At 74.6% G+C, this 53,458-nt stretch carries 44 protein-coding genes, 1 tRNA gene and 1 pseudogene; 25 read left to right on the forward strand and 21 right to left on the reverse strand.

Translation table 11 applies throughout. From position 1 onward, the window contains the following. Nucleotides 1-101: pseudogene (locus tag ADL08_RS36770) on the forward strand (sulfate adenylyltransferase small subunit); the annotation flags it as partial. Next, on the forward strand, nucleotides 101-1,342 hold the full coding sequence (locus ADL08_RS22300; protein WP_053645733.1) for a sulfate adenylyltransferase subunit 1: 1,242 nt from the start codon (nucleotides 101-103) through the stop codon (nucleotides 1,340-1,342). The pseudogene ADL08_RS36770 and the gene ADL08_RS22300, both read left to right, overlap by 1 nt. 48 nt (nucleotides 1,343-1,390) lie before the next feature. On the opposite strand, the gene ADL08_RS22305 is transcribed toward ADL08_RS22300, so the two are convergent. From ADL08_RS22305 to ADL08_RS22320, 4 genes are all read right to left on the reverse strand, one after another. Next, nucleotides 1,391-2,503 carry an LLM class flavin-dependent oxidoreductase gene (locus ADL08_RS22305; RefSeq protein WP_053645735.1) on the reverse strand — a complete coding sequence of 371 codons (1,113 nt, stop codon included), beginning with the start codon at nucleotides 2,501-2,503 and terminating at the stop codon, nucleotides 1,391-1,393. 15 nt (nucleotides 2,504-2,518) lie between these two features. Then, the gene (locus ADL08_RS22310) at nucleotides 2,519-3,025 is read right to left on the reverse strand and encodes a flavin reductase family protein (RefSeq protein WP_053645738.1); all 507 of its coding nucleotides are present in this window, start codon (nucleotides 3,023-3,025) and stop codon (nucleotides 2,519-2,521) included. Between the two features lie 103 nt (nucleotides 3,026-3,128). Continuing rightward, on the reverse strand, nucleotides 3,129-4,292 hold the full coding sequence (locus ADL08_RS22315; RefSeq protein ID WP_053645740.1) for a phosphotransferase family protein: 1,164 nt from the start codon (nucleotides 4,290-4,292) through the stop codon (nucleotides 3,129-3,131). Next, entirely contained in the window at nucleotides 4,289-5,116 is an 828-nt protein-coding gene (locus ADL08_RS22320; RefSeq protein WP_234352228.1) for an AfsR/SARP family transcriptional regulator, read from the reverse strand. The genes ADL08_RS22315 and ADL08_RS22320 overlap by 4 nt, the downstream gene beginning before the upstream one ends. A 337-nt stretch (nucleotides 5,117-5,453) precedes the next feature. Between ADL08_RS22320 and ADL08_RS22325 the strand changes: the two genes are divergently transcribed. Continuing rightward, on the forward strand, nucleotides 5,454-5,744 hold the full coding sequence (locus ADL08_RS22325) for an antibiotic biosynthesis monooxygenase family protein (protein WP_234352229.1): 291 nt from the start codon (nucleotides 5,454-5,456) through the stop codon (nucleotides 5,742-5,744). Further along, nucleotides 5,737-6,645, forward strand: a complete 909-nt coding sequence (locus ADL08_RS22330) for an MBL fold metallo-hydrolase (RefSeq protein WP_053645742.1) — start codon at nucleotides 5,737-5,739, stop codon at nucleotides 6,643-6,645. Before ADL08_RS22325 ends, ADL08_RS22330 begins: the two co-directional genes overlap by 8 nt. A gap of 235 nt (nucleotides 6,646-6,880) precedes the next feature. On the opposite strand, the gene ADL08_RS35815 is transcribed toward ADL08_RS22330, so the two are convergent. The 4 genes from ADL08_RS35815 to ADL08_RS22345 are packed head-to-tail and all read right to left on the reverse strand — an operon-like array spanning nucleotide 6,881 to nucleotide 10,155. Continuing rightward, nucleotides 6,881-7,339 carry a nuclear transport factor 2 family protein gene (locus ADL08_RS35815; protein ID WP_234352230.1) on the reverse strand — a complete coding sequence of 153 codons (459 nt, stop codon included), beginning with the start codon at nucleotides 7,337-7,339 and terminating at the stop codon, nucleotides 6,881-6,883. Next, nucleotides 7,336-8,316, reverse strand: coding sequence for an aromatase/cyclase (locus tag ADL08_RS22335; protein WP_078968351.1), 981 nt, complete (start codon nucleotides 8,314-8,316; stop codon nucleotides 7,336-7,338). Before ADL08_RS22335 ends, ADL08_RS35815 begins: the two co-directional genes overlap by 4 nt. Before the next feature lie 37 nt (nucleotides 8,317-8,353). Continuing rightward, nucleotides 8,354-9,139: an SDR family NAD(P)-dependent oxidoreductase gene (locus ADL08_RS22340; protein ID WP_053645798.1), complete on the reverse strand. Its 786-nt coding sequence runs from the start codon at nucleotides 9,137-9,139 to the stop codon at nucleotides 8,354-8,356. Nucleotides 9,140-9,183: 44 nt separating this feature from the next. After that, nucleotides 9,184-10,155: a quinone oxidoreductase family protein gene (locus ADL08_RS22345; RefSeq protein ID WP_053645744.1), complete on the reverse strand. Its 972-nt coding sequence runs from the start codon at nucleotides 10,153-10,155 to the stop codon at nucleotides 9,184-9,186. 182 nt (nucleotides 10,156-10,337) lie between these two features. Here ADL08_RS22345 and ADL08_RS22350 point away from each other — a divergent pair, with 182 nt between their 5' ends. From ADL08_RS22350 to ADL08_RS22360, 3 genes are read left to right on the forward strand one after another with little or no spacing between them, the layout of a single operon-like run. Next, entirely contained in the window at nucleotides 10,338-11,618 is a 1,281-nt protein-coding gene (locus ADL08_RS22350; RefSeq protein WP_053645746.1) for a beta-ketoacyl-[acyl-carrier-protein] synthase family protein, read from the forward strand. Next, on the forward strand, nucleotides 11,615-12,862 hold the full coding sequence (locus ADL08_RS22355) for a ketosynthase chain-length factor (protein ID WP_053645748.1): 1,248 nt from the start codon (nucleotides 11,615-11,617) through the stop codon (nucleotides 12,860-12,862). The genes ADL08_RS22350 and ADL08_RS22355 overlap by 4 nt, the downstream gene beginning before the upstream one ends. 51 nt (nucleotides 12,863-12,913) lie before the next feature. Beyond that, on the forward strand, nucleotides 12,914-13,192 hold the full coding sequence (locus ADL08_RS22360) for an acyl carrier protein (protein ID WP_053645749.1): 279 nt from the start codon (nucleotides 12,914-12,916) through the stop codon (nucleotides 13,190-13,192). A 149-nt stretch (nucleotides 13,193-13,341) separates the two neighbouring features. Here the strand turns inward: ADL08_RS22360 and ADL08_RS22365 are convergent, their stop codons facing one another. Beyond that, on the reverse strand, nucleotides 13,342-14,538 hold the full coding sequence (locus tag ADL08_RS22365; protein ID WP_053645751.1) for a cytochrome P450: 1,197 nt from the start codon (nucleotides 14,536-14,538) through the stop codon (nucleotides 13,342-13,344). Between the two features lie 248 nt (nucleotides 14,539-14,786). Between ADL08_RS22365 and ADL08_RS22370 the strand changes: the two genes are divergently transcribed. The 7 genes from ADL08_RS22370 to ADL08_RS22400 all read left to right on the forward strand — a co-directional run bounded on the left by ADL08_RS22370 (nucleotide 14,787) and on the right by ADL08_RS22400 (nucleotide 25,369). Beyond that, a complete protein-coding gene (locus ADL08_RS22370; RefSeq protein ID WP_053645753.1) occupies nucleotides 14,787-16,058 on the forward strand; it encodes a DegT/DnrJ/EryC1/StrS family aminotransferase in 1,272 nt (423 codons plus the stop codon). Then, nucleotides 16,055-17,227 (forward strand): FAD-dependent oxidoreductase, encoded by a 1,173-nt coding sequence (locus ADL08_RS22375; RefSeq protein ID WP_053645800.1) that lies wholly within the window; start codon nucleotides 16,055-16,057, stop codon nucleotides 17,225-17,227. Before ADL08_RS22370 ends, ADL08_RS22375 begins: the two co-directional genes overlap by 4 nt. A gap of 41 nt (nucleotides 17,228-17,268) precedes the next feature. Then, entirely contained in the window at nucleotides 17,269-18,273 is a 1,005-nt protein-coding gene (locus tag ADL08_RS22380) for an ornithine cyclodeaminase family protein (protein WP_053645755.1), read from the forward strand. A 38-nt stretch (nucleotides 18,274-18,311) separates the two neighbouring features. Beyond that, the gene (locus ADL08_RS22385) at nucleotides 18,312-18,524 is read left to right on the forward strand and encodes an MbtH family protein (RefSeq protein WP_053645756.1); all 213 of its coding nucleotides are present in this window, start codon (nucleotides 18,312-18,314) and stop codon (nucleotides 18,522-18,524) included. A gap of 177 nt (nucleotides 18,525-18,701) precedes the next feature. Continuing rightward, a complete protein-coding gene (locus ADL08_RS22390) occupies nucleotides 18,702-19,994 on the forward strand; it encodes an MFS transporter (RefSeq protein ID WP_053645758.1) in 1,293 nt (430 codons plus the stop codon). Between the two features lie 354 nt (nucleotides 19,995-20,348). After that, the gene (locus ADL08_RS22395) at nucleotides 20,349-23,774 is read left to right on the forward strand and encodes a condensation domain-containing protein (RefSeq protein WP_053645760.1); all 3,426 of its coding nucleotides are present in this window, start codon (nucleotides 20,349-20,351) and stop codon (nucleotides 23,772-23,774) included. Then, nucleotides 23,771-25,369: an amino acid adenylation domain-containing protein gene (locus ADL08_RS22400; protein ID WP_053645762.1), complete on the forward strand. Its 1,599-nt coding sequence runs from the start codon at nucleotides 23,771-23,773 to the stop codon at nucleotides 25,367-25,369. Before ADL08_RS22395 ends, ADL08_RS22400 begins: the two co-directional genes overlap by 4 nt. Nucleotides 25,370-25,503: 134 nt before the next feature. On the opposite strand, the gene ADL08_RS22405 is transcribed toward ADL08_RS22400, so the two are convergent. Then, the gene (locus tag ADL08_RS22405; RefSeq protein WP_053645764.1) at nucleotides 25,504-26,148 is read right to left on the reverse strand and encodes a 4'-phosphopantetheinyl transferase family protein; all 645 of its coding nucleotides are present in this window, start codon (nucleotides 26,146-26,148) and stop codon (nucleotides 25,504-25,506) included. 78 nt (nucleotides 26,149-26,226) lie between these two features. Here ADL08_RS22405 and ADL08_RS22410 point away from each other — a divergent pair, with 78 nt between their 5' ends. After that, a complete protein-coding gene (locus tag ADL08_RS22410; protein WP_053645801.1) occupies nucleotides 26,227-26,982 on the forward strand; it encodes a thioesterase II family protein in 756 nt (251 codons plus the stop codon). A gap of 83 nt (nucleotides 26,983-27,065) precedes the next feature. On the opposite strand, the gene ADL08_RS22415 is transcribed toward ADL08_RS22410, so the two are convergent. Together ADL08_RS22415 and ADL08_RS22420 are read right to left on the reverse strand one after the other, a co-directional pair. After that, complete coding sequence (locus ADL08_RS22415) at nucleotides 27,066-28,088, reverse strand: acyl-CoA dehydrogenase (protein WP_053645766.1); 1,023 nt, start codon at nucleotides 28,086-28,088, stop codon at nucleotides 27,066-27,068. Between the two features lie 2 nt (nucleotides 28,089-28,090). Beyond that, a complete protein-coding gene (locus ADL08_RS22420) occupies nucleotides 28,091-29,284 on the reverse strand; it encodes an acyl-CoA dehydrogenase family protein (protein WP_053645769.1) in 1,194 nt (397 codons plus the stop codon). A gap of 104 nt (nucleotides 29,285-29,388) precedes the next feature. On the opposite strand from ADL08_RS22420, the gene ADL08_RS22425 reads away from it, so the two are divergent. From ADL08_RS22425 to ADL08_RS22445, 5 genes are all read left to right on the forward strand, one after another. Further along, nucleotides 29,389-32,754 carry a non-ribosomal peptide synthetase gene (locus tag ADL08_RS22425; protein WP_078968354.1) on the forward strand — a complete coding sequence of 1,122 codons (3,366 nt, stop codon included), beginning with the start codon at nucleotides 29,389-29,391 and terminating at the stop codon, nucleotides 32,752-32,754. Continuing rightward, the gene (locus ADL08_RS22430; protein WP_053645774.1) at nucleotides 32,751-36,086 is read left to right on the forward strand and encodes an amino acid adenylation domain-containing protein; all 3,336 of its coding nucleotides are present in this window, start codon (nucleotides 32,751-32,753) and stop codon (nucleotides 36,084-36,086) included. Before ADL08_RS22425 ends, ADL08_RS22430 begins: the two co-directional genes overlap by 4 nt. Further along, a complete protein-coding gene (locus tag ADL08_RS22435; RefSeq protein WP_053645776.1) occupies nucleotides 36,083-37,036 on the forward strand; it encodes a thioesterase II family protein in 954 nt (317 codons plus the stop codon). Before ADL08_RS22430 ends, ADL08_RS22435 begins: the two co-directional genes overlap by 4 nt. Next, nucleotides 37,033-40,512 carry an SDR family NAD(P)-dependent oxidoreductase gene (locus ADL08_RS22440; protein WP_053645778.1) on the forward strand — a complete coding sequence of 1,160 codons (3,480 nt, stop codon included), beginning with the start codon at nucleotides 37,033-37,035 and terminating at the stop codon, nucleotides 40,510-40,512. The genes ADL08_RS22435 and ADL08_RS22440 overlap by 4 nt, the downstream gene beginning before the upstream one ends. Nucleotides 40,513-40,609: 97 nt before the next feature. Next, nucleotides 40,610-40,684 (forward strand) — tRNA-Leu (locus tag ADL08_RS22445). Nucleotides 40,685-40,759: 75 nt separating this feature from the next. On the opposite strand, the gene ADL08_RS22450 is transcribed toward ADL08_RS22445, so the two are convergent. The 9 genes from ADL08_RS22450 to ADL08_RS22490 all read right to left on the reverse strand — a co-directional run bounded on the left by ADL08_RS22450 (nucleotide 40,760) and on the right by ADL08_RS22490 (nucleotide 48,920). Then, nucleotides 40,760-41,482: a sulfotransferase family protein gene (locus ADL08_RS22450; RefSeq protein ID WP_199837063.1), complete on the reverse strand. Its 723-nt coding sequence runs from the start codon at nucleotides 41,480-41,482 to the stop codon at nucleotides 40,760-40,762. Beyond that, nucleotides 41,479-42,261 carry a thioesterase II family protein gene (locus ADL08_RS22455; protein ID WP_053645780.1) on the reverse strand — a complete coding sequence of 261 codons (783 nt, stop codon included), beginning with the start codon at nucleotides 42,259-42,261 and terminating at the stop codon, nucleotides 41,479-41,481. The genes ADL08_RS22450 and ADL08_RS22455 overlap by 4 nt, the downstream gene beginning before the upstream one ends. Beyond that, nucleotides 42,258-43,562 (reverse strand): cytochrome P450, encoded by a 1,305-nt coding sequence (locus tag ADL08_RS22460; protein WP_053645782.1) that lies wholly within the window; start codon nucleotides 43,560-43,562, stop codon nucleotides 42,258-42,260. The genes ADL08_RS22455 and ADL08_RS22460 overlap by 4 nt, the downstream gene beginning before the upstream one ends. A 35-nt stretch (nucleotides 43,563-43,597) precedes the next feature. Beyond that, nucleotides 43,598-43,858 carry an acyl carrier protein gene (locus tag ADL08_RS22465; RefSeq protein ID WP_053645784.1) on the reverse strand — a complete coding sequence of 87 codons (261 nt, stop codon included), beginning with the start codon at nucleotides 43,856-43,858 and terminating at the stop codon, nucleotides 43,598-43,600. Then, nucleotides 43,855-44,994, reverse strand: coding sequence for a transketolase family protein (locus tag ADL08_RS22470; RefSeq protein WP_063885336.1), 1,140 nt, complete (start codon nucleotides 44,992-44,994; stop codon nucleotides 43,855-43,857). The genes ADL08_RS22465 and ADL08_RS22470 overlap by 4 nt, the downstream gene beginning before the upstream one ends. Next, nucleotides 44,991-45,839 carry a transketolase gene (locus ADL08_RS22475; RefSeq protein ID WP_234352231.1) on the reverse strand — a complete coding sequence of 283 codons (849 nt, stop codon included), beginning with the start codon at nucleotides 45,837-45,839 and terminating at the stop codon, nucleotides 44,991-44,993. Before ADL08_RS22475 ends, ADL08_RS22470 begins: the two co-directional genes overlap by 4 nt. Beyond that, nucleotides 45,836-47,131 (reverse strand): DegT/DnrJ/EryC1/StrS family aminotransferase, encoded by a 1,296-nt coding sequence (locus tag ADL08_RS22480; RefSeq protein WP_053645786.1) that lies wholly within the window; start codon nucleotides 47,129-47,131, stop codon nucleotides 45,836-45,838. Before ADL08_RS22480 ends, ADL08_RS22475 begins: the two co-directional genes overlap by 4 nt. Nucleotides 47,132-47,235: 104 nt before the next feature. After that, complete coding sequence (locus tag ADL08_RS22485; RefSeq protein WP_078968355.1) at nucleotides 47,236-48,318, reverse strand: BtrH N-terminal domain-containing protein; 1,083 nt, start codon at nucleotides 48,316-48,318, stop codon at nucleotides 47,236-47,238. After that, nucleotides 48,315-48,920, reverse strand: coding sequence for a hypothetical protein (locus ADL08_RS22490; RefSeq protein ID WP_199837064.1), 606 nt, complete (start codon nucleotides 48,918-48,920; stop codon nucleotides 48,315-48,317). The genes ADL08_RS22485 and ADL08_RS22490 overlap by 4 nt, the downstream gene beginning before the upstream one ends. Nucleotides 48,921-49,064: 144 nt before the next feature. On the opposite strand from ADL08_RS22490, the gene lysW reads away from it, so the two are divergent. From lysW to ADL08_RS22515, 5 genes are all read left to right on the forward strand, one after another. Beyond that, a complete protein-coding gene (gene lysW, locus ADL08_RS22495) occupies nucleotides 49,065-49,253 on the forward strand; it encodes a lysine biosynthesis protein LysW (RefSeq protein WP_053645788.1) in 189 nt (62 codons plus the stop codon). Then, on the forward strand, nucleotides 49,246-50,400 hold the full coding sequence (locus tag ADL08_RS22500; protein WP_063885337.1) for a RimK family alpha-L-glutamate ligase: 1,155 nt from the start codon (nucleotides 49,246-49,248) through the stop codon (nucleotides 50,398-50,400). The genes lysW and ADL08_RS22500 overlap by 8 nt, the downstream gene beginning before the upstream one ends. Next, the gene (argC, locus tag ADL08_RS22505; protein ID WP_053645789.1) at nucleotides 50,397-51,416 is read left to right on the forward strand and encodes an N-acetyl-gamma-glutamyl-phosphate reductase; all 1,020 of its coding nucleotides are present in this window, start codon (nucleotides 50,397-50,399) and stop codon (nucleotides 51,414-51,416) included. The genes ADL08_RS22500 and argC overlap by 4 nt, the downstream gene beginning before the upstream one ends. A 94-nt stretch (nucleotides 51,417-51,510) precedes the next feature. Then, entirely contained in the window at nucleotides 51,511-52,347 is an 837-nt protein-coding gene (argB, locus tag ADL08_RS22510; protein WP_053645791.1) for an acetylglutamate kinase, read from the forward strand. Further along, on the forward strand, nucleotides 52,344-53,438 hold the full coding sequence (locus ADL08_RS22515) for a M20/M25/M40 family metallo-hydrolase (RefSeq protein ID WP_053645793.1): 1,095 nt from the start codon (nucleotides 52,344-52,346) through the stop codon (nucleotides 53,436-53,438). Before argB ends, ADL08_RS22515 begins: the two co-directional genes overlap by 4 nt. Nucleotides 53,439-53,458 lie beyond the last annotated feature (20 nt).

The following is a 53,458-nucleotide window of genomic DNA, read 5'->3' on the forward strand; positions in this document are numbered from 1 at the left end:
AGATCGCCGCCTCCCGGCTCACCGAACGGGGCGCCACCCGGGCCGACGACAAACTCTCCGAAGCCGCGATGGAAGACCGCAAGCGCGAAGGGTACTTCTGATGACTGTCGACACACTGCGTCTCGCGACCGCCGGCTCGGTGGACGACGGCAAGTCCACCCTGGTGGGACGGCTCCTGCACGACTCCAAGTCGATCCTCACCGACCAGCTGGAGGCGATCGTCCGGGCGTCGCGCGGCGAGGTCCCCGACCTGGCGCTGCTCACCGACGGCCTGCGGGCCGAGCGCGAGCAGGGCATCACCATCGACGTGGCCTACCGCTACTTCGCCACCGCCCGGCGCCGGTTCATCCTCGCCGACACCCCCGGCCACGTGCAGTACACCCGCAACATGGTCACCGGCGCCTCCACCGCCGAACTCGCCGTCGTCCTCGTCGACGCCCGCAACGGCGTCGTCGAACAGACCCGCCGCCACGCCGCCGTCGCCGCCCTGCTCCGCGTCCCCCACGTCGTCCTCGCCGTCAACAAGATGGACCTCGTCGACTACGCCGAGCCCGTCTTCGCCGCCATAGCCGAGGAGTTCACCACCTACGCCTCCGAACTCGGCGTCCCGGAGATCACCGCGATCCCGATCTCCGCCCTCGCCGGAGACAACGTCGTGGAACCCTCCGTCCGGATGGACTGGTACGGCGGACCCACCGTCCTGGAACACCTCGAAAGCGTCCCCGTCGGCACCGACCCCTCCCTCCTCCCGGCCCGGTTCCCCGTGCAGTACGTGATCCGGCCGCAGACCGCCGAACACCCCGACTACCGGGGCTACGCCGGCCAGATCGCCGCCGGGGTGCTGCGCGTCGGGGACGGCGTCACCGTGCTGCCCTCCGGCCGTACGACGCGGATCGCCGGGATCGACCTGCTCGGCCGTCCCGTCGACACCGCGTGGGCGCCCCAGTCCGTCACGCTGCTGCTCGCCGACGACGTCGACGTCTCCCGGGGGGACGTGATCGCCCCCTCCGACGCCGTGCCGCACACCACCCGGGACATCGAGGCCACCGTCTGCCACCTCCACGAACGCCCGATCCGACCCGGGGACCGGGTGCTGCTCAAGCACGGCACCCGGACCGTCGGGGCGGTGGTCGGGGAGCTGCCGCGGAAGCTGGACCCGACCCGGCGGGACGGCCGGCACGAGCGGCCGGACAGCCTCGGCGTCAACGACATCGGCTCCATGGTGCTGCGCACCTTCGAACCGCTGCCCCTCGACCCGTACGCCCGCTCCCGCCGCACCGGCTCGTTCCTCCTGATCGACCCGGCCGACGGCGCCACGCTCACCGCCGGCATGGCCGGATGACGACGGGCACGGCCCGGCCGGCGGCCGCGGGCCGCCGGTGACCGCCGGTCAGCCGGTCAGCACCGCCTCGGACTCCGGGACCGGGGCGGTGGCGGAAGCCTCCGGGGCGGTGAACTCCGGCATCACCTCCCGGGCGAACAGCCGCATGGTGCGCGCCGACTCCTCGTACGGCATGTTGCCCGAGATCACCTGGAGGCTGACCGTGCAGTCGCCGTACCACTCCCGGATCCTCCGCACCTGCGCCCGCACCTGCTCGGGCGAGCCGACCAGGGCCTTGCCCTCGTCGACCTGCTTGTCGAAGTTGGCGCTGTTCACCTTGGCCACGATGCGCTGGTAGCCGTCGTAGTCGCCGCTGCTGGTGTGGGCCCAGGCCGACACCGCCTCCACCATCTTGGCGTTGGTGTGGGCCGAGTAGCCGCGGCCGAGCTCGCGGGCGGCGGCCGCGTCCTCGTGCAGATAGCTGCTGTAGCTGAGGTGGATCTCGCCGCCGGCCGGGTCGTGGCCGGCCTCCGCGCGGGCCCGCCAGTACAGGTCGATCATCTCGCGGGTGCGCTCCGGCTTGTTGATCGAGGGCACCAGCATCAGCCCGCGCCCCGCCCGCCCCGCCGCCTCGCAGGACTCCGGGGTGATCGACGCGGCGACCAGCACCTTCGGGTGGGGGCGCTGGGCCGGGCGGGGCAGCAGGGTGACCGGGCCGAAGCGGTGGAAGCGGCCGCCGAAGACCACGTCCTCGCCCGCCCAGAGGCGCTCGCACGCCTCGACGCCCTCCTCGAAGCGCTCGCGGCTCTCGTCCATCGGGATCTCGAAGGCGGCGAACTCGTCCGGCAGGAAGCCGCGGGCGAAGCCCACGTCGAGCCGGCCGTGGGAGAGGTTGTCCAGCATGGCCAGCTGCCCGGCCAGCTTCACCGGGTGGGTGAAGGCGGGGATCACCGCGCCGGTGATCAGCCGGATCCGCCGGGTGCGGGCGGCCGCGGCGGCGAGGAAGGTCGCCGGGTCGGGGCTGTACCCGCCGTAGTCGAAGAAGTAGTGCTCGACCGTCTTCACGTGGTGGAAGCCCAGCTCCTCGGCCAGCACGGCCAGGCGCAGCGCGTCGTCGAAGTGCTCGACCGCGCCCTTGTCGGCGGGCCCGGTGGTGGGGAAGAGGTTGATTCCGAACTTCATGGCTTCTCCGGGGGCCTAGGGGGTGGTGACGAGACGGTGCGCGGACGGCGTGTCGTACGTCCGCCGGTAGTACGTCAGGGGGGTGGCGTCCGGCGCGTGGCCGCCGTGCTCGATGCTGCCGACGAGGACCCAGTGGTCGCCCACGAGTTCGGCGGTCCGCAGCCGGCACTCGGCGACCGCCACCACGTCCTCGGTGAGGACCGGGGCGCCGCAGGCGTGCGGGGACGGGGTCCAGGACGTGCCGGTGAACTTGTGCTCGTCGGAGGAGGCGAAGCGGTCGGCGAGCGCGCCGCGGCCCGCGGCGAGGAAGTTCACCGCGAAGCCCTTCGCGTCGAGGACGGCCGGCAGGGTGTGGGACCCGCTGTCGGCGCACACGAGCAGCAGGGGCGGGTTCTTGGACACCGCGGTCACCGCGGTGCAGGTGAACCCCTTCGGGCCGTCCGCCCCCGCAGCGGTGACGACGGCTACGGAACTGGAGAGCGCTCCGAAGATGCTCCGGAACTGCTCGGGTTCGACAGGCATGGACGCTCGCCCCCAGAGGTGTGGCCTGAGACCTGGACGGATACTGGACCCGAGCAGCGTGTCAGGGGCGGCTGGAGCGCAGGTCGAGACGGGATGGCCCCGGTCAGGAGCGGCCGGTCACCCGGTCGAGGGCCCGCCGCAGCTGCGCCGTGGCGTTGGCGTGCAGGACGAGGGGGACGCCGGGCGGCATCACCCGCGCGGCCAGCACGAGCCGCTCCACCCGGCTGGTGATCAGCGCGAAGCGGAAGCCGGCCAGGATCTCGTAGTAGGGCAGCGGGGCGAGGGGGCGGCCGAGGAGCTCGCCGTAGCGCTCCGCGGTCTCCTCGGGGCCGGGCAGCCCCGCGAGCCGTTCGCCGCCGACGCCCTCGCTCAGGAAGCGGTCCATCCACAGGAACCAGCCGAGGTCGACCTCGGCCGGTCCGAGCCCCGTCATCTCCCAGTCGAGCAGCGCCGAGGGCCGCAGGTCCTCCCCGTAGACGACGTTCCCGAGCCGGGCGTCGCCCCACAGCAGCCCCGGCGGGCCGGGCTCCGGGGGCAGGTGCGTCCGCAGCCAGGACAGCGCCTCGGTGAGCACGGGGTCGCCGGCGCGGCCGAAGAACCCCATGTGCCGCGCGTAGTGCGCGAGTTGCTGCGCGGTCCCGGGCGGTCCGCCCTCCGGCGGGGCCGTGAAGCCGAGGCCGAGCCGGCGGGCGTCGAGCCGGTGCACCTCGGCCATCGCCTCCAGGGTCGCCCACCACAGCCGGGCGCGGTCCTCCGGGGGCAGCTCGGCGATCCAGCCCCGCCGGTGGTACGAGGGGAAGTCCGGCGGCACCCTGCCGGGCACCAGGTCCATGACGAGGAACGGGCCGCCGAGCAGGCGCGTGGAGGGCTCGCAGTGGTGGACGGCCGGGACCGGGACGCCGGTCTCGCGGCCGAGGATCCGCAGCAGCCGGTACTGCTCGGCGATCCTCGGCTCCGGGTAGACGCGGGTGTCCCACGGGGCCGCCCTGACCACGAACCTCCGCTCGGTGCCGTCGGGTTCCTCGGCCGTCACGAACAGGGTCAGGGCGGCGAAGCCGGTGGCCGTGGGCCGCTCGGTGCCGGTGATCCGCAGGCCGTCGAAGGGGGGCACCCCGGCCAGGGCCGCGGCGTACGCGGAACCGGCCGCGGCGTGCCGGGCGGTGGCGGGGCCGGCCGTGTCGGGAAGGGCCGTGTCGGGAAGGGCCGCGGTCTCCCGCGCGGTCGTGGTCTCCTGCGAGGTCGTTGTCTCCTGGGCGGGCGCGGTCATCGCCGTACCGCTTCCAGGGGCTCCGGGGCCCCGTGGGGGGCGAGCAGGTCGAGCGAGAGGGCCGCGTCGCGGGCGGTCTCCACGCTGAGCGCCGGGTTGGCGGCGAGGATCGCCGTCTGCAGGTGGCGCAGCCGGGGCGAGGGCTCCAGGCCCAGCTCGTCGTTCAGCCGCTCGCGGAGCGTGTGGTAGACGTCCAGGGCCTGGGCCACGCGCCCCGACCGGTACAGCGCCAGCATGTACTGGGCGTGCAGGCTCTCGTGCGTCGGGTGGTCGGCCGTCAGCGCGCGCAGCTCGCCCAGCAGCCGGTGGTGCAGGCCGAGGCGCAGCTCCGCCTCGACGCAGCGCTCGAACGTGGTCAGCCTGGTCTCCTCCAGGCCCGCGATCCGCGCCTCCAGGCGCGGTCCGGCCGGCACGTCGACCAGCGTCGGTCCCCGCCACACCGCGAGCGCCGCGCGCAGCGCGTCGGCCAGCGCCCGGTCGTCGCCGGACGTCTGGGCGGCCCGGGCGTCGCCCATGTGCCGCTCGTAGCGGTGCAGGTCGAGGCCGCCCGGCTCGACGTCGATCAGATAGCCCTGGTGCCGGGTGACGAGGATCCGCTTGGCCTCCTCGGCGGTCGCGACCGAGGGGCAGCCGGCGAGGGCGCGCCGGATGTGCAGCACATAGGTGTGCAGGGTCTGCACCGCGCTGCGCGGTGCCCGCGTCCCCCACAGTTCCTCGATGCATATCGAGGCCGGTACGGGGGTGTTCGCGTTCAGCAGCAGCAGCGCGAGGAGCTGACGCGTCTTGGGTGCGGACGGAAGATGCGAGATTCCACCGTCATTCATGACGACAGGGCCGAGAACTCCGAATTCCACGAGGTCTCCTCAGGAAGGTGATGGCCGGTGCATCCGAGAACGACCGCGACGCTAGCAATCCGCTCGGACGGATGTCCATGCTCGAAGTAACGCTCTGACCAGGGGCATTGGTCCGGTCGAACGTACCGGTCGGCCGGATTTGTCGGGGAGTCGGTGAAAGCCCAGGTGAGGGACGATGGAGGGGTCCTCGCGCATAGGGAGTGACGAGATCTGTTCCATGCGTTCTCACGTGACCTTCCAGCGACCGCTCCTAGTGTTTTCCGGGTCGGACACCCTCCGGATGGGAGTTACTTCTGTGGTTGTATTCATGAACCGCCTCACGATGATCGGGGAGCCCTCGGAGTTCGAAAGGATCTACGCGGAGATCGGTAAAATCATGAGCGCCCGCCCGGGCCTCATCCGGTTCCGGCTCGTCCGCTCCACCAAGGAGGCGGACGTCTACTTCAACATCGCTGAATGGGAGTCCGAGGAGGCGTTCCAGGACGCCCTCAGGACGCCCGAGTTCCGCGCCCAGTTCGAGCAGCTGCTGCCGATCATCAAGGGCGATCCGCACGTGTGCGAGGTCGTCCAGGAGGGTCTGCCGGCGGTCCATGCCTGACCTCGGCCCGGAGCGGGTCGCCGACGGCGTGCACGCGTGGGTCCAGCCCGACGGGGGCTGGTGCCTGAACAACGCGGGTGTCGTCGTCGGCGACCGTTCCGTCCTCCTCGTCGACACGGCCGCCACCCGGGCCAGGGCGGAACGGCTGCGCGACGCCGTGCGCGGTCTGACCCCGCTGCCGGTGCGGACCGTCGTCAACACCCACCACCACGGCGACCACACCCACGGGAACCTCGTGTTCTCGGACGGTGCGGTCGTCGTCTCGCACGAGCGGACCCGCGCCGAGATGGCGGAGCGCGGGCTCGCCCTGACCAAGGTGTGGCCCGACGCGGACTGGGGCGACCTCGACGTCGTCCTGCCGGACCTCACCTACGCGGACTCCCTGTCCGTGCACCTCGGCGGGGGCCGGACCGCCGAGCTGCTGCACCCCGGCCCGGCCCACACCACCAACGACACCGCCGTGTGGCTGCCCGACGCCGGGGTGCTGTTCGCCGGCGACTTGCTGATGTCGGACTGCACCCCGTTCGCCCTGATGGGCTCCGTACGGGGGCTCGTGCGGGCCGTCGGCCGGCTGCGCGCCCTCGGTCCCCGCAGGATCGTCTGCGGCCACGGGCCGGTGTGCGGGCCGGAGGTGTTCGCGGTGACCGAGGCGTACCTGGCCCGGGTCCTCGACCTCGCCGCGTACGGTCTGCGCCGCGGCCGGGACCCGCTGGCCGTCGCCCGCGAGGCGGGCCACGGCGAGTTCGCGGACCTGCGGGACCCCGAGCGCCTGGTGGCCAACCTGCACCGGGCGTACGCCGAACTGGAGGGCGCGCCCGAGGGGGCGTACCTCCCCTCGGCCCCGGTGTTCCGCGAGATGGTGGAGCTCAACGGCGGACGCCCCCTGACCTGCCTCGCCTGAGGCCGGCCGGGGGCGTCGCCCTCGGAGAAGCCCCGGAACACCGGTTCCGGGGCTTCGTCGCGCACCGGCACGCGTGCGCGTACCGCTGTGGCGCCGTACTGCCGTACCGCCGTACCGCCGTGCCGAAGCCCGGGGACGTGCCCACGCGCGTACGTACCGCCGTGCCGCAGTCCGGGTACGTGCCCACGCGCGTGTGCGTACCGCCGTGGTCCGGCCGTACGCACACGCCCCTGGGTCACACCGCCCCGTCGTGCTCCACCAGACGGTGGCGGATCCGCAGCCGGCCGTCCTCCCCGCGGACCAGCAGGTCCTCGCCGGGAGCGCTCAGGTGCGGCCGCGGGTCGCCGCCGTCCGGGACCTCGAAGACCAGGGCGTAGAACCGGCAGCGCCAGGTGCCGGGCTCCTCGCCCTCGTCCACGATCAGCATCCCCAGCCAGTGGCGCCGGGTCACCGGACGGGCCGCGAGCCGGTCCAGACCGACCCGCATCCGGGCCACGATCTCCGCGCGCCCGCGCCAGGGCTCCGGCTTGACGTTCTGCGCGAAGACGCCGTCCTCGGTGAACGTCTCGGCCCACTCCTCGGCCCGGCCCTCGTCGAGCAGCCGCATCTGCCGGGCGTAGAAGTCCTGGACCTCGACCTGGATCTCCGGCGGCGCGGGCCGCACCGGCCCGGCCGTCCGCACGGGCGCGCTCACAACGCCTCCACCAGGCTCGCGCGGGACTCCGCGTACTCCTTGGCCAGGCCCAGCGTGGCCAGGCTGTTGGTGCCGAGCGCCTTGCGGACGTACGCCTTGGCGTCGGCGAGCGTGCGGTCCGCGCCGAGCACGGCCGTCACCTTCCCGGGGATGACCGTCACCGTGTGCCGGGACGTGGCGACCACGCCGTCGGCGGTCTCGGTGAACGTCCACAGGCCGGTGTGCGCGGCGAGCAGGCCGGGCAGGACCAGCTGCTTGTAGACGATGCGGTCCGGGGCGAGGCTCAGCCGGACCGAACGGGTGGTGTGGACCGAGCCGTCCGGCGCCCGGGTGTCCATCTCCAGGACCTGCACCCCGCCCGGCTGCTCGGTGAAGTCGACCCGGGCCACGTGCGGGAGGCGCTCCTGCCAGGCGTCCGCCCGGTCCACGAAGTCGAACAGGTCGGCGGCCGAGCCGGCCACCGTGACCGAGTCCTCGAAGGAGAAGGTCACCTCCTCGCCGTCCGCCACCGCGTTCTCCACGAGGTCCTTCAGCCGGGCGAGTTCGGCCGTGCTGTTGCTCTCGACGGCCCGCGCGATCCACTCCCGGTGCTCGGGGGAGTCGTCCACGGCCCGGTAGTCGTGGGTGAGGCGCACGAGGGTGCCGCCGTCACCGGACGGCTCGGCGAACCAGTCGCCGCCCATGGCCGCCACCGGGTGGGCGCTGAGCTGCTGCCGGAAGCCGACCCGCAGGTTCTGCGGGTCGAGGGTGCGGCGCGAGGTCCAGTCCTTGACCTCGCCGTTGGCCCGCGCCCACAGGTGGATCAGTTCCTCGCTGGTGCCGTCGTCGTGCGTGACGGTCTCCAGGACCTCCGCGTGGACGGTCGGGGTGAACGCGGCCGGCCACCGGGTCACGTCGGCGATCACCGCGTAGACCTCGGACGGCGGGGCGTCGACCAGGACGGTGTGCTCGGTGTGGTGCTCCACTGCTGCTGACATCTGCTGCGTGTCCTCTCGCTCCTCGACTGCGGTGCGGTCAGTAGTTGCCGAGTCCGCCGCAGACGTTGAGCGCCTGCGCGGTGATGGAGGCCGCGACGTCGCCCGCCAGGTAGCCCACCAGGCCCGCCACCTCCTCCGGGGTGGAGTAGCGGCCCAGCGGGATCTTGGCGTTGAAGCGCTCCTGCACGTCGTCGACCGTGGTGTCCCAGGCGGCGGCGTAGCCCTGCCGGACCCGCTCGGCCATCGGGGTCTCGACGTAGCCGGGGCACACGGCGTTGACGGTGATCCCGGTCTTCGCCAGCTCCAGGCCCACCGCCTTGGTGAAGCCGATCACCCCGTGCTTGGACGCCGAGTACGGCGCGCCGAGCACCACGCCCTGCTTGCCGCCGGTGGAGGCGATGTTGATGATGCGGCCGCGGCCGCCCTCCCGCATCCCGCCGGTGGAGAGCACCTCGCGGGTCGCCCAGAAGACGCTGTTGAGGTTGGTGGCCATGACGTCGAGCCACAGCTCGTCGGCGATGCCGGCGGTGGGCCCGCCGCCGCTGCGGCCGGCGTTGTTGACCAGGACCCCGACCGGGCCGTGGCGCTCGACGGCGGTCCGGACGAAGTCGTGCACCGACGCGGGGTCCCGCACGTCCGCGGCGACGCCGTCGGCGTCGATCCCCTCCTCGCGCAGGGTCTTGACGGTGGTGTCGACGTTCTCCCGCGTCCGGGAGCACAGGAACACCCGGTGGCCGTCCCGGCCGAGGCCGCGCGCGACCGCCAGTCCGATGCCGCTGGTGGCACCGGTGACCAGGGCGAGCCGCTGAACCGTTTCGGGCATGATGGTCCTTCCGTTCGGGGTACGGGCGTCGGTGGGCGGCCGGGTCACGGCCGGAGCAGGATGCGGCCGAGCTGGGCGCGGTCCTCGATGATCCGGTGGGCGGCGGCCGCCTCGGTGAGCGGCAGCTCGGCGTGCACGTGCACCTTCAGCCGGCCCTCGGTGACGTGGGCGATCAGCTCCTGCAGACCGCTGCGGATGTCGTCCGGGCGGTGCTGCCACCACTGGTCGAGGCCGCAGCCCACGACGTGCTTCATCGGGATCAGGCGCATCGCCGGGACCTGCGGCAGGGTGCCGCCGGAGGCGCCGTAGAAGACGAGCCGGCCGAACGGCTTGAGCACGTCCAGGCCCGCGAGCAGGACGTCGCCGCCGACGCTGTCGAGGATGACGTCGACGCCCTCGCCGTCGGTGGCCTTGAGGACCTCGTCGGTCCAGCCGTCCGTGCTGTAGTCCACGACGACGTCGGTGCCGTGCTCCCGCGCGAAGTCGGCCTTGGCGGGCGAGCCGACCGTGCCGATCACCCGGCCCGCCCCGTAGTGGCGGACCAGCTGGGTCATCAGGTGCCCGATGGCCCCGGCGGCCGCGTGCACGAGCACGGTGTCGCCGGGCTGGATGCGGGCCGTCTTCAGGACGCACAGCGCGGTCTGCGCGGGGGACGCCAGGATGCTGGCCTGCGCGGCGTCGACGCCGTCCGGCAGCGGCGCCAGGAAGGTGGCGTCCGCGAGGACCAGGTCCGCGTACGCGCCGCCCATCACGGGCGCCGCCACGCGGTCCCCGACGGCGACCGTGGTCACCTCGGGACCCACCTCCTCGACCCGCCCCACGACGTCGCCGTTGGGCGTGGCCGGCAGCGGCGGCGGGAACGGTCCGGTGCCCCTGCGGCGCTGCGTCTCGACGAAGTTCACGCCGATCGCCTCGGACCTGATCAGGACCTGCCCGGGGCCGGGGGAGGGCACCGGGACCTCCTCGACGGTGAGCACCTCGGGGTTTCCGTAGCTGTGGTAGCGGATGGACCGCATGTGTGGCCTCCATGGGTGGTCTGCGAGCCTGACCGGACCGTAGGGCGGCGTGCTGGAGGCTCGCTCGCCGTCCCGTGGAGAGCGCCGGGCACCGTGCGGCGTGCAGCCTCCCTCCAGTCCGGCTCCATGGCCCGGTGCCACCGTCGAAGCACCAACGACAGGTCGCAACGGGAGGAGTACGGATGACTCGACGAGTCGTCATCACGGGACTGGGGGTCGTCGCTCCTGGCGGAATCGGCGCGAAGGCGTACTGGGACGTACTGGCGAACGGCCGCACCGCCACCCGCGCGATCACCTCCTTCGACGCCTCCCGCTACCGGTCGCGGATCGCCGCCGAGTGCGACTTCGACCCGGAGGAGTCGGGGCTCACCCCGCAGGAGATCCGGCGCATGGACCGCTCGGCGCAGTTCGCGGCCGTCGCCGCCGACGAGGCCGTGGCCGACAGCGGCCTGCTCTTCGCGGACCTGCCCCCGCACCGCACCGGCGTGGCCATCGGCACCGCCGTCGGCTGCACCACCAGCCTGGAGAAGGAGTACGTGGTCGTCAGCGACGGCGGCCGCAAGACCCTCACCGACCACCGCTACGGCGTCCCCCACCTCTACGACTACCTGGTGCCCAGCTCGGTCGCGGCCGAGGTCGCCTGGCGGGTCGGCGCGGAGGGCCCGGTCAACACCGTGTCCACCGGCTGCACCTCCGGCCTCGACGCGGTCGGCCACGCCACCGCCCTGATCCGGGAGGGCTCCGCGGACGTCGTCGTCGGCGGCGCCACCGACGCCCCGATCTCCCCCATCACCCTGGCCTGCTTCGACGCGATCCGGGCCACCTCGCCCCGCAACGACGACCCGGCCCACGCCTCCCGCCCCTTCGACCGGAGCCGCAACGGCTTCGTCCTCGGGGAGGGCGCGGCCGTCTTCGTCTTCGAGGAGCTGGAGCACGCGCTGCGCCGCGGCGCCCACATCCACGCCGAGGTGGCCGGCTTCGCGACCCGCAGCAACGCCTACCACATGACCGGGCTGCGCTCCGACGGCGCCGAACTGGCCCAGGCCGTCACCGCCGCGCTCGCCCAGGCCCGGGTCGAGCCCGGGGCGATCGACTACGTCAACGCCCACGGGTCCGGGACCAAGCAGAACGACCTGCACGAGACGGCCGCCATCAGGAAGAGCCTCGGCGAGCACGCCCGCACCACCCCGGTCAGCTCGATCAAGTCGATGATCGGGCACTCGCTGGGCGCCATCGGCTCCCTGGAGGTGGCCGCCTGCCTCCTGGCGATGCGCCACGGCCTCGTACCGCCCACCGCCAACCTCCACGACCCCGACCCGAGCTGCGACCTCGACCACGTGCCGCTGACCGCGCGCGAGACGCCGGTCCGCTCGGTCCTCAGCACCGCCAGCGGCTTCGGAGGTTTCCAGAGCGCCGTGGTCCTCACCGGCAACGGCACCGAGAGAGGAGGAGTCGCCCCGTGAGCGGCACCCCGTCCACCGCGGTCGTCACCGGCATCGGTGTGGTCGCCCCCAACGGCCTCGGCACCGAGGAGTACTGGGCGGCGACCCTGCGCGGCGAGAGCGGCATCGGCCGCCTCACCCGCTTCGACCCCACCCAGTACCCCTCCCGGCTGGCCGGCGAGGTCAGCGGCTTCGACCCGTCCGAGCACCTGCCGGACCGGCTGCTGCCGCAGACCGACCACATGACCCGGCTCGCGCTGACCGCCGCCGACCTGGCGGTCCTCGACGCGGGCGCCGGACCCGACGAGCTCCACACCCTCGGCGCGGGCGTGGTCACGGCCAGCGCCTCCGGCGGCTTCGAGTTCGGCCAGCGCGAGCTGGAGAACCTGTGGAGCAAGGGCAACGAGTACGTCAGCGCCTACCAGTCCTTCGCCTGGTTCTACGCCGTCAACACCGGCCAGATCTCCATCCGCAACGGCATGCGCGGACCGAGCGGCGTGCTCGTCGCCGACCAGGCCGGCGGGCTCGACGCGGTCGCGCACGCCCGCAGGCAACTGCGCGGCGGCTCCTCGCTGATGGTCACCGGCGGCGTCGACTCGGCGCTGTGCCCCTGGGGCTGGACCGCGCAGATCGCCACCGGGCTGCTCAGCACCTCGGAGGACCCGGCCCGCGCCTTCACCCCGTTCGCCGACACCGCGAACGGCTACGTGGCCGGCGAGGGCGGCGCCATCCTCGTCCTCGAACCGGAGGAGTCGGCCCTCGCCAGGGGAGCCCGCCCCTACGGGTCGGTCGCCGGGCACGCCGCCACCTTCGACCCGCCCCCGGGCAGCGCCCGCGGCCCCGCCCTGCGGGCCGCGATCCTGGGCGCCCTCGCCGACGCCGGGTGCGCGCCCGGAGACGTCGACGTGGTGTACGCCGACGCGGCCGGCCTGCCCGACAAGGACGCCGCCGAGGCCGCGGCGCTCCGCGAGGTCTTCGGCCCGTACGGCGTCCCGGTCACCGCCCCCAAGACGATGACCGGACGCCTGTACTCGGGCGGCGGACCGCTCGACCTGGCCACCGCGCTGCTCGGCTTCCGGGACGGCGTGATCCCGCCGACGGTCAACGTGGCCATGGCCGACCCGGCCCACGAGGTCGACCTGGTCGTCGGGGAGCCGCGCGCGGCGGACGTCCGCACCGCGCTCGTCCTGGCCCGCGGGCACGGCGGTTTCAACTCCGCGATGGTGCTGCGCGCCCCGGCCGCCCGCCGCACCCCGACCCCCTGAACCTCCCTCCGCACCGGAGGGGCGCTTTCGACAATCCACGGAGGAAAAGCCATGGCAGCACAGGAGCTCATCACCCTTCAGGACATCGTCCGCGCCCTGCGCGCCGCCGCGGGAGCGGGGGACGGCGCCGACCTGGACGGGGACGTCGCCGACGTGACCTTCGGCGAGCTGGGGTACGACTCGATCGCCGTCCTGGAGACCATCGGCGCGCTGGAGCGCGAGTACGGCTTCAGCCTCGGGGACGAGGCCGTCCAGGAGGCGCAGACCCCCGGACAGCTGCTCCGCCTCGTGGCCGAGGCGACGGGCAGCGTGGCCGGTCTGGCCGCCTGACCGCGGTGAGGAACGGGGCCGGCCCGCACGACACCACGTCGTGCGGGCCGGCCTTCCTCGCGCCCTCGTCCGGGGCGGTCGCCGCACGGACGAAAGCCCGTGGCCCCCGGGGAGTCCCCGGAGACCACGGGCGGTGCGCAGCGGGTCCGTCACCAGGTGACGGGCACCTCGGTGAACCCCTCCACGAGCACACCGGTGTTACGGCTCAGCTCCTGCGCCGGGACCGTGAGCCGCAGCTCCGGGTAGCGCCGGAGCAGGGTGCCGATCGCCGTCTGGAGCTCCATCCGGGCCAGCGCGGAGCCGGCGCAGAAGTGCGGCCCGGCGCTGAACGACAGGTGCTTGTTGTCGTCCCGGTCGAGGCGCAGCGCGTCGGGCTCCTTGAAGACCTGCTCGTCGCGGTTGGCGGACTCCAGGGCGAGGAACACGGCGGAGCCCGCCGGGATCGTCACCCCGCCCACCTCGATGTCCGCGGCGGAGTACCGCACGGCGGCCAGCTGCGAGAACAGCACCTGGTAGCGCAGCAGCTCCTCCACCGCCGCCGGGACGAGCGAGAGGTCCTCGCGGACCTTCGCCAGCTCCTCCGGGTGCGCGAGCAGCGTGACGACGGCGGCGGCCAGGTGGTTGGCGGTGGACTCGTACCCGCCCATCAGCAACCCCTGCACCCAGTACAGGAGTTCGTACTCGCCGAGCCGGCTCTCGTCCTCGTTCCGCACCGCGATGAGGGAGCTGATCAGGTCGTCGCCCGGCTGCTCCCGCTTGGCGGCGACCAGGCGCTGGATGTAGCCGAACAGCTCGCCGCGGTACCGGGCGACCTCCTCGGCGCTGTAGCGGTTGACCGACAGGTAGGCGTCGGTCCACAGCCGGAAGTCCTTCTGGTCCTCCGGCGGGACCCCGAGCAGCCCGCACAGGGTGCGGATGCCGAGCGGGAACGCCAGCGCCTCGGCGAGGTCGGCGGTGGGGCCCGCGGCCTCCATCTCGTCGAGCAGCTCGTCGACCAGGGCCTGCACGTGCGGGCGCATCTTCTCGACCCGGGCCGCGCTCAGGGCCTTGGTGACGAGCCGGCGCATCCGGGGGTGCTCGGGCGGGTCCAGGCTCACGTTCGGGTCCTGGAACATCGAGTTGTCCTTGGTGATCCGCGGCAGGTCCTCGCTGGAGCGGTCGCGGAGCAGCCGGGGGTCGGAGAGCAGGGCCCGGATGTCCTCGTACCGGGTGACGACCCATCCCGGGTCCCCGCTGGGCAGGGTGACCCGGACGGCGGGGCGCTCGCGCAGGCCGCGCAGTTCGCCGGGGGCGTCCAGCACCGACGGACGGTTGCCGAACGGATAGGTCGGGGGGCTCTCGTGCATCGGGCAGGTCGTCAAGGCGGCGTCCTCTCCTCAGGGTGAAACCACACTCAGGGCAGGGTCGCAGCGGCCACTGGAGCGGATCTGGAGAGTCAACGGAACCGCACTGGAGAGTTTCTAGATTTTGCTGAATTACTTGAAGTATCTCGTGTAGCGTGTTTGGTTAGTTGTCGTCATTGTGTTGTGTCACCAGTCCAGTTGTGTCACCAGCCCAGGGGTCGACACAGGCCCTTCAGACGATGCGGGGAATCATGGAAAGTGCACCATCCGCAGTCGTTCCGCTCGGCTCCCCCACCAGACCGGCCCGGGGGAGCATCCTCGGCGACGACGAACTGGCCGTGATCGAAGAACTGCTCAGGTCCGGCAGCCCCCTCTCCGGGGGCATCTGGCGCGAGCGCTTCGAAGAGGCCTTCCGCGCGCACCTCGGCGTCGCGCACGCGCTCTCGGTCACCAGCGGGACCACCGCCCTCCGGCTGGCCCTCCACCTGCTCGACCTGCGCCCCGGCGACGAGGTCATCGCCACTCCGCAGACCTACATGGCCACCGTGCAGCCGCTCCTCGACTACGGCGTACGGGTCCGCTTCTGCGACGTGGAGCCCGACTCGCTCAACATCGACGCCTCGCGCATCGAGGAGCTGATCACCGAACGCACCCGGGCCGTCGTCATGGTCCACTACGGCGGCCGCGCGGCCGACATGCCGCGCATCATGGCGCTCGCCGAGCGGTACGGCCTGACCGTCGTCGAGGACGCGGCCCACGCCATCGGCGGCTCGCTGAACGGCCGGCCCCTCGGCTCGTTCGGAGACTTCGGAATCTTCAGCTTCCACTCCTCCAAGAACATCACCACGCTGGGCGAGGGCGGCATGCTCGTCGTGCGCGACGACGAGCACGCGGCCCGCGCGACCGCGCTGCGCGACAACTCGGTCGACGCCGTCTACGTCCCCTCCCGGCACACCTTCGCCTCGACCAGCCGCCCGCCCGCCGGGGCCATGTTCCCCGCCGACTCCTACACGGCCGACTGCCTGATGCTCCGGGGAACGGGCATCAACGGGACGCTCGCGGAGCCGGCCGCCGCGGTCGGCTTCGTCCAGCTCGGCAAACTGCCCCGGCTCCAGGCCAGGCGCAGGGAACTGGCCCACCGGTACACCGAGCGCCTCGCGGCCGTGCCCGGCCTGCGCGTCCCGCCGGTGCCGGAGGGCGTGGACCATCCGTACCACCTGTTCACCGCGTTCGTGGACCCCGAGCTGATCGACCGGGACGCCCTCCTCGACGCCATGGACGCGGCCGGCGACCCGCTGCCGCTGCGCTACTTCCCCCTGCACCTCATGCCGGAGTGGCGGGCCCACGGCCACCGCGAGGGCGAGTGCCCCGTGGCCGAGCGCCGCTGGTTCCGGGAAATGATCAACATCCCCTGCCAGCCCGGCATCGACGACGACCAGGCCGACCAGCTGATGGACCGGCTGGAGCACGCCCTCGACCGGTCGTGGCGGCACGGGCGGGCCCCCCTCGGGAGGACCGCATGACCGCACACCGCACCCCCCGCCGCTCCTACGACCTCGTCGTGGTCGGCGGCGGCGCCGTCGGACTCAGCACCGCCTGGTACGCCGCGGACCGCGGCGCCTCCGTGCTCGTCCTGGAGAGCGGCGACGGACCGGAGAACACCGGCAGCTCCGCCGGCGACGAACGCCAGTGGCGCGTCCAGTACACCCAGCGCGACCTCACCGAGCTGACGGTCCGCGCCCTGCCGCTGTGGCGGCGCCTGGAGGAGGCTTGCGGCCGGCGCCTGGTGCACCACACCGGCAGCCTGTGGTTCGGCGAGACCAAGGAATCCACCAACGAGGGCCAGATAGCCGACGCCGCCCAGGTCCTCGACGACGTCGGCCTGCGCTACGAGTGGCTCACCGCCGGCGCCATCGAGGAACGCTTCGGCTTCACCGGTTTACCCTCCCACTACGAGGGCTTCCACCAGCCCGACGGCGGCGTCGTCGACGTCCGCGGCACCCTCTGGTCCCTCGCCCACCTCGCCCGCACGGCGGGCGCCGAGATCCGCGCCGGACAGCGCGTCCTCGCCCTGGAGCCGCACCCCGAACGCGTCGAGGTCGTCACCGGCGACGCCCGGATCACCGCCGGCAAGGTCGTCGTCACCGCCGGCCCCTGGACCAACCAGCTGACCGAACCGCTCGGCGTCCGCCTCGACACCGAGGTGTACGACATGGCCACCGCCTACTTCCGGCTCCGCGACCCGGGCCGCGACCTGCCCACCTGGTTCGCCTTCCAGACCCCGACGGACACCGACTCCAACCTCTTCTACGGATTCGGCACCAACCCGTGGGGCCCCGGCGGCCTCGTCCGCGTCGCCCCGGACTTCGAGAGCGACCCCCGGAGCGCGCCGCCCGCCGTCCGGCCGGGACCCGACCCGCACCAGCTGCGCCGCACCGCCGAGTTCGTCGCCCGTCACATGCCCATGCTCGACCCCGAGCCGGTCCGGCCGGGATCCTGCCTGATCGCCCTGCCCCGCGACCACGGACGGCAGTTCTACCTCGGCGCCCTGCCGCCCGACGGGGGCCGCGACCGGATCCTCGTCCAGTCGGCCGGCTGGGCCTTCAAGTTCGTCCCCGTCTTCGGCGACGCGCTCGCCCGGCTCGCCCTCGACGGCGACGCCGGACACCCCGTCGAGCGCTTCCGTCCGTGACCGCTCGCCACCACCCGACACCGCCACCCGAGGAGAAGCCGGTGGGACACCTGCACGTGATCGACGCAGCCGCGGTACGCAAGCTGCTCACCTACGACGACGCGGTCCCCGCCATGGAGGACACCATGGTCAGGGCGTCCCGGCGCGAGCTCTACGAGCACCCCCGGGTGACCGTCGAGCCGCCCGGGCACGGGGGCATGGTCCTCCTCATGCCCGCCGTCGGCGGCCCCGCCGAGGAGCCCGTCCTCGGCCTGAAGATGCTCAGCATGTTCCCGCGCGCCGTCGAGCGGGAACTCCCCAGCGTCCAGGGCCTGGTCATCCTGGTCGACGCCATCCACGGGCAGCCGCTCGCCCTGGTGGACGCCGGCGCCCTCACCGAGATCCGCACCGCCGCGGTCACCGCCGTCGCCACCCGCGCCCTGGCCCGCCCCGACGCCCGCGCCCTCGCGGTCATCGGCGCCGGGGTGCAGGCGCGCGGCCACCTGGAGGCGCTGTCCCGCACCCGCGACTGGGAACGGGTGCGGATCTTCAGCCGTACCCGCTCCACCGCCGAGGAACTCGCCCGCTGGGCCAAGGGGTTCTACCCGCACGTCGAGGTCAGCGACTCCACCGCCGAGGCCCTGGCCGACTGCGACGTGCTGTGCACCGCCACCTCGGTCTCCGGCGACGAGCCGGTCTTCGACGCCTCGGAGCTGCCCGCCGGGCGCGGCGTCCACGTCAACGCGATCGGCGCGTTCGGCCCCGGCTGCCGCGAACTGCCGACCGCGACGGTCGCCTCCGCGCGGCTGATCGTCGACAACCGCGAGGCCGCGCTCCGGGAGGCCGGGGACATCCTGCTGCCCATCGCCGAGGGGGCCCTCACCGAGGACGCCATCGCCGCCGAGATCGGCGAGGTCCTGGCCGGCACCCGGCCCGGCCGCACCGACGACACGCAGACCACGGTCTTCGAGACCCTCGGCCTGCCCGTCCAGGACGCGGTGGCCGCCGCCCTCGTCTACCGCAAGGCCGTCGAGCACGGCATCGGCGAGCGCATCTCCTTCCCCTGACCACCCGCCCCGGCACCGAAGACAAGGAGCTGACACCCATGCAGAACGACGATGGCCGCACGTACCTGGTCGTGGTCAACCACGAGGAGCAGTACTCGATCTGGGCCGAGGGCCGCGAGGTGCCGCTCGGCTGGACCGCCACCGGTTTCTCCGGCCCCAAGGACGCCTGCCTGGCCCACATCGCGGAGGTCTGGACCGACATGCGTCCGCTCAGCCTCCGCCGCCGCCTCGCCGCGGCCGCGACCGACTGACGCGCCGGCCGGCCGCGCAGGCCCCGCCGCCCCGTCCACCGACGGACCGAACGACCACGACCGACCCACCGCGATCGATCGAGCACGCCACGGCCGCCCACGGACCGCCGCCACGCCGGTGCCCCCCACCTCCACCCGCGACCCCCGTCCCCTCACCCCGCAGAGAGGTAACACCTGATGACCACCCAGGAGCAGCCCGGAAGGGCGGCCGAAGCCCCGCGCAGGCCCGGGCTCACCCGCAACAGCGACTTCATGAAGCTGTGGACCGGCGAGTCCGTGAGCCTGCTGGGCAGCGAGGTCTCCCTGATCGCGCTGCCCTCCCTGGCAGTCCTCGCGTTCGGCGCCTCCGCCGGATCCGTCGGTCTGCTCATCGCCCTGCAGTGGATCCCGTTCGTGGTCCTCGGCCCCGTGGTCGGCGTCCTCACCGACCGGATGCGCCGCCGCCCCCTGATGATCGTCTCCAACCTGGGCCGCGCCGTCGCCCTGGGCTCGCTGCCGCTCGCCGCCGTCCTCGGCTCGGTGAGCATGACGCACCTGTACGTCGTCGCCGTGGTCAAGGGCACCCTGGACGTGATCTTCCAGCTCGCGTACCAGGCGCACTTCCCGGCCCTGATCGAGCGCGAGGACTTCGCCGAGGCCAACGCCAAGACGCAGATGAGCCGTTCGCTCGCCGCGGTCTTCGGCCGCAGCATCGGCGGCGTGCTCGTCGGCGTCCTCGGCGCGGCCAAGGCCGTGACCGTCGACGCCCTGTCGTTCCTCGTCTCCACCTTCACCATCTGGGCCATCCGCAAGCCGGAGCCCGCCCCGCAGCCCAGCGGCAAGGGGGTCGGCGCGGCCGTCGCCGACCTCAAGCACGGCTTCACCACCCTGGTCGGCAACCGGCTGCTGCGCAGCCTGACCCTCATGGGCTTCTTCGGCAACCTCGCCGTCTCCATGACCATGGCGATGCTCGTCGTGTACGCCTACGACGACCTGGGCTTCAGCCCCGCCCAGCTCGGCTTCGTCATGAGCGCCGGCGGCGTCGCCTTCGTCGTCGGCGCGATCTTCTCCCGCAAGGTCCTGCACCACCTGGGCATGGGCCGCGCGCTGATCGCGACCCACGCCCTGCTCGGCCTCGCCGTGCTCCTCATGGTCCTGGCCGGCCAGGGCACGACGGGCGTCGTGGTCGTGGCGCTCTCCCAGTTCCTGGCCTCGCTCACCACGCCGATCGCCAACGTCGGCATCATGACGATGGTGCAGAAGGCCACCCCGCCGCACCTGATGGGCCGGGTCGGCGGCGTCTCGCTCCCGCTGGTCTGGGGCGCCAACGCGCTCGGACCCGTCCTCGGCGCGGCCGCCGCCTCCGCCTGGGGCAACGCCGCGTCGTTCGCCGTGGCGGCGGTGTTCGCCTGGGCCGCCATCGGCTGGCTGGTGGCCGGCTCGGTGCACGGCATCAGGGACGAGGTCCCGACGGAGCTCCAGGCCGCCTAGGGCCCGGTCCGCCGGGCGGGCTTCCGGTCCGCCGGGTGGGCTTCCGGTCCGGTGGGCAGGTTCCCGGTCCGCCGGACAGGCCCCCGGTCCCGGCGGACAGGCTCCGGGCCCGGCGGGCGGGCCCCCGGTCCGCCGGGAGGCCCCGGGGAGCCGTCCTCCCGGGGCCGGGCCGGGCCCTCCCGCCCGGCCCCTCCGACAGCACGAGGCCCGGCCGTACGTCCCCCGGCGGCCGGGCCTCGTGCCTCCCTCCAGCTCCCTTCCACCCCCTGCTGTTCACCTGTGCTTGTTCACCCTTTGCTGTGCACGCGCGTTCCACCGACCGGACCGACGGCGACGAGGAAGACGGGTAGGCCCGTGACCGACCAGATATCGACCGATGCCCTGGAAGAGAAGCGGCGCCGGCTCGCCAGGCTGCTCGCCGAGCGCGACCGCGACCGCGGCCACGACCAGGAGACCCGGACGGGGCCCGTCTCCTTCGCCCAGCGGCGGCTGTGGATCCTCGACCGGCTCGTCCCCGGCAGCTGCGCGTACAACATCCCCATCGTCCTGCGCACCCCCACCGCCCCCGACCGCCGGGCCCTGGCGGGCGCCCTCGCCCGGGTCGTGCGCCGCCACGAGGTCCTCAGGACCGTCTTCCCCGCGCCCGACGGCATGCCCGTCCAGCAGGTGCGGCCGCCCTTCGAGCCGGTGGTCGAGGAGCTCGACGTCTCCGCCGCCCCCGACCCCTCGGCCGCCGCCGAGGAGCGCGTCAAGCAGTGGTCGGGACAGCCCTTCGACCTCGCGACCGGCCCCCTCCTGCGCGCCGCGACCGTCCGGGTCTCCGACGACGAGCACCTGATCGCGCTCTGCGTCCACCACATCGTCTGCGACGGCTGGTCCGTGGGCACGCTCTTCCGCGAACTCGACGCGTTCTACCACGAGTTGACCGGAGGAGCGGTCGCCTCGCCGCCCGAGCTCCCGCAGCAGTACGTCGACTACGCGATCTGGCAGCGCGGCCGGCTCACCGGCGAGCGCGAGCGGGAGCTCACCTCGTACTGGCGCGAGCGGCTCGAAGGCGCCCCCGGCATCCTCCAGCTGCCGATGGACCGCGCCCGGCCCACCGGCCACCGGGTCAACGGCGGCAACGAGGAGTTCGAGTTCCCCGAGGACCTGGCGCGGGCCGTGCACGCCTTCGCCCTGGAGGAGCGGACCACCCCCTTCACCGTCCTGCTGACCTGCTTCTCCGCCCTGATGGGCCGGTACAGCGGCCAGGAGGACGTCCTCCTCGGCGTGCCGGTCGCCGGCCAGACCCACCAGGAGCTGGAGGGGCTGATCGGCTTCTTCGTCAACACCCTGGTGGTCCGCTCCGACCTGACCGGGGCGCCCACCCTGCGCGAGGCCGTGCGGCGCGGCAAGGACGCCGTGCTCGGCGCCTTCGCCCACCAGGACATGCCCTTCGAGAAGCTCGTCATCGACTTCCAGCCGGACCGCAACCCCACCGTCAGCCCCGTCTTCCAGGTGCTGTTCAACTACCAGACGGCGGGCGACGAGCGGGTGCGGCTGCCGCACCTGGACGCCGACCTCGTGCCGTTCGACAGCGGCATCGTCCGCTTCGACCTCGAACTGAACCTGTACGCGCACGAGCGGCGGCTCGGCGGCTCCTGGGTCTACAACGCGGAGCTGTTCGACGCCGCCGTGATGCGGCGCATGAGCCGCACCTTCGGCCGGCTGCTGACCCGCGCGCTCGCCGACCCCGACCGGCCGATCGCCGCGCTCGCCCTGCTCGACGACGCCGACCTGGCCGAACTCGACCGGCTGACCGCCCCCGCCGCCGACGCCCTGCCGCCGGCCGCGCCGGCCGGGCGGATCGTCGAGGCGGGCGACGACCCGCGGGCCGTCCTGGACGCGCTCGCGGCCGGGGAGACCGCCGAGCTGCGCATCCGGCCCGGCCTGCTGCACCGGCTCGTCGCCGCGGCCGAGAACGGCGCCGCCGTACGGGCCCCGCGACGGATCGTCGTCTCCGGCGAACCCCTGCCGCTCGCCCTGGAGCGGCGCTGCCTGGCGGCCCTGCCGACGGCGGAGCTGCACACCCTCTACACCACCCCGGCCACCGGCGCGGTCGCCACCCGCCGCTGCGCCGGCGACGCGCCCGCCGGCCACGACGTCGCGGGCCGCCCGCTGCCCGGACGCCGCGTCCGGATCCTCGACGCGCACGGCAACCCGGTGCCGGTCGGCGTGCCGGGCGAGGTCCACGTCTCCCGTACGGGCGGGGGGTCCGGCGGTACGGAGACCGACACCGGCGACCTCGGGCGCTTCCGCGAGGACGGCGCCCTGGAGATCCTCGGCCGCCGCGACGAGCAGGTCCACCTCAAGCAGGTCCGCGTCCCGCGCGCCGAGATCGAGGCCGTGCTCCTCACCCACGAGGCCGTCGGCGACGCCCGCGTCGACGCCCGCCTCGACGCCACCGGGAACCTGGTGCTCGTCGCGTACCTCGTCCCGCACCGCCCGCACGCCCCCGCCCCGGGATCCGGCCCCGACTCCGGCCCCGACTCCGGCTCCGACTCCGGCTCCGAGGAGGCCGGCCGGCTGCGCGAGGCGCTGCGCGCCCACTGCCAGCGCCTGCTGCCCGAGGTGCTGCTGCCCACCTCGTACGTCGTCCTCGACGCCTTCCCGCTCACCCCCGACGGCCGGGTGGACCGCGCCGCGCTGCCCGCCCCCGTCGCCGAGCGGGAGACGGCCGCGCCCGGGCACACCGAGCCCTCCACCCCGCTGGAGGAGGCCCTCGCCGAGATCTGGCGCTCCGTCCTCGGTCTGCCGTCGGTGGGCGTGCACGACAACTTCTTCCTGCTCGGCGGCCATTCGCTGCTCGCCGTCCAGGTCATGGCCCGGCTGCGCCGCGCGACCGGCGTCGACCTGCCGGTCAGCGTCCTCTTCCGGTACCGCACCATCGCCGACCTGGCCGTGCGGATCGGCTCGCTGGGCGCCGGGGCGGAGGAGCGGCCCGGGGCCCTGGCCCGCATCCAGTCCGGCACCGTCGCCCCCGCGCTCGCGCTCGTCCACCCGGCGGGCGGCAGCGTCTTCTGCTACGCCTCCCTGGCCACGGCGCTCACCAACCGCACCGTGTACGCCTTCGAGGGCGGCCAGGAGGCGCCCTCCCACGAGGCCCGCGCCGCCTCCTACCTGGCCGAGCTGGAGGCCGCCGACCCGGGCCCCTTCCTGCTCGGCGGCTGGTCGCTCGGCGGCACCCTCGCCTTCGAGATGGCCCGGCAGCTCCACGCCCGGGGCCAGGACCCGGGGCCCGTCGTCCTCATCGACTCCTTCCTGTACGACGGCGACCCCGACAGCCCCGACACCCACGCCTATCTGCTCCACAGCTTCCTGCGGGACCTCACCGCCGACCTCGGCATGGCCGCCCGGGAGCTGCCGCCGGGCAGCGAGTTCCTCACCGTGCGGCGCCTGTTCGCCGACGTCCTGGACGGCTGGGGCGACTCCGCGCCCGCCGGGCTCGACCTCGACGAGGTGGTGCGCCGGTACGGCATCTACCGGGACAACATGCTCGGTCTCGCCGCCTACCGGCCGACCGGCCCCCGCTACCCCGGGACGGTCCACCTGATCCAGGCCGAGGGATCCCCCGAGGCGGTCGAGGGCTGGCGGGCCGTCGCCGAGGACGTCGTCGTGCACCGCGTCCCCGGCGACCACTACAGCATCATGCGCAACCCCGAACTGGTCCGGGTGGCCCACGTCCTGGACGGCGTGCTCCGGGCCGCCGGCCGCACCCCCGAGGAGGCGAACCGCCGATGAGCGTCGACATACGACTTCCCGCCACCCCCGCGCAGGCCGCCGAGGAGGTGCGCGCGGGCGACGCGCCGAGCGTGCTGCACCTGGTGGCCGCCGCCGTCGCCCGCCACCCCGACGAGCCCGCCCTCGCGGGACACGGCCCGGCCGTGACCTACCGCGACCTGTGGCGCGGTGCGGGCGCGATCGCCGCCCGGCTGCGCGGGGAGGGCATCGGACCCGGGGACGTGGTGGGCCTGGCCGCCCTGCGCTCCACCGAGCTGGTCGTCGCCCTGATCGGGGTGCTGCGCTCGGGCGCCGCCTTCCTCCCGCTGGACTCCGGCTACCCCCGGGCCCGCCTGGAGCACATGCTCGACGACGCCCGGGTGGGGGTGGTCCTCGGCCACCGGGAGACGGCGGAGCGGTTCGCCGCCGGGGGCCGCACGGTCCTGCTCCTCGACGACGGCCCCGCGCCGTGGTCCGCGAGCGCCGTCGCCGAGTCCCTCCTGCCGCCGCCGCCCGCCGCGGAGGACCTGGCGTACGTCCTCTACACCTCGGGCACCACCGGCGCCCCCAAGGGCATCGCCATGCCGCACGGCGCGCTCGCCAACATCGTGGAGTGGCAGGCCGGGGCCTCCGGGTCCGCCGTCGGCAGCCGGACCCTGCAGTTCTCCGCGATCTCCTTCGACGTCTCCTTCCAGGAGATCTTCGCCTCGCTCGCGGTCGGCGGCACCGTGGTGTGCGTGACCGAGGAGGAGCGGCGGGACCCGGTCCGGCTGTGGGAGGCGGTGGCACGCGAGCGCGTGGACCGGATGTTCCTCCCGTACGTGGCGCTCCAGGCCCTCGTCCTGGTCGCCGAACCGGGCGCGCCCGGCGCCCCGCCGCTGCGGGAGATCGTCACGGCGGGGGAGCAGCTGCAGTGCTCCCGGGCCCTGCGCGCCCTCCTCGCCTCGCTGCCCGGCTGCCGCCTCGTCAACCAGTACGGGCCCTCGGAGGCCCACGTGGTCACCTGGCACGCCCTGGAGGGCGACCCGGACGGCTGGCCGGCCCTGCCGCCGATCGGCCGGCCCGTGCCCGGGAACCGGGTGTACGTCCTCGACGCCCGGGGCGAGGAGGTGCCGCCCGGCGGCATCGGCGACATCCACGTCGGCGGCGTCCAGGTCGCCCTCGGCTACTGGAACCGCCCCGACCTGACGGCCGAGCGCTTCCTCCCGGAGCCCGGCCGGCCGGGCCGCCGCGTGTACCGCACCGGCGACGTGGCCCGGCGGCGGCCGGACGGCTCCCTGGACTACCTCGGCCGCGCCGACGACCAGGTGAAGATCCGCGGCTTCCGGCTCGAACTCCCCGAGGTCGAGCGGGTCCTGGGCGACCTGCCCGGCGTCTCCTCGTGCGCGGTGGCGGTACGGGGCGAGGACGGCATCGAGAAGTCCCTGGTCGCCTTCGTGGTCCTGGAGCCGGGCCCGGACGCCCCGTCCCTCGTCTCCCTGCGCGCGGCCCTCGCGGAGCTGCTGCCCGACTACATGGTCCCGGGCCGCTTCCGCGCGGTGACCGACCTCCCCTCGATGCCGAACGGCAAGATGGACCGGCCGCGCCTGCGGGCGATGGCGGAGAACTCGGAGTGAACCCGGCCCGGGGGCGGCGGAGTGACGGCCGCGGCCCCCGGGAGCCGCGCGGGCGGGGCGCACGCGCGCACGCGTACGAGGGGGTGGCGACGGATCCGATCCGTCGCCACCCCCTCGTACGCGTCCGCCGGGGTCTAGGGCGTCACCACGACCGCCGTGCGGACCAGGCCGGGGGAGACCGCGAACCTGCCGTGGAGGACCTCGGGGGCGGGGCCCGGAGGGCGGGGGACCAGGACGCGGGCGGTGAAGGTGCCGGTGGCCGGGTCCGGTTCGACGCGGACGTCGTGGAAGCCCAGCCAGCCGCCGACCAGCGGGAACCAGGCCTTGTAGACGGCCTCCTTGGCGCTGAAGAACACGGTCGGCCAGTACGGGGCCTCACCGCCGGGGCCGTGCCACCACTCCTCTTCCTCCTCGCGGCAGACGAGCCGCCGGGTGGGCTCGTCCAGGCGCAGGTTGTCCTCGGCGTCGATGCCGATCGACCGGACGCGGTCCGCACGGGCCACGGCGGCGGCGCAGTAGTCGCCGGTGTGCGAGATGCTGCCGACGACCCGCGCCGGCCAGACCGGGGCCCGGTCGCGGCCCGCGGGAACGGGCAGCGGGGGCAGGCCGAGGGCCGTCATGGCCCGGCGCGCGCAGGCCCGGCCGGCCCGGAACTCCCTCCGTCGCGCGGGGACCGCACGTTCGCTGAGCGTCGCGGCCTCCTCGGGCAGCGGCTCCTCGGCCCAGGCCGAGGCGTCCGCCACCGCCACCGCGACGGCTCCGGGAAGCAGATCACGCATGCACGTCACCCCCGGTGTTCCACTGTGGCTTCGGTTGACTTCTCTGCAATCTCTATAGTGTATATGTAGTATGTGACCATGGATACTGCAAAGTCAACGCCTTCTCGATGGTTCCTCACCCCGCCCTCCACGGAGGCGGACGTGCGGCTGTTCTGCTTCCCGTACTCCGGCTGCGGCGCCTCCATGTTCCGCAACTGGCCCACCCGCATCGGCCCGGCCGAGGTCGTCCCGCTCCAGCTCCCCGGCCGTGAGAACCGCACCAGGGAACCGCACTTCGGCACCTACGAGGAGCTCGCCGACCAGCTCGTCGAGGGCATCGCCGAGCACCTGGACCGCCCGTACGCGGTGTTCGGGCACTGCGGGGGCGCGCTGCCGGCCTTCGAGAGCGTCGTCCGGATCGTGGAGCGCGGACTGCGGCCGCCCGAGCGGGTCTTCGTCTCCTCCCAGGTCGCCCCGCAGGACGGCCCGTACGGGCGCTTCCTGGGGCTCGACGAGGCGGGGCTGCGCGCGGAGCTCGTCGCCCTGCTCGCCGCGCTCGGCGCGGCCCGGCCGCCCGAGGAGATGCTCGACCTCTACCTGGAGGTGCTCGTCGCGGACGTCGAGGCCAACAAGAAGTACCGCAAGGACGCGGCCGGTTCCCTGCCGTGCGCCGTCACCGCGCTCGGCTGGGACGCCGACGTGGAGGTCCCGCACGCCCTGATGGGCGGCTGGGCCGACTGGGTCGCGCGGGACGCGGCCCGCAAGGAGGTCCTCGCCGGCACCCACTACACCTTCCTGGACGCCCCCGCGGACCTGGTGGCCGCCCTGGAGCGCGACCTGAAGGCCATGGTCTGACGCCCGTACGGGCCCCGCCCGCGCGAGAGGGGGTCCCACCCGGTGGATGCCGGGTGGGACCCCCTCCTTCCGTACCGGCCCGCTCAGGCCCCCGCGCCCGCCAGGCGCGCCCGGCCCGCCTCCAGCCAGAGACCGGCCGGCGGGCCGAGCCGCACCGCCTCGACCGTCGCGAGCCGGTAGGCCGTCGCCGGAACCGAGTGCGCCAGCATGCCCCGCACGCCGTGCAGCTGGAGGGAGAGCCGCGCCGCCTTCAGCGCGTGCTCCGCCGCCGCCGCCAGGATCTGCGGCGCCGCGGCCGGCGCCCCGGCGCCCCGGTCGTGCGCCCAGGCCGTCTCGTTGAGCAGCAGCTCCCAGCCGTCGGCGTCGCCGAGGAGCGTGGTGATGCGGTGGCTCACGGTCTGGAACTCCAGGAGCGGCCTGCCGAACTGGAGGCGCCGGCCCACGTGCGCCCGCGCCGTGTCCAGGGCCCGGCTCGCGATCCCCAGGAGCAGCGCGGCCTGCCGGGTCCGCGCCGCCGCGACCGCCCGCCGCAGCTGCGCCTCCACGACCGGCACGGGCTGTCCGGCCGCCGCCTCGAACCGCCAGCGCGCCGCCGGGGCGCCGAGCAGCGCGGCCTCCTCGCGGTGCACGGTCGCCCCGTCCGGCCGCACCAGGAGCCAGCGGTGGCCCCCGCCGCCGGTGGCGGCCCGCACGAGCGCCACGTCCCAGTCGGCGGCGGGCAGCGTCTCGCTGGTGCCCCACAGCAGCCCGTCGCCGTCCAGGCGCACGGTCGTCGGCCCGTGCAGGCCGACGGTGACGGCGGTGCCCGTGCCCTCGTGGATGCGGGACAGCACGTCCCCGAGGCCGTCGGTCCCGGCGTCCGCCAGGAGTTCCAGGCACAGCACGGTCTCGCGGAGCTCCGGCACGGTCTCCAGGGCGCGGCCGAGCTCCCGGTTGACCGCGATGTCCGCGGACAGGCCGAGGCCCATGCCGCCGAGGGGGACCGGGAGGCCGATGGCCGGCACGCCCACCGCGGCCAGTTCGCGCCGGGCCTCCCCGGTGTGGGTGAGGGCGAGGGCGACGGCGTCGGCGATCCGGCTCTGGATCGGATCCTGATGCAGGTCCATGGTCAGCGCTGCCTCCTGCCGGCGTGGGCGTGGTCGTGGTCGGACTCGTGGTGCAGGCGGGCGCCCGCCACGATTTCGAGCAGCACCTCGGAGGCGCCGCCGGAGATGGTCATGCCGGCCGCCTCGCGGTAGGCCGCCTCCAGCACCTCGGTGGACGAGGCCTGCGGCCCGCCCGCCGCGACCGGCAGGCCCAGGCGCTCCAGCGACCACCACGCGATCTGCTGCGCGGTGTCGGAGTTGTGCCACTTGGCCAGCGACGCCTCGGCGATGTCCGGCTCCCGCTCCTGGAGGCGCTGGAGGGCGCGGCCGCTGAGCAGCCGGCCGGCGTCCAGCCGCGCCCAGTGCCGGGCCAGGCCCGACGCCTCGTCCTCGCCGGCCCGCCGCCCGCCCGCGGTCAGCTGCTCCTCGGCCAGCCGCAGCCAGTGCAGGCCGCGCGCGTAGTAGTCGACGCCGCTGCGCTCCGCCGAGAACATGCCGGTGATCAGGGACCACCCCTCGCCCGGCGCGCCGAGCAGGGCGTCGTCCCCGACCCGCACCCCGTCCAGGGAGACGTCGTGGAACTGCTCGTCGGCCAGGCTGGGCAGCGGACGGACCGTCACCCCGGGGGAGGAGAGCGGCGCCAGGAACAGGCTGATCCCCTCGTACGGGCTGACCGAGTCGTCGGTGCGGGCGGCGATCAGCGCCACGTCCGCGTAGGCGGTCTTGAGGTTGAACTTCTTGCGCCCGCTCACCGTCCACGCGCCGGTGCGGTCGTTCCGCTCGGCGCGCGTGACGACGCCCGCGAGGTCGGAGCCGTTGTCCGGCTCGGTGAACAGGATGCACGCCGCGAGGTCGCCGGAGGCGAGCCGGGGCAGCAGGGTCCGCTTCTGCTCCTCCGTACCGGACTGCAGGATGAGAGACCCTACGATCTGGACGGAGATGAAGTAGAGACTCTGTGGAACACCACGCTGGACCAGCTCCTCCATCAGGACAAGAGTCTCGGTGAAGTCACCGTCCCTTCCGCCGTACTCGGAGGGCCACGCCGGGGCGAGCACCCCGTGTTTCCCCAAGTGCCGATAGAGCTCACGGGCATCGCCGTCCATCCCGTCCGCCCGCGTCGCGACCGCGTTGACCAGGTCGTCGACGGCAGGCGAGTACAGCACCTCGCGCAGCTCACGGCGAAACTCGTCTGTTGTCCGCAGAATGCTGAAGTCCATGGCCTCACCCTTGTCGAGACTTTCCTCACCGTACTACAGTCAACATAATCAACGAAGACTGTTGATGGAAGTCGACATGTAACCCGAGTTGGGGGAAGGCCGCGATGACACAAGAGAGCGAGCTCCTGCGCCGGCTGCGAAGTCTGCCCGCCGAGCGACGAGAGCAGTTCCTTCAGGGAATCGGCAACGTGGACCGCGGGACCAGGGTGTCGCCCCTCACCTTCCGCCAGGAGCAGCTGTGGGTCTTCGACAAACTGTCACCGGGCGACAGCCGTTACGCCCTGGCCTTCGCCTACACCCTCCACGGTGACCTGGACCGGGACGCGCTGTCCGCCGCGCTCGACGAGGTCTTCGACCGGCACACCGTGCTCCGGTCGGTGTTCCCGCACGACCACCCCGCCGGCGAGCAGATCGTCCGGGGCAGGCCGGGCGGACGGCTCACCGCCGAGACGGTCGGCGAGGAGCGGCTGCCCGAGCGCTGCGAGGCCCTGGCCCGCGAGGAGCTGCGCCACGGCTTCGACCTGGACGGCGGACCGCTGGTCCGGCTGCGCCTGCTGAAGGTCGCCGAGGACCGGCACGTCCTGCTGTGGTTCTCCCACCACCTGGTCTTCGACCCCCGGTCCGCCGGCGTCGTCCTGCGCGACCTCGCCGCCGCCTACGCCGCCCGCACCGGCGGCCCGGCACGGCCGGAGGACCGCAAGGACGGGCCGCAGTTCGGCGCCTACGCCGCCTGGCAGCGCGAGTGGGCCGCCTCCGAGGAGGCCGCCGGCCACTGGAACTGGTGGCGCGGCGCCCTCTCCGGCTGGGAGAGCACCGAGATCGCCCCCGACCGGCCGCGCGGACTCGTCCTCGACCTCACCGCGAGCACCGTGCAGCGCCCCCTGGACGAGCCGCTCTCCCGCTCCGTCACCGCGCTGGCCGGCCGGCTCGGGGTCCCCGTCCGGGACGTGCTGCTCGCCGCGTACTTCGCCCTGGTCGGCCGCCTCACCTCGCGCACCGACCTGCTCATCGGCGTGCCCGGCGACGTCTTCGGCGCCTTCGACCCCGACCTGCTGGTCGGCGACTGCGGCCAGCTCCTCCCGGTCCGCGTCGACATCGACGGCGCCACCGGCTTCTCCGACCTGGTCCGGCTCGTGCACGAGGCCCGGATCGCGGCCGACGAGCACGGCGGGCTGCCCTTCAAGGAGCTGTTGTCCGCCGCCGGCGTCGAACCGGACCAGGGCAGGCTGCCGCTCGTCCAGATCGGCTTCGAGATCGCGCCGCCCGCCCAGCGGCGGGCCGACGCCGGGGGCCTCGCCCTCACCCTGGAGCAGCTCGACACCGGCAGCTCGCCCTTCGAGTTCTCGCTCTCCGCCGAACTCGACTCCGACGCGCCCGTCCTGAGGGCCCGCTACGCCACCAGCCTCTACGCCCCCGAGACGGCCCGGCTCTTCCTGGACCGCTACCTCACCCAGCTGCGCACCCTCAGCGCCGACCCCGAGGCGTCGTTCACCCGCGCCCCGCTGGCCACCGAGGACGAGCGGCGCGCCATCCTGACCCGCTGGAACGTCCCGGCGGGCGACCGGGACGCCGCCGGGGAGCGGGAGGTCCCCGGGGAGCGGGAGACCGGGGAGACCGTGCACGGCGTCTTCGCCCGCACGGCCGCCGAGCACCCCGACGCCACCGCGGTCACCGGCCCGCACGGCACGCTCACGTACCGGGAGCTGGACCGCAGGGCCAACGCCCTCGCCCACCGGCTCGCCGCCCTCGGCGCCGGCCCCGGCGCACTCGTCGGCGTCGCCACCCGCCGCACCCCGCGGCTCGTGGAGGCCGTCCTCGCCGTCCTCAAGACCGGCGCCGCCTACGTGCCGCTCGACCTGGGCAACCCGGCCACCCGCAACGAGGCCGTCCTCACCGACGCCGGGGTCCGCCTGGTCCTCGGGGACGCCACGACCGCGGGCGAACTGCCCGACGGACCCTGGGAGCTGATCGACGTCGAGGCCCTCGGCGCGGAGGAGCGGGACGACGCGCCGCGGGTCCGCACCGATCCGGCCGACCTGGCGTACTCGATCTTCACCTCCGGCTCCACGGGCCGCCCCAAGGGCGTCCTCGTCGAGCACCGCAACGTCACCAACTTCGTCCGCACCACCCAGGAGATGTTCGGCCTCACGGCCGGCGACCGCTTCCTCGCGTTCGCCTCCACCGGCTTCGACGTCTCCGTCTTCGAGCTCTTCGGGGCGCTCCTCACCGGCGCGAGCGTCTACCTCGCCGACGAGGACGAGCGCCGCGACATCTCCGCCCTCGACCGGATCCTCGCCGAGCGGCGCATCACCGTGATCGACCTCCCCCCGGCGATCATGGACCTGCTCACCCCGGAGAACTACCCCGAGCTGCGGGTCTGCTTCGTCGGCGGCGAGGCGTTCAGCGGCGAGCTCACCACCCGCTGGGCGGCCGGCGGCCGCGCCTTCTGGAACGGCTACGGCCCGACCGAGACCACCGTCACCGTCATCGCCAAGCGGTGCGAGGGCACCTGGCACGCCTCCCCGCCGATCGGCCGCGCCATGCGCAACCACCGGGCGTACGTCCTCGACGAGAAGCTCGACCTGCTGCCCCCGTCGGCCTGCGGCGAACTGGCCGTCGCCGGCGCCGGCCTCGGCCGCGGCTACCTCGGCCGGCCCGACCAGACCGCCGAGCGCTTCCGGCCCGACCCCTACGGGCCGCCCGGATCCCGGATGTACCTCACCGGCGACCTCGCCGGCTGGCAGAGCGACGGCGACATCGTCTTCCGTGGCCGGGTCGACCGCCAGGTCAAGGTCCGGGGCGTGCGCATCGAGCTCGGCGAGGTCGAGGCCGCGCTGCTCGCCGTCCCCGAGATCGGACAGGCCGTCGCCCACGTCGTGACCGGACCGCGCGGCGACAACCTCCTCGTCGCGTACGTCGTCGGCGCGCCGGGCGGCCCGCTGCACCTGGACTCCGTGCGCACCAACCTGGCGGACCGGCTGCCGCCCACCATGGTCCCCACGTTCCTGGTGCCGCTGGACGACATCCCGCTCACCGCCAGCGGCAAGGTGGACCGCAAGGCGCTGCCCGCCGTCGAGTTCGCGCCGCTGGACGACGACACGGACGACGCCGAGCGCACCGAGACCGAACGGCTCCTCGCGGAGGAGGTGTTCAAGCCGCTCCTGGCCGCGCCCCGGGTCGGCAACCACGACAACTTCTTCGCCCTCGGCGGCACCAGCCTCCAGGCGATCCGCATCGCCCCCAAGGTCAAGGCCGTCTTCGACGTCGAACTGCCCATCGCGGACTTCTTCCGCAACCCGACCGTGTCCGGCACCGCCCTGGCGGTGGACGCCCTCCTGGAGCGCACCCGCAGCCGCCGGCAGAGCGTCCTCGACGTGCTCGCGCTGGTGGAGAACCAGGACGACGAGCAGGTCGCCGCGCTGCTCGCGGACGACGGCGCCGGAGCACAGACGAAGGGAGCGACTCCGTGAGCGAGCCCCTGAACGGCCTTGTCGGAGGCCCGGGCGGTCCGGGCGATCCGGGCGGCCCCGGTGAGCCCGTGAACGGCCTCGCCGACGGCCCCGGAACCCCTTCGAACGGTCCCGGCGCCCCCGGGAACGCCCCCGTCGGCGACCCGGCCGGCTTCGCGAACGACCCCCTCGGCGGCCCCGTGGGCAACGGGGGCACGGGTTCCCCCGCCGCCGCCAGGACCGCGGTGGACCCCGCCCTCGACCGGTTCCGCACCGTCGCGCGGACCTCACGGGTGCGCGGACTCGCCCTGCGCCTCGAACCGCCCGCGCACCTCGGCGAGGAACGGCTCGACGAGGCGCTGCGCGCCCTGGCCGCCGAGTACCCGGACAGCTTCGCCGCGACCTCGCGGCGACCCGACGGCACCCTCGCGGTCGACCCGGACGGGGCCGGGATCACGGTCCGCCGGGTGCACGTGCCGGAGGACGCCGCCGCACTCCTCCTGGAGCGGTTCGAGACCGAGCCGGGCGAGAACGAGGACCCCGGCGGCAGCGGCCCCAGCCTGGCCCGCGCCCTGATCGCCACCACCCCGTCCGGCCCGCGCCTCTCCCTGGTCCTCGACCGCATGCTCGTCGACCACGCGGACGCGGGCCTCCTCCTGACCCGGCTCGCGGAGCTGTGCGGACCGGACTCCGGCCCCGGGACGGGCCCGGCCCCGGCCTTCGTCCCCGCCACCGGGGACGAGCCCGGACGGCCGACCGGCGACCAGCTCGCGCGGCTGCGCGAGGAGCTGCTCGGCGTGCCGTTCGACAACGCGCTGCCGCGCCTGCCCGCGCCCGGCGACCACACCCGCACCCCCACCTGGGCGCGCCACCGGTTCGCCCTCCCCGGCGACCTCCTCGCCTCCGCCGCCGCGCTCGTCGGCGGCCGGACCGGCACCGTGCCCGGGGGCGAGGTCCTGGTGGCCGCCTGGGCGCTGGTGCTGCACCGCTGGTCGCGCTCGGGCGAGCTGGTGGTCGGCGTGGAGACCGACCGGACGCGCCCGGGACGGCGGCCGCGGGGCGCCGTCGCCGAGATCCTGCCCGTGGTCACGTACACGGGCGGACTGCGCGCGGTCGCCGGCCAGGTCGCCGAGGGCCTGCGGCGCGGACTCGCCGAGGCCACGCTGCCGGTGCCGCTGCTCGCCCAGCTCGCCGGGCGGCTGGTCTCCGGACAGAACCCCGGCCCGTACGCCTCCGTCGTCGCCCTGCGCCCCGACCCGCCGGCCGGCTGGCACGCGACCGAGGCCACCGACCCGGCCACCGAGGCCGAACTCGAACTGGTCGTCACCCCCGGCGGCGCCGAGATCCGCTACCGCTCCGACGTGTTCGCCCCGCGCACGGTCACCGCGCTCGCCCGGCACTTCCTGCGGCTGCTGCGCTCCGGACTCGACGACCCCGACGCCCCGCACCACCGGCTCGCCATGCTGGACGAGGAGGACACCGGCGAACTGCTCCACGCGTTCAGCGACCTCCCCGACCGCTGGGAGCCCCGGGCCGCGCTGCACACCCTCGTGGAGGAGCACGCCCGGCGCTCGCCCGGCACCCCCGCCGTGGTCCGGGGCGCCGAGCGGGTCACGTACGGCGAACTGAACGCCCGCGCCAACCGGCTGGCCCACCACCTGACCGCCCGGGGCCTGGGCCGGGGCGACGTCGTCGCCCTCAGCCTGCCCCGCTCGGCCGAGTGGATCGAGGCGCTCCTCGCCGTGCACAAGGCGGGCGGCGTGGTCCTCCCGATCGACCCGGCGGCGCCGCCCGCCCGTCTGCGGAGCGTCTTCGCGAAGGTGCCGCCCCGGCTGGTGATCACGTCCGCCGCGACCCCCGCCGCCGGGGTCCTGCCGGAGCGCACCCTGCTCAGGGACGCCCTCGGCGGCGACCTCGCCGCCCTGCCCGACCTGGACCCCGGCCTGGACGTCCGCCCCGACGACCTGGCCTACGTCATGCAGACGTCGGGCTCCACCGGCGAACCCAAGGCCGTCCACGGCCAGCACCGGGTGATCGTCCACGCCGGCGCCTCGTTCGCCGACGCGACGCTCCTCGGGCCGGGGGACCGGGGCAGCTGGACGACCCCCACCGGGTTCGGCACGACCATGGCCGAGGTCGCCCGGATGCTCGTCGTCGGCGCCACCGTCCACGTCGCCGAGCCCGGCATCCTCGCCGACCCGGCCGCCTTCCGGGACTGGGTCGTGGCGAGCGGCGTCCACTCGGTGTTCGTCGTCACCTCCGTCGGGGACAGCCTCCAGCGGCTCCCCTGGCCGGCGGACGCCCCCGTACGGGTCCTCATCATGGGCGGCGAGAAGCTGCACCGCTGGGGCCCCGCCGACCTGCCGTTCGAGGTGGCCGTCGGCTACGGCTGCCACGAGGCGCTGTTCGTCGCCAGCCCGCTCCAGCCGTGGGAGAAGCGCCTGACCGCCTCCACCGCGACTGCCCGGGACCGGCTCGCCCCGCCGCCCATCGGCCGGGCCAACCCCGGGGTCCGGATGCGGATCCTCGGCGACGAGGGCGAACTCCTGCCGGCCGGCGCCCTCGGCGAGATCTGGTTCGGCAGCCCGGAGGCCGCGCTCGGCTACTGGGGGGACCCGGCGCTCACCGCGGACCGGTTCCGGCCCGACGCGCACGGCCCCGCCGGCAGCCGCCTCTACCGCTCCGGCGACCTCGGCCGCTACCGCGACGACGGACTGCTCGAACACCACGGCAGGACCGACGACATGGTCAAGGTCCGCGGCTGCCGGGTCGAACTGGGCGACGTCGAGACCGCGCTGCTCTCCCACCCGGGCGTCGCGGAGGCCGCCGTTGTCCCCGTCCGCTCCGCCGCCGGCGACACCCAGCTGGTCGCCTGCCTGGTGACCCGGCCGGGCCACGAGGGGCTCGCGGGCACCGCGCTGCGGGACTTCCTCGCCGAACGGCTGCCCGACTACATGATCCCGACCGCCTTCGCGCACCTCGCGGAACTCCCGCGCAACGCCAACAAGAAGGTGGACCGCCGCGCCCTGCCCCCCGAGGACTGGACGCGCTGGCGGGTCCGGGCTCCCTACCGGGAGCCCGCCGAGGGCCTGGAGACGACGATCGCCGAACTGTGGGCCGAGGTCCTCGGCGAGGTCCGCTACGGCGCCGACGACGACTTCATGGACCTCGGCGGCGGCTCCCTCGACGCCGGACGCATGCTGGTCCGGCTGCGGCAGCGGGTGCCCCGCGAGGTGTCCCTCCAGGACCTGTTCCTGTTCCCCACGCCCACGGCGCTCGCCCGGCTCCTCGCGGGCCGCGGCCCCGCCACCGCCCCGGCCCTTCCGCCCCTCACCCGAAGGCGGGCCTCATGACCACGACCGCCCCGGCGCCGACCGGCGCCCCCACAACCGGCGCCCCCGCGCCGACCGGCTCCGCCACAACCGGCACACCCGCGCCCGGCACCCCGGCGCCGACCGGCTCCCCCGCGCCCGGCACCCCGGCGCCGACCGGCTCCCCCGCGCCGGCCGCCTTCACCGCCGAGTCCCCCTGGGTGCGCCGCGCCGCGCGCCCGGGGCGCCCCCGGCTGCGGCTGCTGTGCTTCCCCTACGCCGGGATGGGCGCCTCCCTCTACCGCTCCTGGCCCGGGCTGCTGCCCGAGGACGTCGAGGTCGTCGCCGTCCAGCCGCCCGGCCGCGAGGACCGCGCGCGCGACGCGCTGCCCGCCGGCGGCGTCGGCCCGCTCGCCCGCGCCTGCGCGCTCGCCCTCCGCCCGTACACCACCGTCCCGTACGCCGTGTACGGGCACTGCGCGGGCGCCGTCCTGGGCGCGGAGACCGCCCGGGAACTGGTGCGCCGGGGCGCCGAGCCGCCCCGGCTGCTCATCGCCGCCGGACACCGCGCCCCGCACCTGCCCGCCACCGGACGGCCGCTGCACGCCCTGCCCGACGAGGACTTCCTCGACGGCGTCAGGGCGCTCGGCGGCATCCCCGAACGGCTGCTGGCCAACGCCGCCTTCATGGAGTTCCTGCTGCCCCTGCTGCGCGCCGACTTCGCCCTGTGGGAGGGCTACCGGGGCGACCCCGACGCCGCCCCGCTGCCGTTCCCCGTCCTGCCGGTACGGGGCGACGCGGACACCGTCGTCACCGAGGCCGAGGCCGCAGCCTGGGGCGAGCGCACCACCGCGCCGCCGCGCGACGTCGTCCACGTGCCCGGAGGCCACTACTTCGTCAACGACATGACGCCGCAGGCCGTGGCGGCCGTGGTCTCGGCCCTGGAGACCGCCCGCCCCCTCGCGTCCACCGACCCCGAGGAAGCCCCATGACCCAAGCACCGCCCCGGCCCGCCCTGGCCGTGGGACCCGCACCCGTGGTGCCGGACGGCGCCGCGACCACCCTCCAGGAGGCGCTCCTCCTGGCGGCCCGGCACGCCGGCGCGCGCGGAACGGTCTACGTGCGCGCCGACGGCACCCACGAGCGGCAGACCTACGCCGAACTCCTCGACGAGGGCCTGCGCGTCCTGGGCGGCCTGCGGGAACTCGGCCTGCGCCCCGGCGACTCCGTCCTCCTCCAGTGCCACGACAACCGCGCCTTCGTCACCGGCTTCTGGGCCTGCGTCCTCGGCGGCTTCCTGCCCACCCCGGTCGGCGAGGCCCGCGACTACACCCGAGAGAACGCCGTCACCCGCAAGCTGCGCGCCGCCTGGACCCTGCTCGAACGCCCCCTCGTCCTCACCGACCGCGCCCTGCGCGAGCCGGTCCGCGCGCTCGCCGCCCAGTGGGACGAGCCGGAGATCCGCGTCCACGCCGTCGAGGACCTGCTCTCCTCCGCGCCGGGCCGCCCCGAACCGGTCGCCCCCGACGACGACGTGCTGAACCTGCTCACCTCGGGCAGCACCGGTGTCCCCAAGTGCGTCCGCCACGCCAACCGCTCCCTGGTCGCCCGCACCTACGCGGCCGTCGAGGCCAACGGCTTCACCGAGCACGACGTCTCGCTCAACTGGATGCCCCTCGACCACGTCGGCGGCATCGTCATGTTCAACGTCCGGGACGTCTTCCTGCGCTGTGAGCACGTCAACGCCCGCACCGAGAGCATCATCGGCCGCCCGCTGACCTGGCTCGACCTGGCCGACCGCTGGAAGGCCACCAACACCTGGGCGCCGAACTTCGCCTTCTCCCTGGTGAACGAGCACGCCGACGCCATCGGCCGGGGCGACTGGGACCTGTCGTCCCTGCGGAACGTCTGCAACGCGGGCGAGGCCGTCGTCGCCCGCACCGCCCGCCGCTTCGTCCGCCTGCTCCGCCCCCACGGACTGCCCGCCGACGCCATGGTGCCCTGCTGGGGCATGTCGGAGACCTCCTCCGGGGTCACCTACTCCCGGCTCGACCCCGACGACCCCGCCGTCGGCACCGTCAGCGTCGACTCCGCCACCCTCGACACCCACCTCGCCGTGGTCCCGCACGACTCCGAGCGGGCGGTCACCTTCACCGACGTCGGCGCGCCCGTCGCCGGAGTCGCCCTGCGCATCGTCGACGAGGACGGCCGGATCCTGCCCGAGGGACGCGTCGGACGGCTCCACATCTCCGGTACGACCCTGCTGCGCGAGTACCACGGCAACCCCGCCGCCAACGCCTCCGCCTTCACCCCCGACGGCTGGTTCGACTCCGGCGACCTGGGCTTCCTGCTCGACGGCCGGCTCGCCCTCACCGGCCGCAGCAAGGACATGCTCGTCGTCAACGGCACCAACTACCCCTCCCACGAGGTCGAGGCCGTCGTCGAGTCCGTCCCCGGCGTCCGCGCCACCTGGGCCGCCGCCTGCCCCGTGCGGGACGGCGACACGGACGGCGTGGTCGTCTTCCACGTCCCCGCCGCGCACGCCCCGGACACCCTCGAACAGGACATCGCCACCACCCTCGCCCGGGACATCGGCCTCCACCCGCGGGCCGTGATCGCCCTCTCCGAGGACGCGTTCCCCAAGACCGCCAGCGGCAAGATCCAGCGCGCCGAACTCGCCGAGGCCTACGCCGAGGGACGCTACGACACCGCCCCCGACGACGGGACCGGGGACGGCTGGCTCCTCGAACGCCTCTGGGAGCCCGCCGGACCGGAGCGGCGCGAGGACGGCACGGCACCGGTCGCCGCCCGCCCCCCGGCCGCCGCCCTGCTCGTCTACGCCCCCGAGGGCAGCGCCCTGCCGGTCGCCCTCGCCGACGAGACGGCCGGCCCCGGCTGCCCGATCGCCGTCGTCCGGCCGGGCGCGCCCGGCTCCCCGTTCCTCACCGACGGCGCGCTCCGCGTCACCGTCGACCCGCTCGACCCCGACCACCACGCCCGCGCGCTCGACCACGTCGCCGCCGGCCTCGGAGCCGTACCCGCCCACGTCCTGCACGCCTGGGAGTACACCGCCGATCCCGGCACCCCCGACCCGGAGCGCGCCGCGACCGGGGTCCTGTTCGCGCTGCGCGCCCTGGCCGCCGCCGCCCCGGACGCCAAGGTCACCGTGCTGACCCGGCACGCCGCCGCCGTCGCCGACGGCGAGACCGTCGACCCAGGCCGGGCCGCGCTCGCCGCCCTGGTGCGCACCGCGCGCGCCGAGCAGACCGTCGGAGCCGTCCGCCTGGTCGACGTCGCCGCCGACGCCGACGACACGGCGGCCGTCGCCGCCGTCCGGAGCGCCCCCGGCGAGGACGTCAGCGCCGTACGGGACGGCGCCGCCGCGTACGTGCAGCGGCTGCGGCCCGTGCCCGAGCCCGACGCGCTCACCGTCCCCCGCGAGATCCTGCCCACCGGCGGCACCGCGCTCCTCACCGGCGGCCTCGGCGGGATCGGGCGCGAGGTCGCCGGCTACCTGCTGTCCGCGCTCGGCGCCCGGCTGCTGCTCGCCGGCCGCACCCCGGAGGCGGAACTCACCGGCGAACGCCGGGAGGCCCTGGAGGAGTTCAGGGAGCTGGGCGAGGTCGCGTACGTCTCCGTGGACGCGGCCGACGGCCCCGCCCTGGAGGCCGTCGTGGCGGACGCCGAGCGCCGCTGGGGCCGGCCGCTGGACACCGTGTTCCACCTGGCCGGAGCCGATGTGCGCGACCACTGGGACGCCCTGGAGGCGCACGCGCTGACCGCGGAGACGGCGGACGGGCTCGCCGCGATGATGCGGCCCAAGGCGGGCGGCGCCCGGGCCGTCGAGGGGCTCCTCGCCGGGCGGCCCGGCACGGCGGTGGTGCTCTTCTCCTCCGTCAACGGCTTCTTCGGCGGCAGCTCCTTCGGCGCCTACGCGGCGGCCAACGCGGCCCTCGACGGCTACGCCGAACGCTGGGCCGCCGAGGGCCGCGCCGTCCGCTCGATCGCCTGGAGCATGTGGGACCGCACCGGCATGAACGAGGGCAGCCCGCTGGCGTCCGCCGCGCGCCACCGGGGTCTGCGCGGCATCGACCCGGTCCACGGCGTGCGGCTCCTGCTGGCCGCCCTCGCCCGGCCGGAGACCTGCCTGCTGGTGGGCCCCGACCCGGCCAACGTCTCCGTCGCGCCCTACGTCACCGGCGTCCGCCGGCGCGGCCCCGCGGGCCCCGCCCGGGCCGCGTACAGCCCGCCCGAGGGCGAGCTGGAACGCGAGGTCGCCGCCGTCTGGGAGGACGTCCTGGGCGTCGAACGCGTGGGCCGCGACGACACGTTCTTCGTCCTGGGCGGCGACTCGCTGCGCGTCATGCGGATGATCGGGCGCCTGAACGAGCGCTTCGCGGCGGGCCTCCCGGTCTCCGCCGTCTACGACCACCCGACGGTCCGCGCCCTGGCGGCGGCCCTGACCTGATTCCCTTCCCCCGGCGGGGGCGGCACCGGACACCGGTGCCGCCCCCGCTTTATCGCCTTCCGGTCGGCCCGGCCGGGGGCTACGATCATCCACAAGGGCGGGGCCGTAGCACAGAGGTAGTGCGCCGCGACAGCATCTCGGAGGACGCCGGTTCGAATCCGGCCGCCCCGCCCCCTCGGACACGACGTCGGCCTTCACGATCCACCGGTGGATCGTGAAGGCCGACGTCGTGTCCGGGTCCGTCGCGTCAGGCGACCCGCAGCCGCCGCTCCCGCAGGTACGCGTAGTGCGGGAGGTGGTGCCGGTAGTACGGGCCGAGCACCGGATGGCCGGGGACGTCCAGCGGCGGACGGCTGGAGACGGCGGCACTGATCGTGCCGCTGCCGCTCGCGTCGCTGTGCCAGCGGGCCGTCTTCTCCCAGCCGGGCAGCCCGCCCGGACTCCACGACAGGGCGTGCTCCAGGAACGGGACGCCGATCGCCGCGCAGTACGCCCGCAGCGTCTCGGCCGGCGCCGCGACCAGGTCCGCCGCGTCGACGACGGGCGGCGCGGCGCCCGTGGCCTCCAGCACCCGGTCGTGGATCTCGCGGAGCCACGCGAAACCGATCTCGTCCCGCCCGAGTTCCGGATTGAGCCCGTAGTGGGAGGCGATCGCCTCGCCCGGGTCCCGCACGATGAAGGTGTGCCGCGCCCCGCTCAGGAAGCGGTCGTCCGCCAGCACCCCCGGATAGCGGAAGTCGGTGGTGTCCTTCACGAACACCTGCCGGTCACGGGCCAGTTCGAGCAGCCGCTCGATCACCTCCGCCTCCGTACGGCACTCCACGCCCCCGACCTCCTCCCGGCCGAAGTCCGCGAGGTGCGAGAACGGCTCGTGCAGGACGAGGAAGTCGCCGCGCGCGGCGACGCTGCGCGAGAACACGGTGGACCGGCAGCGCGGCGCGCTCCACAGGACGACCAGCCGGCCGCTCACCTCCCCACCCCCCGCAGCAGCTCGTGCACCGCGGACACGATCCGCGTCCGGTGCTCCGTGAGGAAGAAGTGACCGCCGGAGAGCACCTCCAGGGCGAAGCTCCCCGACGTCTCCAGGCCCCAGCGCGCCATCAGCTCCGGCGGCACCTCCGGGTCCCGGTCCCCGCACCAGGCCGACACCGGGCAGGTCAGCGGGGGCGGCGAGCCGGTCTCGGGCTCGTACCGGTAGTTCTCGATGAGGTGGAAGTCCGACCGGATCATCGGCAGCAGCACGTCGAGGAGTTCGTCGTGCCCGAGGACCTCCTCCGGCGCCGCCCCGTAGTCCCGCAGCATGTCCACGAACCGCTCGCGCGGCAGGCCGCTCACCGGCGACGGCGGCCGGACCTCGGTCGGGCAGGGCCGCCCGGACACGAACAGGTGCTGTACGGGGTGCCCGCGCCGCTCCAGTCGGCGCGCCGTCTCGAACGCCAGGACGGCGCCCATGCTGTGGCCGAACAGCGCGGCGGGGACGGGCGAGCGGGCGATCGCCGCCGCCGCCAGGTCGGCGGCCACGGCCATGCTCGGGACCGGCTTCTCGGACATCAGCGTGCCCCGGCCCGGAAGCTGCACCGGCACCAGCTCCACGTCGGACCGGAACTCCCCGGCCCAGGCGTGGTAGTAGGCGGCGGAGCCCCCCGCGAACGGGAAGCAGTACAGCGCCACCCGGGGCGGCCCGCCGGCCGTCCGGTGCCGGCGCTCCAGCCAGCCCGCCGACGTGGGGGAGGGGACGGCGACGCTCATGCGACCGCTCCCGTCCCCGCCGCGGCGAGCGGGCGCGCGGGGGCCTTGCCGGCGCGCGGGGTCAGCCGTACCGGCAGGTGCTTGAAGCCGGCCACGAAGTTCGACGCGAGGTGGACGGGCTCGCCGGCGAGCTCCACCGCCCCGACCCGCTCGGCGAACTCGTCCAGGAACACCCGCAGCGCGATCCGGGCGAGGCCCGAGCCGATGCAGTAGTGCGGCCCCACCCCGAACGCGATGTGCCGGTTCGGCCGGCGGGCGATGTCGAAGGTGAACGGGTCCTTGAAGACGCGCTCGTCGCGGTTGGCCGAGCCCAGCCACACGCTGACCGGCTCGCCCTCCCGGATCGTCCGCCCGCCCAGCTCCACGTCGGCCGTCGCGTACCGCATGAAGTGGCTGGCGGGCGACGACCAGCGCAGCAGCTCCTCCATGGCCGTGCCGCGCAGCCCGGGGTCCTCCTGGAGGGCCCGGAACTGGTCGGGGTGCTCCGCCATGGTCAGGGCCGTCGTGGAGACCACGTGCGGCGTGGTCACGTTGGCGCCGAGGAGCAGGCTGTAGCAGTTGAGCATGATCTGCCGCTCGGTGAGCGGCTCGCCCTCCAGGCTCATCCGCAGCAGGATCCCGATCAGGTCGTCGCCCGGGTCCGTGCGGTCCCGGCGGGCGATCTCGTCGCTGAAGAAGGAGAACAGCTCGTGGTGCGCCTGGCGCAGGGTCGGCTTGGGCGCCTTCTCCATGTACTCGGGGTCGTCGTAGGCGATGGTCATCGTGGTCAGCCGGGACATCCGGTCCCAGGTCTCGCGGGGCAGGCCCATCATGGAGCCGGTGAAGGCCATGGGGAACATCAGCGCGGCCTGCGCCAGGTCGAACACCTCGCCGTCCAGAGCCGGTTCGAGCATCTCGCGGACGATGCCCCGGATGGTCTCCTCCTGGGCGGCGACGGCCCGGGGCGTCATCACGCGGTTGAGCGGGTCGCGCAGCTGGCCGTGCCGGGGCGGATCGGTGTCGGGCATCATCTGGTCGGACGCGATGTCCGGCATGGACAGGTCGATGATGCAGAGCATGGTCCCGCGCCGGGAGGAGAAGACCGAGTGGTCCTTGAGCACCCGGCTGACGTCCGCGTGCCGGGTGACCACCCAGAAGGGCTCCCGGCCGTCGGACGGGGCGAAGCGGTGCACCGGGTCGTGGGCCCGCAGGTGGGTCCACAGCGCGTGCGGGTCACCCTCGGTGTAGTACGTCGAGGCGAGGAAGTCCACGGCCGTCACATCGGTGTCCGCCGGGGCGAACGGCGGTGTCGAAAGGCGCATCTGTTGTCTCCTCCGGGAGGGGCCTGGCGGCCGGTTCAGGCCGAGGCCGCGGACAGCTGATCGAGGGTGGCGGCGAGTTCGGCGACGGTCGTGCCGCGGTAGAAGTCGCGGACGGGCAGCTGCACTCCGCGCTCCTGCTCGATCAGCGCGATCAGGTCCATCGCCGAGAGCGAGGTCCCGCCCAGGACGAAGAAGTCGTCGTCGGGGCCGGGGGCGTCGACGCCGAGGAGCCGGGCGAACAGGTCGGCGACGTAGTCCTGCGACGCCGGTCCCGCGGACGTGGTCTGCGTGCTCATGAGGGCCTGCCTTCCGATGGGGTTCCGGTGGTGGTCGGTGCGGTGGGCGATGCGATGGACGGTGCGGTGGACGGGATCGGTGCGGGGGGCTTCGGGCGGGCGGCGGCCGGCGGGGCCAGGCCCAGCACGCGCAGCGCGGCGGCGTGCACGGCCTCCGGGCTCATCCCCGTGGCGGCGAGCAGCCCGGTGTGGTCGTCGACGAGCCCCGGCAGCGGGCCCGTCACCGCGACCCGCAGCACGGGCCGGGGGGCGTGGGCCGCGACGACCTGCGCGACCGCGTCGCCGAGGCCGCCCTGCGGCCGGTGCTCCTCGACCGTGACGATCCCGGCGGTCTCGGCCGCCGCGGCCGCCGTCGCGGCCTCGTCGAACGGGGCGAGGGTGTGGATCTGGAGCACCCGGGCCGCGATCCCCTCCGCGGCGAGCCGGTCGGCGGCGACGAGCGCGAAGTGCACGGGCAGCGGGCCGCACGCGACCAGCGTGACGTCGTTCCCCGCGCGCAGGGTGACGGCCTCGCCGAGCCGGAACGGCGGGACGTCCCCGGCGTGCACCGGGGGAGTCGCCGACCGGCCGAGCCGGAGGTACGAGGGCCCGTCCAGCTCGTGCAGCGCCGCCAAGGCGGGGCCGATCTCCCGGGCGTCGGCGGGCACGACCACGGTCAGCCCGTGCAGCGCCCGGGTGACGGCCAGGTCCTCCAGGCAGTAGTGGGTGCTGCCGAAGTGCGCGGCCGAGAGCCCGGCGTGGGTGGCCACCACCCGTACGGGGAGGCCGGTGCCGACGACGTCGAGCTTGAGCTGCTCGGCGGCGCGGGTCGCGGCGAACGTGGCCATGGTGTGGGCGTAGGGACGCAGCCCGCGGGCCGCGAGCCCCGCCGAGACGGTGAACAGGTTCGCCTCGGCGATGCCGGTGCTGACGTAGCGCTCGGGGAACCGGCCGCCGAAGGAGGTGTCCAGACCTCCCATGTCGGAGTCCAGGCACAGCACCCGCTCGTCGCGCTCGGCGAGCGCGGCCAGGGCTTCCCGGTACGCCTCGCGGGGGCCGACGGGCTTGGGTGCGGGCGTGGGCTCGGTCGTGGCGGTGGTCGTGGGCTCGGTCGTGGCGGTGGCGGTGGCGATGGTCGCGGGCTCGGTCGTGGTCATCGGGTCACCTGTCCCGCGGCGCGGAGCGCGGCGAGCGCGCGCCGGTGCAGCGCCGGGTTCAGCGTCGCGTAGTGGCTCGCCACCCGGCGCTCCATGAACGGGACGCCGCGCCCCTTGACCGTACGGGCCACCACGGCGACCGGCCGGCCGCTCCCGGAGGGGGCGGCGAGCGCGGCGCGCAGGAGGCCGTGGTCGTGGCCGTCGGTCTCCCGCACCTCCCAGCCGAAGGACCGGAGCCGGTCGCCCAGCGGCTCCAGGGTCAGCGAGTCCTCCGTGGCGGCGGACTGCTGCAGACCGTTGCGGTCGACGATCGCGGTGAGCCGCGACAGCTTCCGGTGGCCGGCGAACATCAGTGACTCCCACACGGAGCCCTCCTGGAGCTCGCCGTCCCCCATCAGGACGAAGACCCGCTCCGAGGCGTCGCCCCGGAGCTGCCCGGCGAGCGCCAGACCGCAGCCGAGGGCCAGACCGTGCCCGAGCGAGCCGGTCGAGAACTCGACGCCGGGCAGGCCGCGGGAGGGGTGCCCGAACAGCCGGCTGCCGGGCGAGGCGTACCCCTTCAGCTCGGCCTCGTCGAGCAGTCCGCGGGCGGCGAGCGCCGCGTACAGGGCCGGGGCCGCGTGGCCCTTGCTCAGGATGAAGGAGTCGCGGGACGGGTCGAGCACCCCGAAGTGGAGGACGGCCATGACGTCCGCGCAGGACAGGCTGCCGCCCAGGTGCGCGCCCTGCCGGCCGGCGGCCATGTCGACGATGCCGCGCCGGATGCGCAGCGCGGCCTCCTCGGTGGTGACGGTCGCGGGGAACGGCGGCTGCTCGAAGGCGGCGGTGGTGACGGGGGCGGTCACGCGACACCCGCCCCCTGCCGTTCGCGGCCGGCCGGGGAGGCCGAGCGCACCATCCGGCGGATCAGGTCGAGGTTCCGCCAGACCTTCTCGAAGCCGTCGGCGTACGCGGCGAGCACCGGACCGGAGTCGGGGTCGAGCTGGCGCCGCTGGAGGCACAGCGAGTCGGTGAGCACGGCGTGGGCGACCGGGAAGTCCGCTCCGGCCGGCACGTACGGGGCGAAGGCGGGGTGCGCCGGCAGCGGCGCCTCCTGGTAGCGCGAGACCGGTACGCCCTCGGCGCGCAGCGCCCGGTGCAGGGCCCGGCGCAGCGCGGCGGCGTCCCCGTGCGCGAGGCCCAGGGCCTCCGGATCCAGCCGGAACCGCAGGATGTGCCAGACGTGCGCGGAGCCCTCGGGCACCACGGGGACCCGCAGTCCGGGCAGGGCGGCGAGCCGGTCGAGGAAGGCCAGGATCCCGGGCGTCCGGCGGCGCCCGTACGCGTCGAGGCGGGTGAGCTGACCGCGTGCGAACGCCGCCTCCACGGGACCGATGCGGTGGTTCCACCCCGGCGTGTGGGACACGTAGCTCCGGGTGTGCCGGGGACGCGGGTCCTCGCCGAACTGCCGGAGCCGCAGGACGCGTTCGTACAGCTCGGGGTCGTCGGTGGTGAGCAGGCCGCCCTCGCCGCAGCTGGGCAGGTTCTTGCTGGGGTGCAGGCTGAAGCAGCCCACCGTCCCCAGCGCGCCGGTGCGCCGGCCCCGGTAGGAGGCCCCGTGCGACTGGGCGGCGTCCTCCACGACCGCGGCGCCGAGCCCGTCGGCGACGGCCCGCAGCGCGTCCATGTCGGCCGGCAGGCCGTGCAGATGGACCGGGAGCAGCGCCTTGGTCCGCGGACCCGCCACGGCGCGCACGGCCTCCGGATCCATGGTGTACGTCTCGGGGTCGACGTCCGCGAAGACCGGCCGCGCGCCCTGCTGGAGCACGGCGAGGGCGGTGGCGTTCATGGAGAGGGAGGGCACCACCACCTCGTCGCCCGGGCCCACGCCGAGGGCGGCGAGGGCCAGTTGGAGCGCCGCGGTGCCGGAGCCCACGGCGGCGCAGTGCGCGGTGCCGGTGTAGGCGGCCCACTCCCGCTCCAGGCCCGGCACCTCCTCCTCGCCCTCGGCCGTGGCGGTCAGCCGCCCACTGGCCAGGACCCGGGCCACGGCCTCCTCGTCGTCCCGCGTGATCACCGGCCACCGGGGCGCGGCGGTCCCGGGCGGGACCGCGCGGGGTCCTCCCACCATCGCGAGCTGTTGCGGTCGCTCCGTCATGCCTGTCGTTCCGCCTCTCTCGGTTCCCTCGGTCCTGGGTGCGCGCGTGGCGCGTCCGCCGGTCACGGCCGGGTCAGGCCCGGTCGCGGCGCGGTGCGGGGCGGTCACGGCCGGTCCAGCGCGGACTCGACCGCGTGCAGGGCCGCCTCGTAACCGCGCAGCAGGGTGCGGCCGTGCTCGACGACCTGCCGGGCGGCCTCCCCGGGGTTCTCCTCGCCGTGGGCCGCGCTGATGCGCACCCCGGTCCAGGAGTGCGAGACCAGCTCCACGGCCCGGCCGGCCTCGGCGAGCCGGAAGCGGCCCAGGCGCCGGGCGGCCTCGGCGAGGAACCGGGCGTGCAGCCCGGCCTCGGCCTGCGCGGGCCAGCCGATGCGGTACGTCCGCAGCAGCGGGGCCGCGCCCTCGGCGGCGACGGCGGCGGGCAGGGAGTCGAAGTAGGCGGCGAGGGCCGGCAGTCCGTCCCCCTCCGCGCCGCGCAGCGACCGGACGTTGGTCTCCAGGGCCGTGCGCAGCCACGACCAGGTCAGCTCCGGCTGCGGTCCCTCCCGGCGGACCTCCAGCCAGCGCCTGGCGGGCCCGGACCCGGCGAAGAAGGGGTCGCTGCCGTCGTCCGGGTTGGCGGAGGAGCGGCTGCGCTCCAGGACCTCGCGGGGCAGCGGCCCCCGGTAGGCGGGCGGCATCGGGTCGAGGACCCGGTAGGCACGGCTGCCCGGGTCGTACCCGGTCACCATCAGGAGGTGCCCGGCGTGCACGTCGTGGTAGGCCGGGCGGAACGGCAGGTGGTAGTTGTCGACCGCCACGACGGGCACGATCCCGTCGGCGAGCGCGGCGACCAGCTGCTCGTGGGCCTCGGCGTCGTCGCCGGGCCGGTGCCACCGCAGGGACAGCGGGTGGTAGATCCCGAAGGAGGAGGCCAGGTCGTCCCCGGCCGGGTGGAAGAACTCGACGGGCTCGCAGTCCTCGGGCACGGCCCGCAGCCGCCAGCCGCTGCCGAGGGCCTGGAGCGGGTCCCAGCCGCCGAGCCGCAGCACGTGCACCAGGTCCACCTGGAGGCAGCTGCAGAGGTCGTCGTACCAGGCGGGGGAGGAGGTCACCGGCACCGCGCCCGAGTAGGGGCCGGTGGGGGTGGTGCTGACGGGGCCCGGGACGTCCTCCGTGACGGAGGCGCGGCTGCCGAGGACGGTCATCGGACTCCCTCCACGGTGAGGGCGAAGAGGTGCAGGGCGGCGTTGTCGGGCAGCCGCACGCTCCGCAGCGGCTCCCGGCGCACGGCCGGGACGCGCACCGACCAGACCTGGCCGCCGAGGTCGGGCTGGATGTGGTGCGGATAGTGCATGCCGGCCGAGCGGGCCGCGAGCACCTCGCCGAAGTGCCCGGTGGCGGGCCAGAAGTCGGAGACGCGGATCCACTCGGGATCCACGGCCCCGGAGGCGTAGTGCAGGTGGACGGTCTCCTCGCAGCGCCGCTCGGAGGTGACGAGCAGGTGCAGCCAGTCGGCGGCGGTGCCGTCCGGGAGGTGGACGAGCTGGCCGGTGCAGCGCACGTTGTCGGGTACGACGCCGTCGGGCGCGGCGACGTCGAACTCGACGCCGGAGACCCGGATCCGGCCGGTCGGCAGGGTGCCGATGGGCAGGCTGTTGCCCCACACGTTGAGCCGTCCGTTGCCCAGGGTGTCCGGACCGGTGAAGGCGACGTTGTTGAACAGTTCGGTGAGCCGCAGCGGCAGTTGGACGTGCTCCCGCGCCTCCCTGCTTCTCGTGTCGGCCGGTTCGATGACTTGAGGATTCACTTCGGGCCCCCTCCACGCACAGAGTGATGCTGACCCCTGAAGTCTACATAGAGTCTCGCTTGACTTTGAAGTGTCTGTAGCTTTTATATGGAGTCAGTTGCCTGGATGGGGCAAAATACTTCAAGAGTCGATAGGGAGTATGTGATGTCTCTGGACACCATGACCGAGCGGGCGGCCTGCCCCGACTGTGGTGCGGGCGTCGAGCTCGCCGCGAACACCGAGGTCACCGAGATCGTCGTGTGCGCCGGCTGCTCCGTGGAGCTGGAGGTCGTCGCGGTGGGGCCCGTCACCCTCGCGCTGGCCCCCGAGATCGAAGAGGACTGGGGTGAGTGACCTGACCGGGACCGGGATCGGGGTTGGGGCCGGGATCGGACCCGGCGACGACGGCCGGCCCGTCGCGCTGATCGCCTCCCGGGTGCGCTTCGAGGAGAAACTGCTCCTCGAAGCGTTCCGGCGGCGCGGCGTAGCGGTCGCCGTGATCGACGACCGGACGCTCAGCTACCGGATCGGCGACCCGGCACCGCCCTGGCGGGTGGTGTGCAACCGCTCCCTCGCCGGCACCCGGCGGCTCGAAGTCAGCCGCATGTGCGAGGCGTTCGGCATCCCGGTGGTCAACTCCTCCTCGACCATCGCCGTCTGCGACAGCAAGATCCACAGCACCCTGGTGCTGCACGGCGCGGGTCTGCCCGTCCCCGACACGGCCGTGGCCCTCACCCCGGCCGCCGGGGAGGAGGCGCTGCGCCGGATCGGACTGCCCGCGGTGGTCAAGCCCGTCAACGGCTCCTGGGGCCGGGGACTGTGCAAGGTCAACGACATCGACGCCGTCGAGGGCGTCCTCGCCCTCAAGGAGGCCCTCCCCTCGCCGCAGCAGCAGCTCGTCTACGCCCAGGAGTTCGTCCGCACGCCGCAGCGCGACATCCGGGTCGTCGTCGCGGGCGACCGCGCCGTGACCGCCGTCCACCGGACGGGGGACCACTGGATCGGCAACGTCGCGCGGGGCGCCCGCACCAGCCGCTGCCCGCTCACCCCCGAGCTGGAGGACCTCGCCCTGCGGGCCGCCAAGGCCGTCGGCGGCGGACTCCTCGGAGTCGACCTGCTGGAGAGCGACGACGGACGGCTGCTCGTCAACGAGGTGAACAGCGGCGTCGAGTTCCGGGGCGCGGCGGTCGGCGACGAGGCCACCGCCCTCGCCATCGCCGAGGCCTTCGCCGACCACGTACTGGAACACGCGGACCACCCGGGTCACACCGGTCACGCCGGTCACGACGGTTGTGCCAGTCACGTCGACCACGCCGGTCGTGCCGGTCACGCCGGTCGTGCCGGTCACGCCAGTCACGTCGACCACGCCAGTCCCGTCGACCACGTCGGCCACACGGTTCACATAGACCGCGCGGTTCACGCGGACCACGCGCCGGACCGCGTACCCGGCGCGGCCCCCGGCGCCGGACCCGTACCGAGTCAGGAGAGCGACCACCCATGAGAGCCAGCATCCTCGGAGGCACCGGCTATGTCGGAGGCGAACTGGCCCGGCTGCTGCTCGGCCACCCCGTCTTCGACCTGGTCCAGGCGACGTCCCGGCGCCACACCGGCAAGCCCCTGCACACCGCCCACCCCAACCTCCGGGGCGCGGGCGAGCTGACCTTCACCGACCCCGCCCGCCCGGAGCGCGTCGACGTCCTGTTCAGCGCGCTGCCGCACGGCGAGTTCGCCGCCCGGCTCGACGAACTGAGCGAGCGGGCCGCGCTCCTGGTCGACCTCAGCCCCGACTTCCGGCTGCACGACCCCGAGGCGGTCCGGCGGCACTACGGCGCGGGCTCCTCCGCCCGGGCCGCGGGCGCCGCCGCGTTCGTCCCCGGCCTGCCCGAGCTCTACCGCGACCGGCTGCGGACCGCCGACCGGATCGCGGTGCCGGGCTGCATGGCCACCGCGGCCATCCTCGCCCTGCGCCCCCTCGCGGACGCGGCGCTCGTGGACGGCGACGTCCTGGTCGACGCCCGCACCGGCTCCAGCGGCTCCGGCAACACCCCGGGCCCCGCCGGCCACCACCCCGAACGGGCCTCCGCCCTGCGCGTCTACGGGCCCGTCGGCCACCGCCACGAACCGGAGATCACCCAGCACACCGGCGTACGCGCCCGGATGACCGTCACGGCCGTCCCCGCCGTGCGCGGCGTCCAGATCGTCGCCCAGGTCCGGCCAGGCCGGACCGTCACCCGCGCCGAGGTCTGGGACGCCTACCGGAAGGCGTACGCCGACGAGCCGTTCGTACGGTTCGTCGCCCAGCGCCAGGGCCTGCACCGGCTGCCGGAACCGCGCACACTGCTCGGCTCCAACCACTGCGACCTCGGCTTCGACCTCGACGACCACCGGATCGTCGCGGTCGCGGCCCTCGACAACCTCGTCAAGGGCGCGGCGGGCGGAGCCGTGCAGAGCGCCAACCTCGCCACCGGCCTGCCGGAGCGGTCCGGCCTCGAATTCCCCGGCCTGCACCCCGTGTGAACCGGGCCGCCGTGAACCGGCCCACCGCGCACCACCCGACGTGAACAGCCCCACGAGACAAGCGACAAGCGACATGTGAGGAGGGAGGGACAGAATGACACTCGTAGTGAAACTGGGCAGCGACATCGACGGGGACGCCGTCCTCGACGACATCGCCGCACTCACCGCGCAGGGCACGCGCGTCGTGCTCGTCCACGGCGGCGGAGCGGAGGCCGACCGGCTGAACGGCCAGCTCGGCCGCACCGTGGAACACCTGCGGTCCGCCGACGGCACCAGTGCCCGGCGCACCGACGCGGCGGCCCTCGACGCGCTGACCATGGCCCTGCTCGGGCGGGTGAAGCCCGCCCTGCTGAGCGGACTGCGCCGGCGCGGCATCACCGCCACCGGACTGTCCGGCGCGGACGGGGGCATCCTGACCGCCGTCCGCAAGACCGCGCTGCGCGTGTACGACGCCGACGGCCGGGCGCGGATCGTCCGCGACGACCTCAGCGGCCGCCTCGCCCGCGTCGACCCCGCCCTGCTGCGCACCCTGCTCGACGCGGGCGAACTGCCGGTCCTCTCCCCGCCCGCCGCGGCCGAGGACGGCACGCTGCTCAACGTCGACGCCGACCGCGCCGCCGCCGCCGTCGCCACCGCCCTGGGCGCCACCGCCCTCGTCCTGCTCACCCGCGCCCCCGGCGTCCTGGACGACCCCGACCGCCCCGACACCGTGCTCCCCGAACTGGAGACGGGCCCGGGCACGGAACTCCCGCCGTCCGTACGCGGCCGCATGCGCCACAAACTGCGCGCCGCCGCGGACGCGCTGGCCGGCGGCGTGGACCTGGTCTCCATCGCCCCCGGCGACGGCCCGGAACCCGTCCGCGCGGCGCTGGACTCCCGCACGGGCACCCGATTGCGCCTCCCCGCCACGGCCCACCGGGAACCGGCGTGAACGGGCTCGACGACTACCCCGCACGCCTGCTGCGCGGACTCGTGGGCATCCCGTCCGTCTCCGGACGGGAGGAACGCGCCTCCGCCTACCTGGCCGGACAGATGGAACGGCTCGGCATGCGGGCCCGGGTCGACGCCGTCGGCAACGCCGTCGGGGAGATCGGCCCCGTCGACGGACCCACCGTGCTGCTCCTGGGACACATCGACACCGTCCCCGGCGACATCGCGGTCTGCCAGGTCGGCGACCTGCTCTACGGGCGCGGCACGGTCGACGCCAAGGGACCGCTCGCCGCCATGACCTGCGCCGCCGTCCGCGCCTCCGCCGCCGAGCCACGGCTGCGGATCATCGTCGCGGGCGCCGTCGGCGAGGAGGTGCCCGGCTCCCAGGGCGCGCGGCACCTGCTGGACACCCTGCCCGCGCCCGACGCCGTCGTCATCGGGGAGCCCAGCGGCTGGGACGGGGTCTGCCTCGGCTACAAGGGCCGGGTCGGCGTCGAGTACGAGGTGAGCCGGCCGCCCATGCACACCTCCAGCCCCGAGGAGACCGCCGTCGAGGCGGCCACCGCGTTCTGGCGGGGCGTCGACGCCTACATGCGCCGGGTCTCCGGCCCGCACGAGGGCGTGTCCTTCGACGCGGCCGCCGCCACCCTGGTCCGGCTCGACGGCGACATCCGGGACGCCACCGCCTCCATCACCTGCCGGGTGCCCGCCGGGTTCGACTTCGACGACTTCCAGCGGTTCGTCGACACCACGGCCGTGCACGCCGCGGCCCGCCTGGACGAACGCGTCCCGGCCGTCCGCCGCGGCGTCTCCGACCCGGTGGCCCGCGCCCTGCGCAACGCGATCCGGCTGCACGGCGGACGCCCGGTGCTGCGGCTGAAGGCCGGCACCTCCGACATGAACGTCATCGAGGACCGGTGGCCGGTTCCGATGGTCGCCTACGGCCCGGGCGACGCCCACCTCGACCACACCGACGACGAACACATCGCCCTCGGCGACCTCCACCGGTCCGTCGACGTCCTCACCCGGGCCCTGACCGACCTGGCCGGCGTCCTGCGCCGCGCCCCGGCCACCGCCCTCGTCCACGCCTAGGGAGCGCCCCACCCCACCCG

It is taken from the genome of Streptomyces sp. NRRL F-6492, from assembly GCF_001280125.1.
In the GTDB taxonomy this organism is placed as follows: domain Bacteria; phylum Actinomycetota; class Actinomycetes; order Streptomycetales; family Streptomycetaceae; genus Streptomyces.

Coding starts and splice junctions, on each gene's coding strand:
- ADL08_RS22370 (WP_053645753.1), top strand. CDS start 14,787: ATGGAAAGTGCACCATCCGCAGTCGTTCCGCTCGGCTCCCCCACCAGA.
- ADL08_RS22325 (WP_234352229.1), top strand. CDS start 5,454: ATGAACCGCCTCACGATGATCGGGGAGCCCTCGGAGTTCGAAAGGATC.
- ADL08_RS22335 (WP_078968351.1), bottom strand. CDS start 8,316: ATGTCAGCAGCAGTGGAGCACCACACCGAGCACACCGTCCTGGTCGAC.
- ADL08_RS22420 (WP_053645769.1), bottom strand. CDS start 29,284: ATGGACTTCAGCATTCTGCGGACAACAGACGAGTTTCGCCGTGAGCTG.
- ADL08_RS22360 (WP_053645749.1), top strand. CDS start 12,914: ATGGCAGCACAGGAGCTCATCACCCTTCAGGACATCGTCCGCGCCCTG.
- ADL08_RS22300 (WP_053645733.1), top strand. CDS start 101: ATGACTGTCGACACACTGCGTCTCGCGACCGCCGGCTCGGTGGACGAC.
- ADL08_RS22465 (WP_053645784.1), bottom strand. CDS start 43,858: ATGAGCACGCAGACCACGTCCGCGGGACCGGCGTCGCAGGACTACGTC.
- ADL08_RS22320 (WP_234352228.1), bottom strand. CDS start 5,116: ATGAATGACGGTGGAATCTCGCATCTTCCGTCCGCACCCAAGACGCGT.
- ADL08_RS22440 (WP_053645778.1), top strand. CDS start 37,033: ATGACCCAAGCACCGCCCCGGCCCGCCCTGGCCGTGGGACCCGCACCC.
- ADL08_RS22385 (WP_053645756.1), top strand. CDS start 18,312: ATGCAGAACGACGATGGCCGCACGTACCTGGTCGTGGTCAACCACGAG.
- lysW (WP_053645788.1), top strand. CDS start 49,065: ATGTCTCTGGACACCATGACCGAGCGGGCGGCCTGCCCCGACTGTGGT.
- ADL08_RS22435 (WP_053645776.1), top strand. CDS start 36,083: ATGACCACGACCGCCCCGGCGCCGACCGGCGCCCCCACAACCGGCGCC.
- ADL08_RS22315 (WP_053645740.1), bottom strand. CDS start 4,292: ATGACCGCGCCCGCCCAGGAGACAACGACCTCGCAGGAGACCACGACC.
- ADL08_RS22390 (WP_053645758.1), top strand. CDS start 18,702: ATGACCACCCAGGAGCAGCCCGGAAGGGCGGCCGAAGCCCCGCGCAGG.
- ADL08_RS22310 (WP_053645738.1), bottom strand. CDS start 3,025: ATGCCTGTCGAACCCGAGCAGTTCCGGAGCATCTTCGGAGCGCTCTCC.
- argB (WP_053645791.1), top strand. CDS start 51,511: ATGACACTCGTAGTGAAACTGGGCAGCGACATCGACGGGGACGCCGTC.
- ADL08_RS22470 (WP_063885336.1), bottom strand. CDS start 44,994: ATGACCACGACCGAGCCCGCGACCATCGCCACCGCCACCGCCACGACC.
- ADL08_RS22455 (WP_053645780.1), bottom strand. CDS start 42,261: ATGAGCGTCGCCGTCCCCTCCCCCACGTCGGCGGGCTGGCTGGAGCGC.
- ADL08_RS22410 (WP_053645801.1), top strand. CDS start 26,227: ATGGATACTGCAAAGTCAACGCCTTCTCGATGGTTCCTCACCCCGCCC.
- ADL08_RS22305 (WP_053645735.1), bottom strand. CDS start 2,503: ATGAAGTTCGGAATCAACCTCTTCCCCACCACCGGGCCCGCCGACAAG.
- ADL08_RS22485 (WP_078968355.1), bottom strand. CDS start 48,318: ATGACCGTCCTCGGCAGCCGCGCCTCCGTCACGGAGGACGTCCCGGGC.
- ADL08_RS22480 (WP_053645786.1), bottom strand. CDS start 47,131: ATGACGGAGCGACCGCAACAGCTCGCGATGGTGGGAGGACCCCGCGCG.
- ADL08_RS22425 (WP_078968354.1), top strand. CDS start 29,389: ATGACACAAGAGAGCGAGCTCCTGCGCCGGCTGCGAAGTCTGCCCGCC.
- argC (WP_053645789.1), top strand. CDS start 50,397: ATGAGAGCCAGCATCCTCGGAGGCACCGGCTATGTCGGAGGCGAACTG.
- ADL08_RS22375 (WP_053645800.1), top strand. CDS start 16,055: ATGACCGCACACCGCACCCCCCGCCGCTCCTACGACCTCGTCGTGGTC.
- ADL08_RS22405 (WP_053645764.1), bottom strand. CDS start 26,148: ATGCGTGATCTGCTTCCCGGAGCCGTCGCGGTGGCGGTGGCGGACGCC.
- ADL08_RS22340 (WP_053645798.1), bottom strand. CDS start 9,139: ATGCCCGAAACGGTTCAGCGGCTCGCCCTGGTCACCGGTGCCACCAGC.
- ADL08_RS22460 (WP_053645782.1), bottom strand. CDS start 43,562: ATGCGCCTTTCGACACCGCCGTTCGCCCCGGCGGACACCGATGTGACG.
- ADL08_RS22330 (WP_053645742.1), top strand. CDS start 5,737: ATGCCTGACCTCGGCCCGGAGCGGGTCGCCGACGGCGTGCACGCGTGG.
- ADL08_RS22400 (WP_053645762.1), top strand. CDS start 23,771: ATGAGCGTCGACATACGACTTCCCGCCACCCCCGCGCAGGCCGCCGAG.
- ADL08_RS22415 (WP_053645766.1), bottom strand. CDS start 28,088: ATGGACCTGCATCAGGATCCGATCCAGAGCCGGATCGCCGACGCCGTC.
- ADL08_RS22365 (WP_053645751.1), bottom strand. CDS start 14,538: ATGCACGAGAGCCCCCCGACCTATCCGTTCGGCAACCGTCCGTCGGTG.
- ADL08_RS22350 (WP_053645746.1), top strand. CDS start 10,338: ATGACTCGACGAGTCGTCATCACGGGACTGGGGGTCGTCGCTCCTGGC.
- ADL08_RS22345 (WP_053645744.1), bottom strand. CDS start 10,155: ATGCGGTCCATCCGCTACCACAGCTACGGAAACCCCGAGGTGCTCACC.